Raw genomic sequence first — 56,546 nt, forward strand, 5'->3', positions numbered from 1 at the left:
GTGAACCGGGAAGACAAGCCGACCGGCTCCAAGCCGTCCGCCCCCTTCATCACCTCCACCCTGCAGCAGGCGGCATCGACCCGTCTGAGCTTCGGGGTGAAGAAGACCATGATGATGGCCCAGCGCCTGTATGAGGCGGGTTACATCACCTATATGCGTACCGACTCCACCAACCTCAGCAAAGAGGCGGTCGAGGCGCTGCGCGAGTACATCGGCGAGCAGTATGGCCAGGCCTATCTGCCCGCCGAGCCGAATCTCTACGGCTCCAAGGCCGGTGCCCAGGAGGCGCACGAGGCGATCCGTCCCTCCAGCGTGCTGGTCACCGCCGAGATGCTGGAAGGGATGGAGCCGGATGCGATGCGGCTCTATGACCTCATCTGGCGTCAGTTCGTCGCCTGTCAGATGACCCCGGCCCAGTACGACTCCTCCACCCTGACCGTCAAGGCCGGTGAGTTCGAGCTCAAGGCCCGTGGCCGTATCCTGCGCTTCGCCGGTTGGACCAAGGCCCTGCCCCCCATGGGTCGCAAGGGCGAAGACAACCAGCTGCCGGCGGTGACCGTGGGCGAGATCCTGAAGCTGGTCAAGCTGGATCCCCGTCAGCACTTCACCAAGCCGCCCGCCCGCTTCACCGAAGCGGCGCTGGTGCGCGAGCTGGAGAAGCGCGGCATCGGCCGGCCGTCCACCTACGCCTCCATCATCTCCACCATCGTCGATCGTGGTTATGTACGGGTCGAGAGCCGCCGCTTCTTCGCCGAGAAGATGGGTGAGATCGTCACCGATCGCCTGGTGGAGAACTTCGTCGAGCTGATGAACTACGAGTTCACCGCCAAGATGGAAGACAAGCTCGATGGCATCGCCGAAGGCAGCCTGGAGTGGAAGAAGGTGCTCGACGCCTTCTACGCCGAGTTTACCCAGGAGCTGGCGCAGGCCGACAAGCCGGCGGAAGAGGGCGGCATGCGCGCCAACCAGATGGTGCTGACCGACATCGACTGCCCGGATTGCGGCCGCAAGATGGGCATTCGCACCGCCACCACCGGCGTCTTCCTCGGCTGCTCCGGCTATGCCCTGCCGCCGAAGGAGCGTTGCAAGAAGACCATCAACCTGGTCAGTGCCGACGAGTTCGTCTCCGCCACCGACGGTGACGAGGCCGAGACCGAGGCGCTGCGTGCCAAGCACCGTTGCACCGTCTGTGGCACCGCCATGGATGCCTACATCATCGATGACAGCCGCAAGCTGCACGTCTGTGGTCGCAACCCGGACTGCGACGGCTACGAGATCGAGCAGGGCCAGTTCAAGCTCAAGGGCTATGAAGGGCCTAGCATCGATTGCGACCGTTGTGGATCCGAGATGCAGCTCAAGAACGGCCGCTTCGGCAAGTACATGGGTTGCACCAACGAGACCTGCAAGAACACCCGCAAGATCCTGAAAAATGGCGACATCGCGCCGCCGAAGGAAGATCCGGTGCCGCTGCCCGAGCTCAAGTGTACCCAGTCCGATGCCCACTTCGTGCTGCGTGACGGGGCGGCCGGTCTGTTCCTCGCCGCCAGCAACTTCCCGAAATCCCGTGAGACTCGTGCGCCTCTGGTTGAAGAGCTCAAGCGTTTCCGGGACCGGCTCTCGCCCAAGCATCAGTACCTGGCCGATGCACCGGCGTCAGATCCTGACGGTAACGCATCCGTGGTGCGCTTCAGTCGCAAGACCAAGGAGCAGTACGTGATGACCGAGGTCAACGGCAAGGCGACGGGCTGGACGGCGCACTACGACAACGGAAAATGGCAGGAGAGCCTGGCCAAGGCGAAGAAATCCTGATCGGTCGTTGTTCACACAATGATGAAAGAGGCCCCGTACAGGGGCCTTTTTATTGGGAGATGACGGTATACTGAAGAGGCTGCATGGATGGCAGTGCAAGACACGGAGGTTGTGATGGAGATTAACGAGATCCGGCCGGGCATGACCTGTCTGACCAGAGAAGGAACGGCCTACGTGCTGGAAGTGGACAAGCAGAGTCTGCTGGTACTGCTGCAGCGGGAAGATGAAACCATCCCGGTGCAGGTGCGCAGCGACGAGATCCTGGGTCCGCTTCTCGCCAATGACTAGAACGGGATCAGAAACAGCAGCTCGGCCAGGTCGGGCTGCCACTGCCACTCCCGCATCCTGACCCTTCCGCCGATCACCGGCACTCCCTCCTCCTGCAATAACCCCGTCTGTTTATCGAACCCCGCCGAGCCCTTTGGCAGGGAGATGGTGCCGCCGGCCCCGAGCACGCGATGCCAGGGCAGCGTCTTGTCGGTCTCTCGCAGCACTTTGCCCACCAGACGTGCACGGCCGGGCAGGCCCGCCAGATCGGCGACCTGGCCATAGCTCACCACCCGGCCCGCCGGGATCAGGGCCAAAATGGCCTCGATGCGCGCCACCTTGCTCAGGCCGGTCTTGGGGGGATCCATCATCATGGGTCGGTCATTCCTTAAAGAACAGAAGCGCCATTGTGGCGCTTCTGTCGTCTTCCGGGCAAGGCATCAGCCGAAGGTCTGGCTCAGCCCCCTGAGCTCGCTGGTGCGTCTGAGCAACTCCTGGCTGGAGTCGTCCACCGCCTGCATCTTCTGGCTGTTGGCGCGGGAGTACTGGGAGATCTGGTGAATGTTGCGGCTGATCTCCTCCACCACCGCCTGCTGCTGCTCGGCGGCGGCGGCGATCTGGGTGGAGAACTCGGTGACCTGCTCTATCTCCTCCAGCACCAGGTGCAGGTTGCCGGAGCCCTGGCGGGTCATCTGGGCGCACTCGCGGGTCTGGGCCAGGTTCTCCTGCATCATCCCCTGCCAGCGCCCCAGGGTCTGCTGGATCTGATGGATGCTGCCCTGGATCTGCTCGGTCGCCTTGTGGGTGCGGGTCGACAGGGTGCGCACCTCGTCCGCCACCACCGCGAAGCCACGACCCTGCTCCCCGGCCCGGGCCGCCTCGATGGCGGCGTTGAGCGCCAGCAGGTTGGTCTGCGCCGCTATGCCCTGGATCTCGCCCATCAGGCTGCCGATCCGCTCCGACTCGCTGGCCAGCTCCACCGCGGAGTGGAAGGCCTGCTCCGCCTGTCTGGCCAGCTGCTCCATCTGCTGCTCGGTCCTATCCAGCTGCTGCACCGTGTGCTGGCAGCTGCTGCGCGCCTCCGTCACCTGGCCGTTGGTGTCCTGGATGTTGCGCGCTATCTCGTGGGCTGTGCTGGCCATTTGGGTCATGGCGGCGGCCATCTGCTGGGTCTGGGCATCCTGTTCGTTGATGTCGAGGAAGGCCTGATGGGAGGAGTCCTTCAGATCGGTCGCCAGGCTCTGCAGGGGATGGGTGGCGTCGTTGACCCGGCCCAGCACGGTGCGAATGCGGGCCTGCAGCATCTTGAGATGAAAGTCGGCGATGGCGCCAGGCGCATCCCCTGAGTAGACCAGCCGGGTCAGGCTGTCATATTCCTGGCCGAGCCGCTTGAGGTAGCGGGGCAGGGAGATGAGCTCGCGCCAGCAGGCGCCGGTGACCAGCAGCAGGGGCAGCAGCATCAGCAGCACCGTCATGGCGCCGTGGGCCAGCAGCGCCCAGCCGAACAGCCCCAGCATCAGCAGGCCGAGCAGCACCGGCTTGGCGCGGCGCAGGGAGGGCAGTCGGCTTTTGCCGCCCCGTTCGACCCCGAGCAGGGCCTGATAAGCCTGGCTCGCCACCTGTTTGAGCCTGGGCTCGGGCTTGCAGCGCACCGACTGATAGCCGCTGATCTTGCCCTGCTCGTAGATGGGGGTCACATAGGCATCGACCCAGTAGTAGCGGCCATCCTTGCAGCGGTTCTTCACTATGCCGCGCCAGGGGTTGCCCTCCTTGAGGCGATCCCAGAGATCGGCGAAGGCGGCCTTGGGCATGTCGGGGTGGCGCACCAGGTTGTGATGCTGGCCGACCAGTTCATCGGCATGGTAGCCGGCGATCTGGCAGAAGGCGGGGTTGGCGTAGGTGATGACGCCCCGCAGGTCGGTGGTCGAGACCAGCTGTACGTCGGCAGGGAACTCCACTTCGCGGTCCAGGGTCTGGACATCTCTGCGGGTCATAGGGATAAGCTCCGATGTTCTTATAGGTTGTTATTGTGGTGGCAGCGGATGGAGGGCCGGGGCCGCACTTGGCGCGGTTTGAGCAGCTTCATCGGGGCCTTATTTTGCCAATAAAGGCGGATTAAAAGTAGGGGCTAGGTTGGATTTTTGTTGTTTGGTGGTAAAAAAATGGCGACCAAAAGGTCGCCAAAAAGAGAAAGATAACGCTACCTCTGTGGTGCCCGGTAACACACCTGCAACTGATCGAGGATCTGCAACTGGCCCGGCAGGCGGGCGGCGAAGTGCTCCCAATCCTTGCGAGCGGGGTCGCTCCAGGCCACCTCGGCCGTGGCCAGCATGCGTGGGAACAACATATAGTCGAGACGGTCACGAGAGGTCACCAGTTCCGACCACAAGGGGCTGAGCACCCCCAGGATGTTATCGTTGGCATGGAAATCGGCGGGCGCCGGATCGCAGGCGTAGACCTGCTCCAGGCTGAGGGGCCCGGCCCAGTAGAGGCCTGGCTCTTGCGGATCCTGGTTATAGGCCTGATCCAGATAGAGCTGCTGGGCCGGCGCCATCACCACGGGATAGCCCTGGCTGGCGGCATCCAGCCCGGCCTGGAAGTGGGTCCAGGCGAAGATGGTGGCATCCCGGCTCACCTTGTCGCCGTGCAGTATCTCCTCCCAGCCCAGCATCTGCTTGCCCTTGGCGGCCAGGTAGCGCTGGCAGTGGCGCAGCAGGTGGCCCTGTAGCTCGCGGCAATCCTGATAGCCTTCCTGCTGCATCAGCTGCCGGCAGGCGGGGCTGTCGGTCCAGACGCCGACGGGCACCTCGTCGCCGCCCATGTGCACCTGCTCACCGGGGAACAGCTGGCACACCTCGTCGATCACCTGCTCCAGGAACTGGTAGGTGCCGGGCAGAGCCGGGTTGAGCACGTTGTCATCGAAATATTGCACCGACAGGTAGCGGGAGTGATCCGCCTCTTCCAGCAGCAGCGCCGGCAGCGCCTTGATGGCCGCATGGCAGTGGCCAGGGATGTCGATCTCCGGGATGACGGTGATGCCGAGCCCGGCGGCATAGGCCACCAGTTCGCGCACCTCGCTCTGGGTGTAGTAGCCGCCGTAAGGATCGGCGCCGCCGCTGAGCTGGGGCCCGACCGCCAGACCATGACCGCGCCAGGCGGCCACCTCGGTCAGCTGCGGGAAGGCCTTGATCTCCAGGCGCCAGCCCTCGTCATCGGTCAGGTGCCAGTGGAAGCGGTTGAACTTGTAGAGGCTCATCTGCTTGAGCAGGCGCTTGATGGTGGCGATGGGCTGGAAGTGGCGGGCGCAGTCCAGGAAGATGCCGCGAAAGCCGAACCGCGGCGAATCCGTCAGCTCGATGCAGGGCAGGCTCTCCCCATGTTGCAGGGCCCACTGGGCCAGGCTGACCAGACCGTGGCGCCAGCCCGCCTCGCCGGCCGCCTGGATGCGGATCTCCTCCGGCGTGATGGATAGCCGGTAAGCCTCGGGGGGGAGGGGGGTCTCGACCAGCTGGATGCTGGCGTCGTGATCCTGCGCCAGCGCGAGGCCGGTCAGCTCGTTGAAGTGGGCAAGCAGGCTGGCCAGCGAGCCCGGGCCGCTGACATGGGCCCGCTCCGCCATCCGGAAGTTGCCCTCGGGCAGCAGCAGATGGGCCGGTTGGGGTACTATGCCGTTGGCCGGCTCCACCTCGGGCAGCTCGGGGGCCTGGCTGGCCAGGGGCGGCAGGCCGAGCTCCTGGCCGGCCAGGGACACCGGCAGCAGGCGAGGGCCCGTGCTGCCGGCCTCGGTCAGGCTCAGGAAGAAGCCTTGCGGCAGGTCGGAGACGCGCTTGATGGGGGTGTTGCGACAGCAGAAACGCAGCTCGCTGGCGCCAGCCTGGGGGCTCAGCACCTTGTAGCTGCCGCTCTGGCGGAGGAGCTCCCCTCCTTCCAGCGAGCTCGGGTCAATGTGGCGGGCCAGGCAGAAGTGCAGCTTCCAGGGGGTGGCCGGCAGCTGGCTCAGGCTGAAATGGAACCAGACATCATCACCGTCACGTCGGTCGACTTGGGTATGGATCAGGGGTGCAGACATGGGTATTCCTCTGATTGGGCAAATAATATCGCTCCCTCCAGCGCATCGGCCTTAGGGTGGGCAAGGTTGAGGTGGGCCAGGCGAGGGGCGAGGCGCATGCCGACCCCGCCCAGCAGGGCAATCTGGTCGGCTCCCTGCCGCCGCATCCCCGCCAGCAGGGTCTGCAGCTGGGCGCAGGTCTCGTCCAGCAGCTGGCAGGCGAGGGCATCCCCGTCCCCGGCGGCGTCAAACACCCAGGGGGCGAAGCGGCCGTAGTCGGCGGGAATGGCCCGGCTGGCCCAGCGCACCACCTCGGCCTGATCCCCCTTGAAGTGATCGAGCAGCCGCCCGGCGAGCAGGCTGGGGGGCAGGATGCCGTCGTGGCAGAGCAGCGCCTGCTGGAGGGCACGCAGCCCGAGCCAGGCGCCGCTGCCGAGATCCGAGATGGGGAAGCCGCGCCCGGAGCAACTGCGCAGCCGGCCATCCTGGTAGATGAGGCCGGCGGAGCCGGTGCCGGCGATGAGGATGGCGCCCTCATGGCCGCCGAAGGCACCGAGACAGGCACCGAAGGCATCCGAGGTGAGCCGGACGCTGGCGAAGGGGAAGGACATGGCCAGCAGGGCCTGGTAGCAGTCGGCCAGCTCGGCGGAGGCGAGCGCCAGCCCGACCCCCATCCGCTGCTGCGCCTCGCCGCCCAGGCCCGCCTCGGTGCTGGCCTGGGCGATGGCGGCCAGCACGTTGGCGTGCGCCCGGTCGATGCCGAGCTCCAGGTTGGATCCCGCCGCCCGGCCCTCACCCAGCAGCCTGCCAGCCCGATCCCGAAGGCGGGCGCGAGTGTGGGTGCCGCCCCCGTCCACCCCGACCCAGTACTCAATCATGCTTGGCTCCCAGGGTGCTCTGCCAGCAGATGGCCAGCGCAAACCAGGCGGACTGCATGGAGGATCCACTGCTCTCCCCAGTGCCAGTTATGATCGAGCCGATCCTTGTACGTCTCAATCATGGGAGCCTCCGGGGGCGCTCTGCCAGCAGATGGCCAGCGCAAACCAGGCTGCGTGGGGGATCCACTGCTCCCCCCAGCGCCAGTTCTGATCCAGCCGATCCTTATACTGCTCCGGGATGAAGGCGATATCCGCCTCATCCTCGAAACCGGCGGTGATGCCGTTGCAGATCCCGCCGAGGGCATTGGGGTAGCCGGCGGTGTAGCTCGGGTTGTTGATGCCGTGCCCCGCCAGCATGCAGGCGTTGAAGGGGTTCTGCCCCAGGATCCAGTCGAGCTGGCGCTGGCCGAACGAGAGCAGGGGCTGGTGCTGCAGCGGCGAAGGCAAGGACCGGGCGGCGGCGAAGGCCATGGCGGCGAGGGACGCCAGCCGTGCGTTCTCCCCCTGCCACCAGTAACCCGACTCGTTGTGGTGGGGCATGAAGAAACTCACCCTGGGCGCCTCATCCACCCCTTTCACGTATTGGCGGGCGAGGGCGAAGGGGTTGCCGGCCTGGGCGGCGAGGGCCAGCTCGGCGGCGAGCGCCTGCTGCACCACGGCACGCACCCTGGCCTGGTGCGCCGGATCCGGCTCGATCGCCAGGTACTCCAGCAGCGCCAGCACCGGCAACCCGGCCTCGGCGGCGTGGTAGTAGGGGCGTGAGCCGTCGTCGTTGGCACCCCAGTAGTGGCCGAGATCCGGGTGCGGGCGCTGGCGGGCGCAGAGCCGGCCGGCCCTGTCTCTCGCCTCGGCTAGCCACTCCGCTCCCAGCGTCTTGGTCAGCTCGACGGCGGCGAGCAGGGCGCAGTAGTCGTCGATGATGTTCTCGCGGCCGTCGTCCAGATAGGCGAGGTTGTGCTCGCGCAGGTGCAGGTAGCCGCTGCTGGCCGCGTTGGCATAGCGGCTGGCATCGAAGTCGCCGGCCATGGATTCACGGGCGGCGCGGGCCAGCGCGGCTATGGCCAGGCCGCCCCCTTGCCTAAAACCCGCCTGCCAGTCGCTGGACTTGCGCCCCTGCTGGGTGGCGTAGGCGCACAGCTCGCGCTGCTCGGGATCCTTGCTCCACTGATCGAACAGGGTCATGTAGAAGAAGCCGCTCTCATCCTGCATCCGGCAGAGGAAGTCGGCGCCGTGCAGCGCCTCGTCGTTGAGCCGCTTGCACAGGTTGAGGCCGTCGATGTCGCCGCGCGGTGCCAGCAGTTCCCGGCACTTGAGCAGGGACCAGACCACCATGGGGGTCTGCTGGGGATTGAGGTAGTTGGCGTAGGAGAGGTGGCTCAGGTACTTGCTCAAGTCGCCGCTGGCATCAAACCAGCCGCCGTGCACATCCCGTCGCTGCTCACGGCCAAACAGCCGGGCGGCGCGATCGGCCCGATCGAAGGCGCCGCTGGCGCGCTGGCCCTTGAAGTAGTGGACCACATCGGAGAGACAGGTACGGCAGAGCAGCTCGGGACCGATGGCGAAGCGGGGGGAGCGGGTCAGGCGCGGGCTGGCGGTGGCGTCGCCCCGCTCGGTTGTGACGGCCTCCAGCCGGTACTGGCCCGCGCGGGTGACGGCGCTGAAGTCGGCGCGCCAGAAGGCGCGGCCCTGCCAGCCCGGCACCCGGCCGGCGGCCTGCAGCTGGGCCTCGAACAGGATCTGGCCGTCATCCTCGCGCAGCAGCCGCACCCGACCGCTGAGGTCGGCGTCGGCGGCGGTCTGCAACAGGGCAATCTTGTGGCCGTCACAATCGTAACCCACCTGATTGATCAAGAGTTCCATCAAGCTCTTACTCCCTCGGTCTGCCGGCATGGGCGAGACGGTTGGCGGGCCTAACGCTAAGGCCCGCATGGATGTGCGTGGGCGGAGGATGCCGCCCGGCTCACTCGTGCAGGTAGCAGCGCACGAAGTGGTTGTCGGCGAGCCTGGTCACGGGGGGCAGGCTCTCCTTGCAGCGCGGCATGGCCTGGTTGCAGCGTCCGGCGAAGGGGCAGCCGTAGGATTGGGGTGTCCAGAGCGGGATCTCCCCCTTGCGGCCTCCCTCCAGCTCGGCGTGGATGCTTTTCTCCGGATCCGGCACCGCCGAGATGAGCAGCTGGGTGTAGGGGTGCTGCGGGTGGTGCAGGATCTCGTCCACCTCGCCCCACTCCACCATGTGGCCCACATACATCACCGCCAGATCCTCCGCCACATAGCGGGCGGTGGCGATGTCGTGGGTGATGTAGAGCATGGAGACGCCGAGCTCGTTTTTCATCTGCTCCATCAGGTTGAGGATGCCGATGCGGATCGAAACGTCGAGCATGGAGGTGGGCTCGTCCGCCAGCACCACTTCCGCCTCCACCGCCAGGTTGCGGGCGATATTGACCCGCTGGCGCTGGCCGCCAGAGAGCTGGTGCGGATACTTGGCGGCGGTGGCCTTGGCCGGGGTCAGCCCCACCTTCTCCAGCAGGGCATGGACCATGTCCGGCAGGTCTTTCTTGTCGATCACCTTGCTGTGCAGCAGCAGGGGGCGGGCGATGTGGTGGTAGATGGTGTGGGTCGGGTTGAGCGAACCGAAGGGATCCTGCCACACCATCTGCACGCTCTGGCGATAGTCGAGCAGGGCGGTGCCCTTGTTGAACTCCTCCAGATCCCGGCCGCGATAGAGGATGCGGCCGCTGGAGAGCTTGTACATCTTGGCGATGATCTTGGCGATGGTGCTCTTGCCGGAGCCCGACTCCCCCACCACAGCCAGGGCGCGGCCCCGGTGCAGGTTGAAGGTGATGTCGGAGAGCGCCCGCATCTTGCCGCTCTTGATGGCGTTGGAGTTGACGGAGAAGTCCTTGTAGAGATGCTGGACCTCGATGATGGGCGCGTCGGTTTGGGCGATTTGCATGACAGACATCCTTAACAGCCAGCGGCCTTGTCCAGGTAGATCGGAAGATCCTGTTGTTCCTCTGCCATGCCATAGAGGTGGCAGGCGGTCTGTTGTCCCGGCCGGATCTCGGCGAGGGCGGTGTACTCCTGGCGGCAGCGCGCGTGGACCTTGCCGCAGCGGGCCTGGAAGCGGCAACCTACCGGCACCTCCAGCAGGTTGAGCGGGGTGCCGGGGATCCCCTCCAGCACGGTTTTCGGGCCGTGCAGGGGCGGGAAGGAGTTGCCGAGCCCCCTGGTGTAGGGGTGCAGCGGCGCGGTCAGGATCGCCTTGGCCGGTGCCACCTCCACCAGCTCACCGGCATACATGATGCCGATGCGATCGCAGAACTCGACCATCAGCGAGAGATCGTGGGTGATGAACAGGATGGAGAAGTTGTACTTCGCCTTCAGGGCATAAACCTTCTGCAGGATCTCCCGCTGCACCACCACGTCCAGCGCCGTGGTCGGCTCGTCCATGATCAGCAGCTCGGGGTTGAGCGCCATGGCGATGGCGATCACCAGCCGCTGGCGCATGCCGCCGGAGAACTGGTGCGGGTAGTCCCGCAGCCGGCTCGGGTGAATGTCGACTATCTCCAGCAGCTCCTGGGCACGCTTGATCGCCTCGTAGCGGGTCAGCCCGGGATTGTGGGCGATCAGCACGTCGCAGAACTGCTCCTCCATGCGCAGCACCGGGTTGAGCGCGTTCATGGCGGACTGGAACACCACGCTCGCCTGACGCCAGCGGTAGCTGCGCAGCCGCGCGTCGTCGAAGCCGAGGATGTTCTCCCCCTTGAACAGGATCTCGCCGCCGCTGATGTAGGCGGGCGGCTTGTGCAGCCGGGCCACCGAGAAGGCGACCGTGGACTTGCCACAGCCGGACTCGCCGGCGAGGCCGAACACCTCCCCCGGCATGATGTCAAAGCTGACCGAGTTGACGGCGCGCACGTCGCCGCTCTCGGTGATGTAGTCGACGCAGAGCTTGCGCACCGACAGCAGGGGTTGTTGCGGGCTCATGCTGTCTTCTCCTGAGCGGCGGTGACGGGAACGGGGGCGGCCAGTTTCTTCCAGCGACGGAGGCCCTTGTGGGAACGCAGCTGCGGGTTGGCTATCTCGTCGATGGCGAAGTTGAGCATGGCGAGGCCGGCGCCCAGGATGGCGATGGCGAAGCAGGGGGCAAGGATCTCCCACCAGGCGCCCACCAGGATGGCGCTCGAGGTCTGGGCGTTGTAGAGCATGATGCCCCAGCTGACCACGGTCGGATCGCCGAGTCCCAGGAACTCCAGGGTCGCCTCGGTGACGATGGCGTAGATGATGGAGCCGATGAAGCTCACCCCTATGATGGAGATGAGGTTAGGCAGTATCTCCACCAGGATGATGCGCCAGGCCGGCTCCCCCAGCACCTCGGCGGCGATGACGAACTCTTTTTCCCGCAGCGCCAGGGTCTGGGCGCGGATGACGCGGGCGCCATAGGCCCAGGAGGTAAAGCCTATGATGAGCGCAATCACCGTCGGTGACGCCTCCCCGATAAAGCTTGCCAATACCAGCAGTAGGGGGAGGTTGGGGATCACCAGCACCACGTTCATCAGGAAGGTGAGGCACTCGTCGATCACGCCGCCGAAGTAGCCGGCGGTGATGCCGATGCTGATGGCCAGGGCGCAGACCAGCAGGCCGGCCCCGAAGCCCACCAGCAGCGAGATGCGGGCGCCATGGGTGAACTGGGACCAGAGATCGTGGCCCATGCGGTTGGAACCCATCACCAGCTCCATGCTGGGGGGCTGGTGGGGGCGGGCGACCCGCTTGGTCGGTTCGTTGCTGGTGAGCAGCGGGGCAAACAGCGCCATCAGCACGAAGGTGACCACGATGGCGAGACCGAAGGCGGCTTTCTTGTTGCCCAATAGGATCTTGAGGATGGTCGGCATGCGCATCTTATTTGCCTCCTGTACGCAGACGGGGATCCAGGAAGACATAGAGCATGTCGGCCAGGAAGTTAAAACTGAGCATGGTGATGGTCATGATGAGCAACTGCCCCTGGATCAGCGGGTAGTCGCGCGCCAGTATGCCTTGATAGAGCGTCAGCCCCAGCCCCGGGTAGTTGAAGATGACCTCGGTGATGAGGGAGCCGCCAATGACGAAGCCGAGCGCCATGGAGAGCGCGGTGACACTGGGCAGCACGGCGTTGCGGGCGCCGTAGTTGAAGATGACCCTGTTGTTGGAGAGTCCCTTGGCCTTGGCCATGGTGATGTAGTCCTCCCCCAACAGGTTGATCATGTTGTTGCGCATGGTGATGAGGAAGCCACCGATCTGCACCAGGGCCAGGGTGCCGACCGGCATGATGGCGTGCAGCATGATGCTCTTGATGTGCTCCCAGCCGAAGTCGGCGGTGATCTCCGGGCTGTAGGCGTAGCCAATGGGCAGCCAGCCGAGGCTGACCCCGAACAGGAACAGGGCGAGCAGGGAGACCACCACCGGCGGTATGGCCTGCATCACCAGGGTGAGCGGCGAGAGGATGCTGTCCATGCGTCCCCCCCGATACCAGGCGGCGAAGATGCCGACGATGGAACCGATGGAGAAGCTGATGATGGTGGAGGTGCCCACCAGGAACAGGGTCCAGCCGATGGCACGTCCGAGCACATCGGCGACCGGCTGTGGGTAATAACGCACCGAGGTGCCGAGATCCCAGGTGAAGACGCTCTTCACATAGGCGAGAAACTGGGTGCTGATAGGGCCGTCAACGAACCCGAAGGTGGCCTTGAGGGCCTCCAGGGCGGCGGGTTCCATCATGGCGCCGGCCCGAGCGAACATGACGGAGACGGGATCCCCTGGCATGGCTCTGGGTAGCAGGAAGTTGATGGTGGCGGCCACCAGGAAGGCGACCAGATAGAAGGAGAAACGTCTCAGTATAAATCCCATGGTGATACCTTTTACTGCAAGCCTGCCCCGCGCCGGGCAAAGCTCCCCCAACCCCGAGCGATACGGGGGATGGAAGACATGGCGGGGAAGAGGGCCCCCCGCGGGGGGCCGAGGTGGTTAGCTGTTTGGCTTGAGTGACAACACGTGCAGCAGACGCTCCGGGGTGTCCGGGTGGAGCTGCGGCTTGGCGACCGGGTTGTCGGCACTGAACCAGCCATTGAAGCGCTTGGTGCTGTATTCGTACCAGGTCGGGTTGTTGAACACCGGGATGATGGTCTGGTTGGCGCCGACGCGCTCCTGGATGGCGAACATGATCTCCTTCTGCTTGGCCGCATCGGCGGTCTGGGTGAAGTCATCGATCAGCTTGTCGAGGGCCGGATCCTTGTAGCGTGGCGCCGCGAAGCGGTTGCCGCGCTCACCCATGTTGCGGGAGTGGAAGGCGGTCTCGAAGTACTTGTGCGGGTTGGCACCGGCAAAGTAACCCTGCAGGGCGACGTCGAAGTCACCGGTGATCAGGTTCTCGGTCCAGACGGTGGCTTCCGGGGTGGAGGTCTTGGCGTTCAGGCCGAGCGCCTGCAGGCCTTCGACCCCGATCTGGACTGTGTTGACCCAGTCGGTCCAGCCGTTCGGTACCAGCACCTTGAACTCGATCTTCTTGCAGCTCGGGGTGTCGAGGAACTTGTCGCCGTCACAGTCCTTGTAGCCAGCCTGTTTCAGCAGTGCCTTGGCACCTTCCAGGTCGAACTTGTTGAACTGGCCGTATTTCTTCTCGACATCCGGGTTGTCCCAGGAGGCGAACGCCTTGCCCAGACCCGACGGGTATTCGTTGACGGTCGGGTAGCCGTAGCCCGCGATGTCCACCATGGACTGGCGGTCCATCGCCATGGAGAAGGCGCGGCGGAAGTTGATGTCGTTGAAGGCTTCGTGGTTGCCCGGGTTCTTGCTCTGGAAGTTGACGTTGAACGCCACTGTGCCGGAGGCGGGGAACCAGTACTTGTTGTTCTTCGGATCGTTGCCGACGTAGAGGCGCTCGATGTCCGGCACGAAGGAACCGAACCAGTCCACGTCACCCTTCATCACCGCGGCCAGTACCTGGTCGTTGGTGGCCATCTGCGGCATGCGGATGCAGTCGATGGCGAGGTTGGCGTTGTCCCAGTAGTGCGGGTTGCGGCACTGGGTGTAGAGCTGGGCGGAGAAGTTGTCCACCTCGGTGAAGGGGCCTGTACCGACCGGCTTGTCGTTGGTGAAGGCCACCGGATCCTTGACGGACTTCCACTGGTGCTCGGGCACTATGGGCACCAGCACTATGTCGTTCACCACGTTGGTGTTGACCTCGGTCAGGTCGAACTTGATCTTGTGTTCACCCAGCTTCTCGATGCTCTTGATCTGAGTCCAGATGGAGCGCTCATCCAGCGCCTTGTTGGCCTTGACCAGGTTGAAGGAGAAGATGACGTCGTCGGCGGTGAAGGCTTCACCATCGGACCATTTGACCCCGTCGCGCAGATCGAAGGTGACCGACTTCAAGTCATCGCTGAAGGCGTAGTTGGTGGCCAGACGATAGACGGGTTTGCCACCCTGCATATCGTTGAAGATCACCAGCGGCTCATAGATGAAGTGACGGGTGGTGTGCAGCAGACCGGCCTGCAGGAAGGGGTTGAAGTTTTTAACCCATGCGGTTTCCTGTTGCGCGACCAGGGTCAGCACCGTCTTGTTCTCGGCGGCCATGGCGGTGCCGGCGGCACCGGCGAGCATCAGGGTCCCCAGCATGACTGAGGTAGCGATTTTGGATACTTTGGCAAGCATATTTTGTCCTTTCTTATTGGTCTTCCATGTTTGGAATGGAGCGCCGAGATCGCATGCTTGGATATCGGCCCTCTATGTTGGTCAGGTTTTGCACCCTTGTAGTTGTGTCATCCAACGCCCTTAGAAAAGCAGAATTAACAGGAAAACAACAACTCTTCATTTCGTCGATATCGTAAAAACTAGAGCCGCCTCGTCATTATCGTCAATTTGTATTTTTAAACCTTTAAAATTATATAGTTGCATTAATTCTCAGGAAACACCAAGTCACCCTTTATGACAGTTCGAAGACGATACTGTGAACTGGATCGTGCTCGATTTTTATCCTGGCAGTTGGCTTTTTTTTGTACTTGAAACAAGAAGCGGGTATTCGGTCGAGGACGTGATCGGGCTCACCGAGGCGAAGCTTGTGCCGGCAGGGGAGGAAAAGGGCGCAGCCGCCGCTGGCATGGTCCCGGATCCTGCCGGCGCCATGCTTCTTTCTCTTGGTTATGGCGCCAGAAATAACAGGCATAAAAAAAGCCAGTCGGCGTGCGCCGACTGGCTTCTCGTGGGCACCGGCATGGCCGGCAGCCGGGTTGCGGCAGGGCTTAGCCTACCAGGCTGGCCCACAGATCGTATTCGTCCGCCTCATCGATGCGGACCTTGACCAGGTCGCCGGGCTTGAGGCCGGTCTCGCCGTTCAGGTAGACCAGGCCGTCGATCTCGGGGGCATCGGCGAAGGAGCGGCCGGTGGCACCCTCTTCGTCCACCTCGTCGATCAGCACCAGCATCTCCTGGCCGACCTTGCGGGCCAGCTTGCGGATGGAGACCCGCTGTTGCAGCTCCATGAAGCGCTGGAAACGCTCTTCCTGAACGTCTTCCGCTACCGGATCCGGCAGCTCGTTGGCCTTGGCGCCTTCCACCGGGCTGTATTTGAAGCAGCCGACCCGGTCCAGCTCCGCCTTGTCGATGAAGTCCAGCAGCATCTGGAACTCTTCTTCGGTCTCGCCGGGGAAGCCGACGATGAAGGTGGAACGCAGGGTGATCTCGGGGCAGATCTCGCGCCACTTCTGGATGCGCTCCAGGGTGCGCTCGACGGTGCCGGGGCGCTTCATCAGTTTCAGGATGCGAGGGCTGGCATGCTGCAGCGGGATGTCGAGGTAGGGCAGCACCTTGCCATCGCGCATCAGCGGGATGACGTCATCCACGTGCGGGTAGGGGTAGACGTAGTGCAGGCGCACCCAGATGTCGAGCTTGGCCAGCTCCTCGCACAGGGCCACCATGCTGGTCTTGACCGGCATGCCGTCGTAGAAACCGGTGCGGTGCTTGACGTCCACGCCGTAGGCGGAGGTGTCCTGGGAGATCACCAGGATCTCCTTCACGCCGGCCTCTTTCAGGCGCTTGGCCTCGGCCAGCACCTCGCCGATGGGGCGGCTCACCAGATCCCCGCGCATGGAGGGGATGATGCAGAAGGTGCAGCGGTGGTTGCAGCCCTCGGAGATCTTCAGATAGGCGTAGTGACGGGGGGTCAGCTTGACGCCGTGGGCCGGCACCAGGCTGGTGAAGGGGTTGTGATCCGGCTTGGCCACGTATTTGTGGACGTGACCCAGCACCTCTTCGTAGGCGTGGGGGCCGGTGATCTCGAGCACCTTGGGGTGGATCTCGCGGATCTGGTTCTCTTTGGCGCCGAGGCAGCCGGTGACTATCACCTTGCCGTTCTCGGCGAGGGCCTCGCCGATGGCTTCCAGAGACTCCTGTACCGCGCTGTCGATGAAACCGCAGGTGTTGACCACCACCAGTTCCGCATCGTCATAGCTGGGCACCACGTCGTACCCTTCGGTACGCAGCTGGGTCAGGATGCGCTCGGAATCGACCAGGTTTTTGGGGCAACCCAAGGAGACGAATCCTACTTTGGGGGCCTGTTTTATGTTGGACATCGCTCAATCACTCTTAGGTGGCTCTCTTATAAGGGCGCGGATTTTACCGGAATGGCTAACCAAAAACTATACAGCCAGTGAAACGGAGCGGAACAATCTTTGTGGTGGTCGGCGTGCTGGCGTTCGAGTGAGAGGATCCGGCTACTCATCGGAGGCGGGAATATGAAGGGGCCGCTTCTGCCTGCCGGGCACGCTGGACGGCGGGCAAGGGCCTCAGGGCTGATGGCGGCGACAGGCACCGGGGCTGGCATGGCCACGGGGTGCACTGCGATCCGATGAGGCGTTCCATGGCGACGCCAGACTGGCATCAGCCAACCCTATATCCACCGGCAGAAAACGGGGCCATAGGCCCCGCTTGTTCAGGAATGGCACGCCTCAGAAGGGGAGTAACCACTGAGTGAGGCATCCCATCAGTATGGCCATGCTCAGGATCACGGTCAGAAATGCCAGGATCATGGGGGTTCGGAATATCGACTTGAGCAGGATCACCTCGGTCAGGCTGGCGCCCGCACTGCCAATGATGAGGGACATGACGGCGCCCATGCCCATGCCTTTGTCCAGTAATACCGACGCAAGAGGGATCACCGCCTCGGCCCGGATATAGAGCGGAATGCCCACGACCGCACTGAACGGAATGGCCAGGGGATTGGCGGCCCCGGCATGGGCGGCTATCCACTCGGCAGGGATAAAGCCATAGATAAATGACCCTATCAGCACTCCCAGCAGCAGGTAGGGCAGGACCTCTTTGAATTGCAGCCAGGCATCGGAGCGCGCCTTGGCGAATGCCGTGGGGATCACCGGCGCCTGAGTCAGGGCCGCAGTGCCGTCGGCGCAGCAGGAGATGCTCGCGGCTGCCTCTGGTTGCGGGGCGCAGCAGTATGGTGCCGCGTTGACCGGTTTGAGCGACTTGATGGGGCCGTTCGCACCGCAAGCGGCGGCCTTCACACCGGCTGACTCAGGGATTGAGGCGCCGCCATTCGTGGCACAGCCGTCTTGCTCAGCATATTTGGGGTCTATGACGTGGCGTTCGAACCCCAGGTTGTCCAGCAGCATGCTCGCGAGCACTGAGACACCGGCTGCGATGACGGCATACAGCAGCGTCACCTGCCAACCGAAGGTGGCCCACATCAGACCGACGATGATCGGATTGAGCAGCGGCGAGACAAACAAGAAGGTCAGGGTTGGCCCAAAACCGGCTTTGGCTGACAAGAGTCCGCGCAACATGGGGATGGTCGAGCAACTGCAGAAAGGGGTCAACGCCCCCAGCGCCGCCGAAATCACATAGCCCCTGCCTCTTCGTGCCCCCAGCATGGCCTGGATCTTCTCGTCGGGGAGCCTCTGGCGTATCAGGCTGACACCGGCACTGATCACCAGAAACAGCACGGACAGCTCGACGGCCAGCAACAGAAACATCCAGGCGGACTGCGCCAGCATGGCAAACCAATCGTTCATCGCAATTTTCCTCTTCTCGTCATTAAAACTATATTTCTAAAATATTCGAAATATAGAAGTGATCAAGATATTTCTGGTATTGTCGAAATATCTGTCGAGCCGGAGTGATGCGTGATGCAGTTGGAAGAGGTTGCCAAGGCGTTGAAGGAGTTGGGTCATCCCACCCGCCTGTTTATCTTCAAACACCTGGTCAAGGCGGGTGAGCAGGGATTGCCGGTGGGCGAGTTGCAAAAGCAGCTTGGGATCCCGGCCTCGACCCTGAGCCACCATGTCGCGGCGCTGGTGTCGGTGGGGTTGGTGGTGCAGATGCGGGAGAGCCGTACCCTCTACTGCGTCTCGCAATACGGGGTGCTGGAGGGGATCATCCAGTTCCTGCAGGAAGAGTGCTGCGTCAATGGTGCTCATCCGGCGACGCCGCACGCCTGATCGCGGACAGCGGCTCCTGCGGAGGAGTGATCTTGATCATTTCAATAGTTCTTGTATAGTTGAAATTATGAGTCTTGCAAGGGGATGAACATGAACGGCATGAACAAAGAGACGGCCACCAGGGTCTTCGAATCGCTCTCTTCCGGCATTCGGCTGGATGTGTGGCGACTACTGGTGAAGGCGGGACTGGAGGGGCGGGTGGCAGGGGAGCTGTCAAGCGAGCTCGACATCGCCCCCAACACCCTGTCATTTCACCTCAAGGCCATGCTCAATGCCGGGCTGCTGTCGGTGGCGCAGGAGGGGCGTTTTTTGCGTTACCGCGCCAACATTCCCCTGATGCTGGGCCTGATCGGTTATCTCACCGAGGAGTGCTGCGCCGGCCACCCCGAGGCGTGCGGCATGATGCGCGCCGAGTCCGCCTGCTCTCCCCATGTTCTGCCCGCGCAGCCCTGCTGCAACAAGGAGTAATGCCATGTCAGCCATTCAGATTTTTGATCCCGCTCTCTGTTGTTCCAGCGGTGTCTGCGGTACCCAGGTCGAGCAGGCGCTGGTCACCTTTGCCGCCGATGTGGCCTGGGCCAAGGAGCAGGGGGTTGTCATCGAGCGCTTCAATCTGGCCCAACAGCCGATGCAGTTTGCCGAGACGCCGGCCGTCAGCGCCTTTCTGACCCACGCAGGGGAGGAGGGGCTGCCGCTGGTGCTGGTGGAGGGGCAGGTGGTGCTGACCGGCCGCTATCCGAGCCGCAGCGAGCTGGCCCGCTATGTGGGTCTGCCCGCGCCGCAGGCGGCCATCAAGGGGATCGTCAAGGGTGATTGCTGCTCCGGCAGCGGTTGCTGCTGATCCCCTGCGTCAACCCAGATAGCCCTGCCGGGCTCGCCACTCTGTCGACAGGAGTTCGTCATGTTTCAGTTTCTGACCGATCCGCCCCCCTTTCTCTTCTTCACCGGCAAGGGCGGGGTGGGCAAGACCTCGCTGGCCTGCGCCAGTGCCGTGGCACTGTGCGATGCCGGCAAGCGGGTGCTGCTGGTGAGCACGGATCCCGCCTCCAACGTGGGGCAGGTGTTTGCCACCACCATCGGCAATCACATCACCGCCATCGCGGCTGTGCCGGGATTGTCGGCGCTGGAGATAGATCCCCCCGCGGCGGCCAGGGCTTATCGGGAGCGGATCGTCGGGCCGGTGCGCGGCAAGTTGCCCGAGAGCGTGGTGCGCAGCATAGAGGAGCAACTCTCCGGCGCCTGCACCACCGAGATCGCCGCCTTTGACGAGTTCACCGCCCTGCTCACCGACCAGGCGTTGCTGGCCGAGTATGACCATATAGTGTTCGATACGGCACCCACCGGCCACACCATACGCCTGCTGCAACTGCCGGGGGCCTGGAGCGAGTTTCTGGAGCAGGGCAAGGGGGATGCCTCCTGCCTTGGACCGCTGGCGGGGCTGGAGAAGCAGCGCAGCCAGTACGCTGACGCCGTCGCCGCACTGGCGGATGCAGCCCACACCCGGCTGGTGCTGGTGGCTCGCGCCCAAAGTTCCACCCTGCGGGAAGTGGCCCGCACCCACGAGGAGCTGGCCGCCATCGGGCTCATGAATCAGCAGCTCGTCATCAATGGCCTCTTCCCCGAGTCTGCCATCGCCGGTGACGGGCTGGCCCAGGCCCTCTGGCAGCGCGAGCAGCAGGCCCTCTCTACCATGCCGCTGGCCCTCAGGGCCCTGGCGCAGGATCCGATCCCGCTGCTTGCCACCAATCTGGTGGGCGTTGAGAGCCTGCGTCAGTTGCTGCAACCCTGTGCATCCAAAGGGAGTCAGGTATCCGTTGCCCAGCCCCATGACAGTGTGACCCAACCCGATCTGGGGACGCTGGTGGACCAGCTGGCCGCCAATGGCCACGGCCTCATCATGCTGATGGGCAAGGGCGGAGTGGGCAAGACCACCTTGGCGGCCGCCGTGGCGGTGGAGCTGGCCAGTCGCGGCCTGCCGGTGCATCTCACCACCTCGGATCCCGCCGCTCACCTGAGCGAGACGCTGGCAGGTAGTCTGCCCCATCTCGAGGTGAGCCGCATCGACCCCCACGCCGAGACCGAGCGTTACCGCGCCCAGGTGCTGGCCACCAAGGGGGCGGCGCTGGACGAGCAGGGGCGGGCGCTGCTGGAGGAGGATCTGCGCTCCCCCTGTACCGAGGAGATCGCCGTGTTTCAGGCCTTCTCGCGCATCATACGCGAGGCGGGCAAGCGCTTCGTGGTGATGGATACCGCCCCCACGGGCCACACCCTGCTGCTGCTCGATGCCACCGGCGCCTATCACAGAGAGATCGCCCGCCAGATGGGCAGCAAGGGGCTGCACTTCACCACCCCCATGATGCAACTGCAGGACCCAAAACAGACCAAGGTGCTGATCGTCACCCTGCCCGAGCCCACGCCGGTGCAGGAGGCTGCCAATCTGCAGGCCGACTTGCGCCGCGCCGGCATCGAGCCCTGGGGCTGGCTCATCAACCACAGTCTGCAGCAAGCCGCGGTCAGCTCGCCGCTGCTGCGACTGCGGGCCGAGCGCCAGCAGCCCCATATCGAGGCGGTCGAACAGCTGCACGCCAGCCGCCATGCCGTGGTGCCGCTGCTCGCCGAGGAGCCGGTGGGGCCGGACGCCCTGCGTCGCCTCTGCCAGCACCATTGAGTCGCCGCCCCGGCCCGCTGCCGGGGCGGCTTGAATGTGCCGTCAACTTGTTATGAACCCTTGTTTTTAACCTTTTTTTGAATCTTGTTTTGAACCTTTTGTTGAACAAATAGGAGATGCGGGATTACTCCGCATCGGGAGCTTTTATGTCTGCAACCTGTGATGCCAAGGCAGTCCCTGCCATCGGCTTTTTTGAACGTTATCTCACCGCCTGGGTCGCCCTCTGCATTCTGGTGGGCATTGGACTGGGGCAGGGGTTGCCGGATCTGTTCAAGGCGATCGGTGCCATGGAGGTGGCCAAGGTCAACCTGCCGGTGGGGCTGCTCATCTGGGTGATGATTATCCCCATGCTGCTCAAGATCGACTTTGGCGCCCTGCATCAGGTGAAGGGTCACCTCAAGGGGATTGGGGTCACCCTCTTCATCAACTGGCTGGTCAAGCCCTTCTCCATGGCCTTCCTCGGCTGGCTGTTTATCCGCGTGCTGTTTGCCGACTGGCTGCCGGCGGATCAGCTGGACAGCTATGTGGCGGGGCTGATCCTGCTGGCAGCCGCCCCCTGCACCGCCATGGTGTTTGTCTGGAGTCGCCTCACCAACGGCGATCCCTACTTCACCCTGTCGCAGGTGGCGGTGAACGACCTCATCATGGTGTTCGCCTTCGCCCCGCTGGTGGCGCTGCTGCTCGGGGTCTCCAGCATAGTGGTGCCCTGGGATACCCTGCTCACCTCTGTGGTGCTCTATATCGTCATCCCGGTCGTGATTGCCCAGCTGCTACGCAAGGCGCTGCTGCAAAAGGGGCAGGCCAGTTTCGATGGTGTCATGGCCCGCATCCAGCCCTGGTCGGTGGCCGCTCTCCTGCTCACTCTGGTGCTGCTGTTTGCCTTTCAGGGCAACGCCATCATAGAGCAGCCGCTGGTGATTGCCCTGCTGGCGGTGCCTATTCTGATCCAGGTACTGTTCAACTCGGGGCTGGCCTACTGGCTCAACCGCAAGGTGGGGGAGAAGCACTCGGTCGCCTGTCCCTCCGCGCTGATCGGGGCATCGAATTTCTTCGAACTGGCGGTGGCCGCCGCCATCAGCCTGTTCGGCTTCCACTCAGGCGCGGCGCTCGCCACCGTGGTCGGGGTGCTGATCGAGGTGCCGGTCATGCTGCTGGTGGTGCGCGTGGTCAACGCCAGCAAACCCTGGTACGAGGCGGGACTGCGCCACTAAGGTTTGCTATCCACTTTTTTATTCACTTAAGCCATGAGAGACACGCAAAATGAGTGCAATCACCATCTATCACAACCCGGAATGTGGTACCTCCCGCAACACCCTCGAGCTTATTCGCAACAGCGGCGTGGAACCCACCGTCATCCATTATCTGGAGACCCCCCCCTCCCGCGACCAACTGGTGGCGCTGATCGCCGCCATGGGGATGCCGGTGCGCGATCTGCTGCGCAAGAACGTGCCCCCCTACGAGGCGCTCGCTCTGGCGGAAGATCGCTTCAGCAATGATGAATTGATCGACGCCATGCTGGCCCACCCTATCCTGATCAACCGCCCCATCGTCGTGACACCGCTTGGCACCAAACTGTGCCGCCCGTCGGAACTGGTGCTCGATATTTTGCCCGATCAGCAAAAAGGGGCCTTCGCCAAGGAGGGTGGTGAGCAGGTGGTGGATGCGAGCGGCCAGCGTCTGCGCTGATGGCGGTGGACTACCCATGCACCTCGGTGGTGAGGAGCTGTATGAGCGCGAACTATCTGCTAAGGTGGCCCTCAGCCGATGAGAGATGATAAGGAACATATTATGAAGACCCAATCCTGGATAGTTGTCGCCACCCTGGTGCTGGCCTCTACCCCAAGCCATGCCGACTGGGCGAAGCTGAAGGAAGCCGCCGCCGATCTGGGGACCGCGGTGAGCGAGACCGGCAAGGAGGCGTGGGCGGGCATTACCGACTTCTCCAAGGCGACCTGGGAGTCGGTCTCCACCTGGGGGGCCGATGCCTACAACAAGACGGGGGCCTGGACGAAAGAGAGCGCGGCCACCGGCAAGGAGTGGCTGACCGCGGCGGACAAGAAGCTCGATACCATGCTGGAGCCCAAGACGCCGACCGAGGCGCGCACCGCGCTGGATACCATGGCCGACACCGCGCTGGTACGGCTGTTCAACGAGCAACCCTCGGCCAAGCTGTTGTTTGACAAGGCCTATGGCTATGCGGTGTTCGACTCGCGCAAGTTCTCCCTGATGATACACACCAACCAGGGATCCGGGGTGGCGGTCAACCGCTCGAGCGGCAAGCACACTTACATGAAGATGTTCGGGGCTGGCATGGCGGCCGGCTTCGGTGGCAAGTTCTATCAGCAAGTGATGTTGTTCGAGACCAAGCAGACCTTTGACAACTTCGTGAACAAGGGCTGGGAGGCGACCTCGGAGGCGGGCGTCGTGGCAGGCAAGGAGAGCGCATCGCTCGATGGCGGCTACAACGGCGGCATGGCCATCTACCAGCTTGGCGAGCAGGGTCTGATGTACGGCGTCAGCATCACCGGATCCAAATACTGGATCGACGAGGATCTGACCCAGTAAGCGTCAGGATCTGTTGTTATCGTGGCCCGCTCGATGCGGGCCATTTTTTATGCCGCATCCGGGTGCCATCGTTACCGGCTGCCGGGGGCTAGGCCCGAAAAGGCGACCCGATGCGCACCGTTCCCTTCCTTTTTCACCGCGCCAGCCCCGGCCCCTCAGCGGGCTGGTTTCGTCTGAATGATGACCAGTCGCCATCGCTGGTCGCAGGATCCGTCTTCATTGGCACCCTAATTGCTTACAGCCTGTCAGCGTCAATGATTTGTCTGGGGATGAAGATGGAAATAAGTGCAAGCAGCCTGATGCAAGAGATGCAGGCGCTCAAGGTCGAAGCCGGCGCCACGCCGCTGAGCCAGCCCGGTCGTCAGGTCAATTCGGATTTTGGCCAGATGCTGCAACAGGCCCTCAACAACGTCAACGAGCTGCAGGGTGGTGCCAACGATCTGCGCACCCGCTTCGACATGGGCGACAAGTCGGTGGACCTGTCCGAGGTGATGATCGCCGGGCAGAAATCCTCTATCGCCTTCGAGGCGACGGTGCAGGTGCGTAACAAGATGGTCGATGCCTACAAGACCATCATGAACATGCCGGTATAAGAAACCCATGGCGACTGAGCATCATGAAGATGTCAGCAATAAGGACATAATCCGTGGCTACTGATCAAAACGGCGATCTGCTGATCAACAACGACGGGGCTGCGGCCCTCGATGAGCACGAGCAGAAGAGCTCGGCGCTGGGCTTCCTGTCCAACACCGACGTGCTGCGGCAGATCACCCTGATCCTGGGGTTGACCATCTGTCTGGCCATTGCCGTCTTCATCCTGTTGTGGGGCAAGGAGCCGGAGATGCGTCCGCTCGGCACCTTCAGCACCCAGGAGCTAGTCTCCACCCTCGACTATCTGGATCAGCAGAAGATCCCCTATCAGGTCGAGGGCAAGAGCGTGTTGGTCAGCGCCGAGAAATATGCGGACATCCGGCTGGGCCTGACCCGGGCTGGTCTGACCGGCAACGGTGATGTCAGCAACGATGGTGAGTCCATCCTGCTCAAGGACTCCAGCTTCGGCGTCAGCCAGCGCATGGAGAACGAGCGCCTCAAGCTCAGCCGCGAGCGCCAGCTGGCCAGCGCCATCGAACAGTTCCAGAACGTGGCCAAGGCCCAGGTGCTGCTGGCCATTCCCAAGGACAACGTGTTCGCCCGCAACGAGCGCAAGCCCAGCGCCACCGTGGTGCTGAGCCTGAGAGGCAGCGCCCTCGGTCAGGGAGAAGTGGACTCCATCGTCGACATGGTGGCCTCCGCCGTGCACGGTCTGGAGCCGACCCGCGTCACCGTCACCGATCAGAACGGGCGTCTGCTCAACTCCGGCTCCCAGGATCCGCTCTCGGCCCAGACCCGCAAAGAGTTTGCGATGCAACAGAAGCAGGAGCTGGAGTACAAACAAAAAATTGACGCCATCCTGATCCCGGTATTGGGGGCCGACAACTATACGGCGGAGGTGGATCTCTCCCTCGACTTCTCCCAGCAGGAGCAGACCCGCAAGACCTACAACCCGGACTTGCCGGCCGTGCGCTCCGAGATGACTGTCGAGGAGAACAGCGCCAACGGCGGCAATGGCGGTGTGCCAGGCGCGCTCTCCAACCAGCCACCGGCCGCCTCCAGCATTCCCCAGCAGGCGACCGGCGCCGATGCCGACGCGAGCGCGGCGAGTGGCCGCTCCCGCAAGGAGGCGACCCGCAACTTCGAACTGGACACCACCGTCAGCCACATCCGGCGCCAGCAGGGCGGCATTCGTCGCATGACGGTGTCGGTGGCGGTGGATTACAAGGCCATCCCCGGCGCCGACGGCGCCGTCACCCGGGAGGCCCGCAGCCAGGCCGAGATCGACACCCTGCGCCGGCTGCTCAGCGGTGGCCTCGGCTTCGACGTGACCCGGGGGGATACCCTGGAGGTGGTCGCCATCCCGTTCAACCGCCCCGAGCTGGAGGCTGTGGCCGACATGCCGCTCTACGAGCAGCCCTGGTTCTGGCGCGCGGTGCGCATCGCCGCCTCCGTGCTGGTCATCATAGTGCTGATCGTCACCGTGGTGCGGCCCATGCTCAAGCGCCTGCTCTACCCGGATGCGAGACCGGAAGGGGAGCTGGACTTCGACAACCACACCGTGCTGGGTGGGGATGACGAGCTGAGTCTGCTGGCGGCGCAAGCCGAGGCCGAGCCCGTGTTCGGGGTGCGCGACGGTCACCTGAAGCTGCCGGATCTGCACCGGGATGAAGACTTGCTCAAGGCGGTGCGTGCGCTGGTGGCGAATGAACCGGATCTGGCCGCTCAGGTCATTAAAGAATGGGTAACGAACAGAGATGCCTGAAGACAAGAAGAATCAAGTCACCGGTAACGACATTACCGACGTGCAGCGCCAGATCCTGGACCAGATGGCCGGGATGGAGATGGCGGCCGTGTTGATGCTGAGCCTCAACGAAGAGGATGCCGCCCAGATCTTCCGCCATCTGGAGCCCAAGCAGGTGCAGCGGCTCGGCATGTCGATGGCCTCCATGTCGGACTTCAGTCACGATCGGGTGGCGGCGGTGCATCGTCAATTTATCGACGACATCCAGAAATACACCAACATCGGCATCGGCAGCGAAGACTTCGTGCGCAAGGCCCTGGTGGCGGCGCTCGGCGAAGACAAGGCCAGCAACCTGGTGGATCAGATCATCCTGGGATCGGGGGCCCGCGGCCTCGACTCCCTCAAGTGGATGGATGCGCGCCAGGTGGCCAGCATCATCCAGAACGAACACCCGCAGATCCAGACTATCGTCCTCTCCTATCTGGAGCCGGAGCAGTCCGCCGAGATCCTGAGCCAGTTCCCGGAACAGGTGCGGCTGGATCTGGTGATGCGCATCGCCAACCTGGAAGAGGTGCAACCGGCGGCGCTGCAGGAACTGAACGACATCATGGAGAAGCAGTTCGCCGGTGCGGCCGGGGCTCAGGCCGCCAAGATGGGTGGCCTCAAGGCCGCCGCCAACATCATGAACTACCTGGATACCAACATCGAAGGCCAGCTGATGGACTCCATCCGCGAGTCGGACGAGGAGATGAGCCAGCAGATCCAGGACTTGATGTTCGTGTTCGAAAACCTCATCGATGTGGACGATCGGGGCATCCAGACCCTGCTGCGGGAAGTGCCTGGGGATCTGCTGCAACGGGCCCTCAAGGGCTCGGACGATCAGATGCGCGAGAAGGTATTCAAGAACATGTCCAAGCGGGCCGCCGAGATGCTGGCGGACGATCTGGAGGCCATGGGGCCAATCCGGGTCTCCGAGGTCGAAGCCGCCCAGAAGGAGATCCTCTCCACCGCCCGCCGTCTGGCGGATGCGGGCGAGATCATGCTGGGTGCCGGCGGTGGCGAGGAGTTCCTCTAAGCCATGGATCAGCAACAGCGTGATGATGTCAGCCTTGGCCAGGAGCGCCTCTAGAGCATGAATAACAACAAGCAACGGGGTTACGTCAGACCCGAGACGGACGAGAGCCAGGTGCAGACCTGGGGCTGGCCCGAGATGGAGGTGATCTCCGAGGTCGAGCGCAATGCCCTGGGGCTCAGTCCGGATTGGTACCGGCAGGAGCAGGAGGCCGAGGCCCCCGCCCCCGAGCCGGAGGAGGAGCCGACCCCCAGCATCACGGCGGAAGAGCTGGAGGCGATCCGCCAGGCCGCCTGGGAAGAGGGCATGGCCGATGGCCGGGAGGCCGGTTTTGCCAAGGGGCTGGAGGAGGGCAAGCTGGAGGGCTTGCAGCAAGGCCATCAGGCGGGTCTGGAGCAGGGCAGGGAGGAGGGGCTGGCCATGGGGCGCGAGCAGGTGGAGCAACAGATTGCCCACTGGCAGACGCTGGCCGATCGCCTCGCCAACCCCCTCAGCGAACAGGATCAGGCGGTGGAGCAACAGCTCATCGCCCTGGTGCAGCAGCTGGCCCGCGCCCTCATCCGCCACGAGGCCGAGACCTCCCCCCGGCTGCTGCTGGAGGCGCTCAAGCAGGGGTTGGCCCTGTTGCCTGCCGCCGAGCAGGGGGTCACCCTGCTGCTGCACCCGGACGACGTGGCCAGGGTCGAGCAGGCGTTCGGGGTGGAGGAGTGCGCCAAGCGCGGCTGGCGGTTGCAGAGTGACCCCACCCTCTCCCCCGGCGATCTGCAGCTGGCTACCAGCCTCTCCAGCATCGATATGGCCCTGTCGGGACGCATCGATCAGCTGCTGCGCAATTTCCTGCGCGACAATGCCGACTAATCCCCTGTCTCGGATCGTCATGGTGGCATCGCATTGCTGCGCACTGTCTCCCGGCGGCGTGGCAATGCCGACTGACCCTGAGTCTCGGCCTCTTTTTCTTCTATCTCTGGAGGCGCGATGACTGCGTCCTTGCTCAAGCGGCTGCAAGGCTACCGGGTGCGTGATCTGGCCCCCATACCCCCGGTGGCGGGCAAGCTGACCCGGGTGGTGGGGCTGACGCTGGAGGCCATCGGCTGCCGCGCCGCCATCGGCGCCCTCTGCCGCATCGACACCCAGGATGGCGTGCTGGAGGCCGAGGTGGTGGGCTTCTCCGGCGATCGGCTGTTCCTGATGCCGAGCGAGCAGCTCAAGGGGGTCATTCCCGGCGCCCGGGTGGTACCCATCACCGAGGATCACGGCATCCCGGTGGGCATGAACCTGCTCGGCCGGGTCATCGACGGCATAGGCCAGCCCCTTGACGGGCTCGGCCCCATCATCGCCTCCCAGACGGTGCAGTTTGCCCAGCATCGCATCAACCCGCTCTCCCGCCGCCCTATCCATAAGCCGATGGACGTCGGCGTGCGCGCCATCAACGCCGTGCTCACCGTGGGCCAGGGCCAGCGCATGGGGCTGTTCGCCGGCTCCGGCGTGGGCAAGTCAGTGCTGCTCGGCATGATGACCCGCGGCTCGGTGGCGGACGTGGTGGTGGTCGGCCTCATTGGCGAGCGGGGCCGGGAGGTGAAGGAGTTCATCGAGGAGATCCTGGGGGCCGAGGGGCGCGAGCGCGCCGTGGTGGTGGCCGCCCCGGCCGATGCCTCGCCGCTGATGCGCCTCAAGGGCTGCGAGACGGCGCTGGCCATCGCCGAGTATTTCCGCGATCAGGGGCTCAACGTGCTGCTGCTGATGGATTCGCTCACCCGCTACGCCCAGGCCCAGCGCGAGATCGCCCTGGCGGTGGGGGAGCCCCCAGCGACCAAGGGCTACCCGCCCTCGGTGTTTGCCAAATTGCCGGCGCTGGTGGAGCGGGCTGGCAACGGCAGCGACGGCCAGGGCTCCATCACCGCCTTCTTCACCGTGTTGACGGAGGGGGACGATCTGCAGGATCCCATCGCCGATGCGGCGCGGGCCATCCTCGACGGCCACATAGTGCTGGCGCGGGAGCTGGCGGATGCGGGCCACTATCCGGCCATCGACATCGAGAAGTCCATCAGCCGGGTCATGCCCATGGTGACCTCCCCCGAGCACATGGAGCTGGCGCGCACCTTCAAGCAGTTTTACTCCCTCTATCAGCAGAACCGGGATCTCATCACCATAGGCGCCTACAGCCAGGGCTCGGATCCCCGCATCGACAGGGCCATCATCCAGAAACCCTATCTGGATCAGTTCTTGCAGCAGAAAATGCGCGAGGTGGTTCCCTACGACGAAGGCCTGCAATCCCTGCACATGGTGGCCATGCCACTGATGCGCTGATGCCATGAATCTGGAGTGCGACTATGAGTAAAGGATTGGAGTTGCTGGCCGGACGGCTGGTGGAGGCCGAGCAGCAGGCCGCCCTGGCGTTGGCCAAGGCCCAGCAGGATCTGAAGCTCTTCATGGATCAGCAGAACGCGCTCAACCAGTACCGCCAGATCTATCACCAGCAGTGGACCGACCGTGGCCTGCAGGGGATCACCCCCCAGCAGAACAGCCAGTATCACGCCTTCATCAACAAGCTGGAGAATGCGGCGACCCAGCAGTACCAAGGGGTGTTGCAGGTGCGCGAGGCGCTGGCCCAGTGCCGCACCGACTGGCTGGAGGCCCAGCAGCGGCGCAAGGCCGTCGAGATGCTGCTCGACAAACAGGCGGGGCGCGCGCGCCAGAAGGCCCAGCGTCAGGAGCAGAAGATGCTGGATGATTACGCCATCTTGCGGCGCTATCACCATTCTGGCCTGTAATTTGCTTCCTTCTGGCGAACGCCGCCGCATAGCCTGAATACCTCCCGCTCGGGGTGGGTAACAGCACAGGATTCTCGGGACCCAGCATGATACAGACCCAGTTGATCAAGGCCACCGCCACTCAGACCACGCCAGCCGACGCTCGTCTGCCCCTCGGCACGGGCGAAGGCGCCGGGTTGCCCTCGCTGGACGAGGCCAGGGCCGCCTTTGCCGACGCCATGGCCAAGGCGCAGCGCACCGAGATCAGCCCCTCTGCCAGTCAAGGGGGTGACGGGGAGAGCCTGCTGCCGGAGGCGGATGCCAAATCTTTGGCGAGTTCGCTGGACGAGTCCCAGGCCGGCCATGACAAGCCCGTCAAGGGCGAGGCCGTCGAGGCCGAGCTCCCCCCCGCCGATTTCTTGCAGCAGTTGCAGGCCTCCCTCAGGCAGGATGCCGGCCTGTCCACGCCCCCCGTCGTGGCTTCTGTGCAGAGCGAACCCACGGTCGAGCCTTCGGCGCAAGGCAGCCTCCTGGTCGATCCTTCGGTCGAGCCTTCGGCACAAGGCAGTCACCCTGTTGCTCCTCCGGTCGAGGCGTCGGCACAAAACAGCCTCCCTATCGCCCCTTCGGTCGAGCCTTCGGCGCAAGGCAACCTCCCGGTCGCCCCTTCGGCCCAGGCCTCGCTCCCCGTCGTCGCCTCGGCGCCTGCCGTGCCAGCTCCCACGGACGGCAACAGTTTGCCGCCCGAGTCGCAGTCAGCCAGCCGGCTCGAGGTTGGCAAGCCCGCTGGGGTGAATGCCCTGCCAGCGACCGCGCAGCCGAGCGAGGCCCTGATAGGGGGAACTCTGAATGCTGAGGCAGTGGAGGGCGCCGATGCCATCTCCGACGTTATCTCCACCGCAGGCACCGCCCGGGTCGACGGTTTGCCAGAGGCAGAGACAGCGGCCACCGGCTCCCAGCACCCGGACAAGGGCGGCAAGCCGGCGCTGGAAGAGGTGGCGGAGCAACCGCCATTGTCCGCAAGGGAGCGGGCCGCACTGCTGGCCAAGGTCTTGCCGCAGACGCCTCAGGTGGCGGCCGAGCCGGTACCAGAGGGCGGCGAGCCGACCCCGGTGGGCAAGGCCGAGCAGCCGGCCTCCCCTGAGCCGGCCGCGAAGGTGGCTCACACAGCACAAACCACCCACAGCGGGCCATCGGCGCAAGGGAGTGCGGCCAGGGCCTTCGGTGAGGGGCAGACCAAAATGGAGATGACCACGGGGACCGAGCCCACAGCTTCCGCCGAGGATGGCGCCAAGCCTGATACGGAGACTGAGGCGCAGCAGCTGAAGCCGGCCCAGGCGGCCAAGGCCGAAGCGGGTGCCGCCGTGGCGAGCAACGCCGCACCCCAGCTCGCCACCCCGGTCACCGAGCCGGAGCTGACGGCGCCACAACAGATACTGGCGAGCCGCGAGCCGCAGGGACCGCAAGCCTCGCTGGCGTCCCTGTCGGCCGGCATCCAGCAGATGGAGGCCGAGCCCGCGGTGGCGGTCAAGGTGGCCGCCGAGCTGAAGCAACTCGATACGAAACAAAAGCCGGGGGAACTCGGCAAGCATGGCGGGCTGGAGGTCGGTGCGACCGAGCAGAGCGAGGCGAGCCCCTCCGCGCAGCCTGCCCAGCAGGCCAGCCCGACAGCCGAGCACAGGCCCGCGGCCGAAGTGGCCGCCAGACGGGACGCCCAGAGCCTGCCGCACCTGCGGCTGGCCACCCCGGAGGCGCCGGCCCAGCTGCACCAGAAGGTGAACCTGATGCTGGCGGACAAGCTGCAGCAGGCGGAGATCCAGCTCGATCCCCTGGGGCTCGGCAAGATGAAGATCCAGATCCAGATTGACGCCTCCAACCAGGCCAACGTCCACTTCGTGGTACAGCATGGCCAGACCCGGGAGATGCTGGAGCAGGCCATGCCCAGGCTGCGCGACATGCTGGCGGGGCAGGGGATCCAGCTCGGCCAGACCCTGGTTCAACAACAGCCGCAGCAACAGCAGTCCCAGGGGCAATCCCCCTTCAGCGGTCAGGGCCAGCAGGGCCAATCCGGGGGCGGCACCTTGGGCGGCCGTGAGCCCGCCGAAGGGGAGGTCACCACCAGAACCATGAGTCTGCTGGTGGAATCGGCAAACGAGGCCGGAATTGATTTCTATGCTTGATGCCTGCCTGAGTAAGTTTATGATACCGAACAAGTTTGAGACTAGGGTGGACAAGGGATGGCAGACGATAACGAACTGACGCTGAAGGACCCGGCGGCAGCCAAGAAAAAGAAGCTGATCATGGTAGTCGCCCTGGCCGTCATCGTGCTGGGGGCTGGCGGGGCCGGCACCTGGTTCATGCTGGCCGGCGGTGACAAACCGGCGGCCGACGCGGCCGAGATCGCCAAGGCCGAGGCCAGCGCGCCGCAGCCTTCGCTCTACGTGGGCATGCCGCGCCCCTTCGTGTTCAACGTGGCGGGCGGCCAGCGGGATCGGCTGGTACAGATCAAGATCCAGCTGATGGTGCGGGGTGCCGCCGACGAGACCCTGGCCAAACAGAATATTCCCCTGATCGAAGGGACACTGCTGCGCGTCTTCAGCGCGGCCACCGCCGAGCAGCTGATGACCTTCGAGGGCAAGGAGAAGCTGCGCCAGGATTCACTGGAAGAGTGTCGCCGGGTGCTCAATGACCTGGTCTCTTCCCCCGTAATAGAACAAGTGCTGTTTACCGGCTTTGTCATGCAATGAAAGGTGAAGCGTGAGCGATCTGTTAAGTCAGGACGAAATTGATGCCCTGTTGCACGGTGTCGATGATGTCGAAGAGGAAGAGCTAGGCGCGGCCGGGGATCCCGGCATTGCCCAGTTCGATTTTTCCTCCCAGGACCGCATCGTCCGTGGCCGCATGCCGACCCTGGAGCTGGTGAACGAACGGTTCGCCCGCCACATGCGCATCAGCCTGTTCAACATGATGCGGCGCACCGCCGAGGTCTCCATCAACGGCGTGCAGATGCTCAAATTCGGTGAGTACGTGCACACCCTGTTCGTGCCGACCAGCCTGAACATGGTGCGCTTCCGTCCGCTCAAGGGGACGGCGCTCATCACCATGGAGGCCCGCCTGGTGTTCATCCTGGTGGAGAACTTCTTCGGCGGCGACGGCCGCTACCACGCCAAGATCGAGGGGCGCGAGTTCACCCCCACCGAGCGGCGCATCATCCAGATGCTGCTCAAGCTGGTGTTTGAGGATTACAAGGATGCCTGGGCCCCGGTGATGGACGTCGGCTTCGAGTACCTCGATTCCGAGGTCAACCCGGCCATGGCGAACATCGTCAGCCCGACCGAGGTGATAGTGGTCAGCTCCTTCCACATCGAACTGGATGGCGGCGGTGGCGACTTTCACGTGGCCATGCCCTATTCCATGCTGGAGCCCATCCGCGAGCTGCTCGATGCCGGGGTGCAGAGCGACAAGGGCGATACCGACGTGCGCTGGAGCAAGGCGCTGCGTGACGAGATCATGGACGTCAAGGTGGAGCTCAAGGCCAAGTTGCTGGAGACCGAACTGACCCTGCGCGATCTGATGGAGCTCAAACCCGGTGACATCATCCCGGTGGAGATGCCGGAGAACCTGCTGGTCTACGTGGAGGATCTGCCGACCTTCCACGCCAAGATGGGGCGCACCAAGGAGAATGTGGCGCTCAAGATAGTCGACAAACTCAAGCGCCCTGACGGGGTCAAGACAGAGATGCATCTGGTGACCCGGGGCGGCGTACGCATCGATGGTGAGGCCGAGCTGGAAGAGCTCGAGCGCAGCATCGAAGACAAACACTCCTAACAGACCCGTCGTGTCAGACGCGGGTCACGAAGCAGCATGAGGAAGCAAGATGAGCGGAACCGATGACGAGCAGGATTTGATGGCGGATGCCTGGGCGGCCGCGCTGGAGGAGCAGGTCACGGCGGAGGCCAAGCCGGCCCCGCTGGAGGAGCTGAGGGACGATGCCCCCATCAGCGCCGAGGAGCGCCGCAAGCTGGACACCATTCTGGACATTCCGGTGACCATCGCCATGGAGGTGGGTCGCAGCCAGATCAGCATCCGCAACCTGCTGCAGCTGAACCAGGGCTCGGTAGTCGAGCTGGACAGGGTCGCCGGTGAGCCGCTGGATGTGCTGGTCAACGGCACCCTGATCGCCCACGGCGAGGTGGTGGTGGTGAACGACAAGTTCGGCATCCGCCTGACCGATGTCATCAGCCAGATAGAACGGATCAAGAAGCTCAAATGACCAGAACCATTGCGCTGACCGATGTCATCATCAGTCAGGCCGAAAGGATCAAAAAACTCAAATGATCCGCGTCCTTGCTTTAATGCTGTTCGCCGCCCCCGCACTGGCCGAGGGGGCCAACCCGCCCAGCATCACCTCCTGGCTGCTCTCCAGCCTGATGGTGATCGGCCTGATCCTGGTGCTGGGCTTCCTGCTCAAGAAGAGCAAGCTCACTCAGGTCATGGGGGGCGGCCAGATGAAGGTCATCGCCAGCCTGCCGGTGGGCTACAAGGAGAAGCTGATGGTGGTCAAGGTGGGCGAGCAACAGCTGCTCATCGGGGTGACGCCGCAGCAGGTCAACTTCCTCTACCGCCTGGAGCAGCCGCTGGACGAGAGCCAGCCCCAGGCGTTCTCCCAGCAGCTGGGCAAATTGATGGGCAAGCATGAAAAGAGCTAACTGGATAGGGCTGCTGGCGCTGGTGTCGCTGCTGCTCTCGCCCCTGGCACTGGCCCAGGACGGCATGTCGGCGCTGACCGTCAAGACCATGGCGGATGGCAGTCAGGAGTACAGCCTGACCCTGCAGGTGCTGGCGCTGATGACCGCGCTCTCCTTCCTGCCAGCCATGGTCATCATGATGACCTCCTTCACCCGGATCATAGTAGTGCTCGGGATCCTCAGACAGGCCATAGGCCTGCAGCAGAGCCCGTCCAACCAGGTGTTGATCGGCATCTCCCTGTTCATGTCCTTCTTCATCATGTCGCCGGTGCTGGATCGCATCAACGACGAGGCGCTGCAGCCCTATCTGGCGGAGACCATAGGGCCCAAGGAGGCGCTGGAGAAGGCCGAACAGCCCATCCACCAGTTCATGCTGGCCCAGACCCGGGTCAAGGATCTCAACACCTTCATGGAGATAGCGAACGTGCAGGTGGAGAAGCCGACCGAGGTGCCGCTGCGGGTGTTGATCCCGGCCTTCGTCACCAGCGAGCTCAAGACCGCGTTCCAGATAGGCTTCATGCTGTTTCTGCCGTTCCTGGTGATCGATCTGGTGGTGGCCAGCATACTGATGGCCATGGGGATGATGATGCTGTCGCCCATGCTGGTCTCCCTGCCCTTCAAGCTGATGCTGTTCGTCATGGTCGATGGCTGGAACCTGATCCTGGGCTCGCTCGCGAACAGCTTCGGGCTGGGCGCCGGCTAAGCACAAGGAGCCGATTACATGAGTCCGGAAACCTTTGTCGACGTGTTTCGTGAGGCACTCTGGCTGGTGACCATCATGGTGTGCGCCGTGATCCTGCCCAGCCTGATGGTGGGGCTGATCGTCGCCATCTTCCAGGCCGCGACCTCCATCAACGAGCAGACCCTGAGCTTCCTGCCCCGTCTCATCGTGACCCTGTTCGCCCTGGGCGCCGGGGCCCACTGGGGCCTGCAGAGCCTGATGGACTTCTTCATGCTGATGGTGAGCCAGATACCCGAGGTGGTGGGATGACTCATACCATGCTGGCGCAAGCATCATCGTCTGACGTCCTGCTGATGGCGGTATGTCAGGGCTCCCCCGAGGTGATGGATTGATCATTCGGGTGGCGGCATGACCTATACCACCACGCTCATCATGGAGTGGCTGGCGTCCATCCTCTGGCCGCTGGCACGGGTGAGCAGCCTGCTGATGGTGATGGCGGTGTTTGGCAGCCGGCTGGCGCCGGCGCACATCCGCATCGGCCTGGCGCTGGCCATCACCCTCATCATCGCCCCCCTGTTGCCACCCATGCCCAAGATAGAGCTGTTCTCCGTCGGCAGCTTTCTGGTGCTGGGGCAGCAGATGCTCATCGGCATCGCACTGGGTCTTATGACCCAGTTCCTGCTGGAGAGCTTCGTGATGGCGGGCCAGATCATCGCCATGCAGACCAGCCTGGGCTTCGCCACCCTGGTGGATCCCATGAATGGCCAGTCTGCCCCCGTGGTGGGGCAGTTCTACCTGATGCTGGCGACCCTGGTTTTCCTGGCGGTGGATGGTCACCTGCTGATGCTGCGGATGGTGGTGCTGAGCTTCGAGACCCTGCCGGTCTCGGACAGCGGCCTGACCCTGCCCGCCATCCGCAGCCTGGTCAGCTTCCTCGGCGTCATGTATCAGGCCTCGCTGGTGATGGCGTTGTCGGCCATCATCGCCCTGCTGCTCATCAACTTCGCGTTCGGGGTCATGACCCGGGCCGCGCCCCAGCTCAACATCTTCAGCATCGGCTTCGCGGTCAGCATGATGTCGGGTCTGTTCATCCTCTGGCTCACCATTGGCGGCTTCATGGGCCACTTCGACGCCATCTGGGAGCGGGTGCAGGAGACCAGCTGCGAACTGATCAACACCCAGTGTTTCGGTGGCCAGAATGGCTGATACCGATCAGGCAAATGGCACCGAGCAACCCGGCGGGTTGGCACCGTTTCAGGTTATCGGTGCGATGATCGACCGCCTCCGGCCAGTCGGAGGTCTGCATGGCTGATACCGATCAGGCAAATGGCACCGAGCAACCCGGTGGGTTGGCACCGTTTCAGGTTATCGGTTGGATGATCGGCAGTCTCCAGCCAGTCGGTGGCCAGAATGGCTGATACCGATCAGGAACGTACCGAACAACCCACGGGCAAACGACTGCAACAGGCCCGGGAAAAAGGGCAGATTGCACGTTCCAAGGAGCTGGGAACCGCCAGCGTGCTGCTGGCGACCGTGTTTGGCTTGCTGATGCTCAAGGAGAGCCTGGCCGGTGCCATGGTCAAGGTGCTCACCATGGGCTTTACCCTGGAGCGGGATCAGGCCTTCGATCCCAACGCCATGGGGGCCATGGTGCCCACCCTGCTGGCCGAGCTTATCCAGCCCCTCGGCCTGCTGTTCCTGCTGGTGACCATCGCCGCCTTCGTCGGCAACACCCTGCTGGGAGGAATGAATTTTTCCTCCGAGGCCATGCTGCCCAAATGGAGCAAGCTGAGCCCCTTGAGTGGTTTGAAGAGGATGTTCGGGGTGCAGTCGCTGGTGGAGCTCATCAAGTCCATCGCCAAGGTGGTGTTCATCAGCCTGTTCGCCTGGTGGATGCTGTCGAGTCAGTTCAACCACCTGCTCAACCTCTCCCTCGAGGGCTTTCCCGGTGGCATCATAGACGCGCTGGACCTGCTGCTGTGGATGCTGATCATCCTCTGCTGCTCCCTCATTCCCATCGTCGCCATCGATGTGCCCTTCCAGACCTGGAACCACAATCGTCAGCTCAAGATGACCAAGCAGGAGATCAAGGACGAGTTCAAGGACAGCGAGGGCAAGCCCGAGGTCAAGGGGCGGATCCGCCGCCTGCAGATGGAGATGGCGATGCGTCGCATGATGGGGGATGTGCCCAAGGCGGACGTGATCATCACCAACCCGAGCCACTACTCGGTGGCGCTGAAATACGACACGGGCAAACCCGGGGCCGCCCCCAAGGTGCTGGCCAAGGGGGTCGACGAGGTGGCGATGAAGATCCGGGAGATAGCGCGGGAATACGAGATCCCCATCATGCCGTCCCCGGCGCTCACCCGCGCCATCTATCACTCCACCGAGATCGGTCACGAGATCCCGGAGGGGCTGTTCGCCGCCGTGGCCCAGGTGCTGGCCTATGTCTATCAGCTCAAGAAGTTCCGCCGTGGCCGTGGCCGGCGTCCGACCCCGGTCGCCAAGGATCTGCCCATCCCGCCTGAGTACCGCAAATAACGCCCCGGCTCCTTGGGCGCATCGGCTTGTCGATAGTGGCTGAATCTGTCTCAAGCTGGCTTTGCCGCCCTGGTTCAAACACTGGCCCATGTCTATCGGCTCAAGACGTTCCGCCGTGGCCGTGGCCGGCGTCCGACCCAATCGCCAAGGATCTGCCCATTCCGCCTGAGTACCGCAAATAACGCCCTGGTTCCTTGGGCACATCGGCTTGTCGATAGTGACTGAACCTGTCTCAAGCTGGCTTTGCCGCCTTGGTTCAAACACTGGCCCATGTCTATCGGCTCAAGAAGTCCCGCCGTGGCCGTGGCCGGCGCCCGACCCCGGTCGCCAAGGATCTGCCCATCCCGCCTGAGTACCGCAAATAACGCCCCGGCTCCTTGGGCGCACCGGCTTGTCGATAGTGGCTGAATCTGTCTCAGGCTGGCTTTGCCTGCCTGGTTCAAGTGCTGGTCCATGTCTATCGGCCCGGAACCTGTTGCTGCGGTTGACCCCGTTCTCTTCAGTCCCGACCAGCCTAGGTTCAGTGTGACCCGCCAGACTTCTGACAGCTTTAAAAATAAAAACCTTATATATCAGCATATTGAATTGTTGGCTTGATGTTTGCTTTAGTCCAGCACTGGCAGTTGATAATTGAGCATAACGATGGGATTCAAGGCAGCATTGGGCCGTTTAACAGAGTACAGGTGGTTGCTCAGCAAGGGGGTCGGGACCCCGCTGCTGGTGCTCGCCTCCCTCGGCATGGTGGTGCTGCCCATCCCGCCGCTGATGCTGGATATCCTGTTCTCCTTCAACATAGCCCTCTCCATCGTGGTGCTGCTGGTGGCCGTCTATACCCGCCGGCCGCTGGAGTTCGCCGCCTTCCCGACCGTGCTGCTGATCGCCACCCTGCTGCGCCTCGCGCTGAACGTCGCCTCGACCCGGGTCGTGCTGCTGGAAGGCCATAACGGCAGCGCGGCGGCCGGCCATGTGATCGAGGCCTTCGGCAACGTGGTCATAGGCGGCAACTATGCGGTCGGTATCATCGTCTTCATGATCCTGGTGATCATCAACTTCGTGGTGGTCACCAAGGGGGCGGGCCGGATCTCCGAGGTGAGCGCCCGCTTCACCCTGGACGCCATGCCCGGCAAGCAGATGGCCATCGATGCGGACCTGAACGCCGGTCTCATCAATCAGGAAGAGGCCAAGAAGCGGCGCCAGGACGTGACCCAGGAAGCCGACTTCTACGGCTCCATGGACGGTGCCTCCAAATTCGTGAAGGGGGATGCCATCGCCGGCATCATGATCCTCTTCATCAACATCATTGGTGGCTTCATCATCGGCATGATGCAGCACCAGCTCAGCTTCGGTGAGGCGGCCCAGATCTACACCCTGCTCGCCATCGGTGATGGCCTGGTGGCCCAGATCCCCTCCCTGCTGCTCTCCATCGCCGCCGCCATCATAGTGACCCGCCAGAATACCGATCAGGACATGGGCACGGCGGTGCTCGGCCAGCTGTTCGAGAATCCCAAGGCGCTGGTGATCTCCGCCGGCATCCTGCTGATGATGGGCAGCGTGCCCGGCATGCCGCACCTGGCGTTCCTGAGCCTGGGGGCCATAGCGGCGGTCGGAGCCTGGTGGCTGCTGCGCCGTGAGAAACAGCGCGCCGCCAAGGTGGCCAAGGGCGAGCTGATGCCGCAGAGCTCGGATCAGCCTCATGAACAGAAAGATCTCAGCTGGGACGATGTGATGCCGGTGGACATCATAGGGCTGGAGGTGGGTTATCAGCTCATCCCGCTGGTGGACAAGAGCCAGGGCGGCGAGCTGCTCAACCGGATCAAGGGGGTGCGCAAGAAGCTCTCCCAGGAGCTCGGCTTCCTGGTGCCGGCCGTGCACATTCGCGACAACCTGGATCTCGCGCCTAACCAGTACCGCATCACGCTGATGGGAGTGAGTACCGGCGAGGCCACCGTCTACCACGACAAGGAGATGGCCATCAATCCGGGCCAGGTGTTCGGCCAGGTCCAGGGCATCGCGACCCAGGATCCCGCGTTCGGGCTGGAGGCGGTGTGGGTCGCCAAGGATCAGGTCTCCCACGCCCAGACCCTGGGTTACACCGTGGTGGATGCCGCCACCGTGGTGGCCACCCACCTGAGCCAGATCCTCTCCAACCATGCCGCCCTGCTGCTCGGTCACGACGAGGTGCAGCAGCTGCTGGACATGATAGGGAAGCATCAGAGCAAGCTGGTGGAGGGGCTGGTGCCCGAGGTGATCAGCATGGGCAACCTGGTCAAGGTATTGCAAAATCTGCTCAATGAGGGCGTGCCAATTCGCGATATGCGCACTATTCTGCAGACCCTCGTGGAATATGCGCCGCGCAGCCCGGATCCGGAAGTGCTGACGGCCGCCTGTCGCATCGCCCTGCGCCGATTGATCGTGCAGGAGATCGCGGGTCCCGATCCCGAGCTGCCGGTGATCACCCTGGCGCCAGAATTGGAACGTATATTGCATCAATCCTTGCAAGCAGGTGGGGGAGATGGCGCCGGTATCGAACCGGGACTGGCGGAGCGGATGCAGCGTTCGCTGGTGGAAGCCACTCAACGACAAGAACTGGAAGGCCAGCCGGCCGTGCTTCTGACATCGGGGATATTGCGCAATACCCTGGCGAAATTTGTCAAGAATGCCATTCCTGGATTACGCGTTCTGTCTTATCAGGAAGTGCCTGATGACAAGCAAATCCGCATCGTCAGTGCGGTAGGACAGGGCTAGTTAGCGGAGATGACGGGTGAAGATTAAGCGTTTTTTTGCCAAAGACATGCGCACGGCCCTGGCCGAGGTCAAGGAGACACTCGGGCCGGATGCTGTCATCATGTCCAACAAGAAGGTCACCGGTGGGGTGGAGATAGTCGCCGCTGTCGATTATCAGTCCCAGGTGCCCGGACCCAAAGATGCGCCGGTTCGCCGTCAGTTGAACGATGAGAGCGTCAATATCTCGTCTGCGGGCAAGCAGATGACACGCCCTGCGCCGCCCAAGGAGCAGAACGAATACTATGCCGACACCCTGGCGGCCCTGCTGGCACGCCAGCAGAAACTCAACCCCGCCAATCCGGCGGCGAGTGGCAATCAGTCCGCCGGTCTGGTGTCGGCCAATACGGCGCCCAGAACCCTGGCCGAACAGGGTCAGTGGGGCTCCGCTCCCGAACCCGTCAAGCCCAAGGCTCGTCCTGCGCCCGGTCCGCGTCCTGCCCAACCCGCCCAGCGGGATCAGGAGATGGAAGGGATGCGCAAGGAGATGGTCAGCATTCGCAAGCTGCTCGAGCACCAGATCTCCGGCCTGATGTGGCAGGAGGTGGAGCGCCGCGAGCCGATGCGGGCGCTGCTCATCAAGGAACTCAAGAAGATGGGGTTCGATGATGCCTTCGCCGACCAGCTCGCCGGGCTGATCCCGGAGGAGATGCCCATTCATCAGGCCATGGCCCAGCTGGCCGAGGTACTGACGGCCCAGCTCAAGATCAGCGAAGACGATATCCTGCGCCAGGGTGGTGCCGTGGCGCTGCTCGGCCCGACCGGGGTGGGCAAGACCACCACCATCGCCAAGCTGGCGGCCCGCTTCGCCATGAAATACGGCGCCGAGCAGGTGGCCCTCATCACCACCGACAACTACCGGATCGGGGCCCACGAGCAGTTGCAGACCTATGGTCGCATCATGGGCTGCCCGGTGCGCCAGGTGAGGGACGCCGAGGAGCTGGCCAATGCGCTCTATCAGTTCCGCAACCGCCGGCTGGTGCTCATCGATACCGCCGGGGTGGGTCAGCGGGACATCCGCCTGACCGAGCAGCTCGACACCCTGGTCAAGAACGCCAAGGTGCGCATTCGCAGTTATCTGGTCATGTCGGCGACGTCCCAGCGCCGGGTGATGCAGGAGGCGGTGGATCACTTCCGGCGCATCCCGCTCTCCGGCTGCATCCTGACCAAGCTGGACGAGAGCCTGAACCTGGGTGAAGTGATCAACGTATGCATCCAGAACGCGCTGCCCATCAGCTACATCACCGATGGACAGCGGGTGCCGGAAGATATTCAAGTTGCCAACGCGGCGCTGCTGGTCGGTGCCGCCATGGGTTCGCTGGAGCGGGAAACAGAAGATCCCTACTTCTGGGGTTCAGGTTTTGGCGAGGCCGAAGATTCGGAGTTTTATGAGTAACATCTATATGGATCAGGCGAGTGGTCTGCGCAAAATGCGTCAAAACAATCGAGTTAAAGTGATCGCCGTGTCCGGAGGCAAGGGGGGCGTGGGCAAGACCAACGTCACCCTGAACGTGGCGGGAGCCATGGCCGCCCAGGGCAAACGGGTGTTGGTGCTGGATGCCGACCTTGGCCTGGCCAACGTCGACGTCATGCTGGGGCTGCGGGTGCATCGCAACCTGTCCCATGTGCTGGCCGGGGAGTGCACCATAGACGACATCATCGTCGAGGGGCCCTACGGCATGATGATAGTGCCGGCCACCTCGGGTACCCAGTCCATGGTCGAGCTCTCGCCGGTGCAACATGCCGAGCTCATCCGTGCCTTCAGCGAGATGAAGACCCAGGTCGACGTGCTGCTGGTGGATACGGCGGCGGGGATCTCCGACATGGTGCTGAGCTTCACCCGTGCGGCCCAGGACATCATGGTGGTGGTGTGCGATGAGCCCACCTCCATCACCGATGCCTACGCCCTCATCAAGATCCTCTCCAAGGATCACGGCGTGTTCCGTTTCAAGGTGGTGGCCAACATGGTGCGCTCCTTGCGCGAGGGGCAGGAGCTCTTCGCCAAGCTGACCCGGGTCACCGACCGTTTCCTGGATACCTCGCTGGAGCTGGTGGCCTGTGTGCCCTACGACACCAACCTGCGCGCCGCCGTGCGCAAGCAGAAGCTGATCGTCGAGGCCTTCCCCAAGTCACCGGCGGCCCTGGCGTTTCGCGCCCTGGCCAACAAGGCGGCGAGCTGGCCCATTCCGCATCAGCCAGGGGGTCATCTCGAATTTTTCCTGGAAAATTTATTGCAAAAGCCGGTCATAGCACAGGAAGACTCCCGTGAATAAAACCCAAGCATACTTGCGTCATCAGGATTCCTATGTGCTGGTCGAGCGTCATGCTCCGCTGGTTAAACGGATCGCCCAGCATTTATTGGCTCGCCTGCCAAGCAGTGTCTTGCTGGATGACCTGATCCAGGCAGGTATGATTGGGCTGCTCGAAGCCTCCCGCAATTTTGACGGCAGCAAGGGCGCCAGCTTTGAAACCTATGCGGGCATCCGCATCCGCGGTGCCATGCTCGACGAGATCCGCCGTGGCGACTGGGTGCCGCGCTCGGTCCACCGCAACAGCCGCGCCATCGCCGAGGCCATCGAGAACGTGGAGCAGGTGCACGGTCGCGATGCCAGGGACACCGAGGTGGCGACCCAGATGGGCGTCTCCCTCGGCGAGTACCACGCCATGCTGCAGGACGTCTCCTGCGGCAAGATCATCGGCATCGAGGATCTCGGGGTCAGCGAGGATGTGATAGGGCATCCCGATGACGCCAGCGGTCATGGCGGCTTCGACGATCTGGCGGCCGAGCGTTTCCAGGGCGCCCTGGCCGAGCATATCTCCCGCCTGCCCGAGCGCGAGGCGCTGGTGCTCTCCCTCTATTACGACGAGGAGCTGAACCTGCGCGAGATCGGCGAGGTGTTGAGCGTGAGTGAGTCTCGGGTGAGCCAGATACACAGTCAGGCCATGCACAGATTGCGTGCCCGCCTGCGAGATTGGAATTTATAAGTGGTTGTACTGGCTACACTGGAACGCAACTCTAAGGCATAATTCGCAGCATAAAACCTGCATTCTGCATCATGTAAGTGAGCCGTTTTTGCGGCTATTTAGGAGGGAATTTTGGACAAGAACATGAAAATCCTCATCGTGGATGATTTTTCAACGATGCGCCGGATTATCAAGAACTTGCTGCGTGACCTGGGATATAACAATACCCATGAAGCAGACGATGGCAACACGGCGCTGCCGATGTTGAAAAATGGCGACTTCCAGTTTGTGGTCACCGACTGGAACATGCCTGGCATGCAGGGCATCGACCTGCTCAAGGCGATCCGTCTCGATGACAAACTCAAGCACCTGCCGGTGTTGATGGTGACTGCCGAAGCCAAGCGCGAGCAGATCATCGAAGCCGCTCAGGCCGGGGTAAATGGCTACATCGTCAAGCCGTTCACCGCCGCCACTCTCAAAGAGAAGCTCGACAAAATCTTTGAACGCATCGGCTAAGGAGTGGCAGGGATGACGGCCAAAACGAGTGCCATGATCTCGCTCGAGCAGGCAAGGATGCTGGTTGCCCACCTCGAGCAAGGTGAATTTGAACAGGCCGATACCATCCTCGCCGATGTGTGTGCCCCCAATGCCGCCGCCCTGTTTGACAGGGTCGGCCAGCTTACCCGCCAACTGCACGACTCTTTACAGGACTTTCGGCTGGATCCCAGGATCCCCGACCTGGCCACCCACGAGATCCCCGATGCCCGGGAGCGCCTGAGCTATGTCATCGACATGACGGACAAGGCCGCCAATCGCACCATGGATGCGGTCGAGGCCAGTCTCCCCATTGCCGATCGGCTCAATGACAACATCCAGCTGGTGATGCCCAATTGGAATGCCTTGATGAGCCGGGATCTTGAGCTGGGCCAGTTCAAGGCACTCTGCCATCAACTGAATGATTTTATTAAGGCTTCGGAGACGGATGCCGATAAGTTACGACAACTGCTGACGGAAATCCTGATGGCACAGGACTTTCAGGATTTGACCGGCCAGATGATCCGCAAGGTCATCAAGCTGGTGCAGGAAGTTGAAACGAAGTTGATAGAGATGCTGACCATGTTTGGTGAGGCAGCCATCGAGCATTCGGTGCGCAGCTTGCCGGCAAGCGGCATCGAGGCAGAAGGTCCCATCATGAACCCTGAGACAAGGTCTGATGTGGTCAATGGCCAGGATGATGTGGACGATCTGCTGTCTAGTCTGGGATTCTAATGGAGTGACGCATGGCCTTCGAAGTTGATGAAGACATACTGCAAGACTTTTTGGTCGAAGCATCAGAAATATTGGAACAGTTGTCTGAACAACTGGTCGACTTGGAAAAGCGACCCGATGACAAGAATCTGTTGAATGCCATCTTCCGCGGCTTCCACACCGTCAAGGGCGGAGCCGGTTTCCTCTCCCTGACCGAGCTGGTGGATGTCTGCCACGGCGCCGAGAACCTGTTCGACCTGCTGCGCAACGGCAAGCGGACCCTGAGCGCCGAGCTGATGGATGTCATTTTACAGGCGCTGGATGCCATCAACGTCATGTTTGCCCAGGTACAGAACCGGGAGCCGACCAGCCCGGCCTCTGCCGATCTCCTGCACGACCTGCACGAGCTGTGCAAACCCGAAGGGCAGGAGCAGCTGCGCACCGTCGCCGCTGCGGCCATAGTCCCGCCGCCTGCCCCCGAGCCGGTGAGCATACCCGCCAGCGTCCCCGCCGCCGTGAATGGCGGTGGCTCCATCGATGAAATTTCCGCCGATGAATTCGAGCGCCTGCTGGACGAACTGCACGGTGCCGGCAAGGCGCCGACGGTCTCCGCCGCGCCGGTGTTGAGTGGCTCCGGCGACATCACGGACGACGAGTTCGAGGCGCTGCTCGACCAGCTGCACGGCCAGGGTCAGCACGGTGGTGCGCCGGATCTCTCCCCGCTGCAATCGGTCCAGCAAGAGGTGGACGCGCTCATCGACGATGACGAGTTCGAACGCCTGCTCGATGAATTGCACGGCCGTGGCCAGGCGCCCCAGCACAGCATGGCGTCCCCGATGACGCCCCCGGCTGCCCCGGCACCGACTCCGGTCCAGCCCAGTGCGCCGGTCGCGGCCAGCCCAGCGCCCGCCAAGCCAGCACCGGCCCCCGCTCCTGCCAAGCAGGCGGCTCCCGCCGAGAGCGGCAATGCGATGCAGAACGACACCACGGTGCGGGTGGATACCAAGACCCTGGACGTCATCATGAACATGGTGGGTGAGCTGGTGCTGGTGCGCAACCGCCTGGTGAGCCTCGGCATCGCCAGCAACGACGAGGAGATGTCCAAGGCGGTGGCCAACCTGGACGTGGTGACGGCGGATCTGCAGGGGGCGGTCATGAAGACCCGCATGCAGCCCATCAAGAAGGTGTTCGGTCGCTTCCCCCGGGTGGTGCGCGATCTGGCCAGGACCCTCAAGAAAGACATCGAATTGATCATGGTCGGGGAGGAGACGGATCTCGACAAGAACCTGGTCGAGGCCCTGGCCGATCCCCTGGTGCACCTGGTGCGCAACTCCTGCGATCACGGCGTCGAGATGCCGGATGTGCGCGAGAAGGCGGGCAAGCCCCGTCAGGGCACCATCACCCTGAGCGCCTCCCAGCAAGGGGATCACATCCTGCTCTGCATCGAGGATGACGGCGCCGGCATGGATCCGGAGAAGCTGAAATCCATCGCCATCAGCCGCGGCGTGCTCGATGCCGACAGCGCGGCGCGCATGAGCGACAACGATGCCTACAACCTGATCTTCGCCCCCGGTTTCTCCACCAAGTCGGAGATCTCCGACATCTCGGGCCGTGGCGTCGGCATGGACGTGGTGAAGACCAGCATCGTCAGCCTGAATGGCTCGGTGCACATAGATTCGACCTGGGGCAAGGGCACTCGCCTCGAGATCAAGGTCCCGCTCACCCTGGCCATACTGCCGACCCTGATGGTGGAAGTGGGGGCTCAGACCTTCGCCCTGCCGCTCGGCTGCGTGAACGAGATTTTCCATCTTGACCTGAAGAAGGCCAACGTGGTGGACGGCCAGCTCACCATCATAGTGCGTGACAAGGCGATCCCGTTGTTCTACCTGCACAAGTGGCTGGTACGCGGCGCCGGCAAGACGGCGCGCCAGGACACCGGCCACGTGGTCATAGTTCAAATTGGTACCCAGCAGGTGGGCTTCGTCGTGGACAACCTCATCGGTCAGGAAGAGGTGGTGATCAAGCCACTGGACAACCTGCTGCAGGGCACCCCCGGCATGGCCGGCGCCACCATCACCAGCGACGGCGGCATCGCCCTCATTCTGGATGTACCCAGCCTGCTCAAGGCCTATGCGCGCCGGCACTGATCGTTCCGACCCGAGGAGTTAGAAGAATAACAATGGCAGTCAAGGTATTAGTGGTCGACGATTCGAGCTTCTTCCGCCGCAGGGTCAGCGAAATCATCAATCAGGATCCCCTGATGACGGTGATCGACACGGCCCAGAATGGACGGGAGGCGGTGGACAAGGCGCTGCAGTTGCGGCCCGACGTCATCACCATGGACATAGAGATGCCGGTACTCGACGGCATCAGCGCCGTGCGCGAGATCATGGCCAAGTGTCCCACCCCCATACTGATGTTCTCCTCGCTGACCCACGACGGCGCCAAGGCGACCCTGGATGCGCTGGATGCCGGTGCCCTCGACTTTCTCCCCAAGAAGTTCGAAGACATCGCCCGTGACAAGGACGAGGCGGTCAGGCTGTTGCAGCAGCGGGTCAGGGAGATCGCCCGCAAGCGCTTCCTGATGGCGGCTAAGCCCAGGGTGGCGGAGCCCGTGGTACGGCCCGTCCTGGGTAGCACCACGGCTCGCCCCGGCGAGCGAGCGCCCGAGCCGGTACGCGCGCCGAGCGCCCCCGCGAGCTTCAAGCGCAGCGGCAAGAGCTATCAGCTGGTGGCCATCGGCACTTCCACCGGCGGACCAGTGGCGCTGCAAAACGTGCTGACCAAGCTGCCGGGGGATTTCCCTCACCCCATTTTGCTGATCCAGCACATGCCGGCGACCTTTACCGCGGCCTTCGCCGCCCGTCTCAACGGCCTATGCCTGATTGGGGTCAAGGAGGCGGAGGACGGCGACGTGGTGAAACCGGGTCAGGCCTACCTTGCACCGGGCGGCAAGCAGATGCTGCTGGAAGGGCGCGGGCCAGGGGCACGCATCCGTATCATAGAGGGCAATGACAAGGTCAACTACAAGCCCTGCGTCGACATCACCTTCGCCTCGGCGGCCAAGATCTATGGCGACAAGGTGCTCGCCATCGTGCTGACCGGCATGGGCGCCGACGGCCGGGATGGCGCTCGTCTGCTCAAGGAGCAGGGGTCCACCATCTGGGCGCAGGATGAAGCCTCCTGTGTCGTCTACGGCATGCCGCAGGCGGTCGCCAAGGCCGGCATCGCGAGCGAGTCGCTGCCGCTGGATCGGGTGGCGCAGCGCATCCTGGTCGAGTTGGGCCGCTAACCGTGGGCATCCTCGGTCTGTTGCTGGCGTTGGGGGCCGTGGCCGTTGCCCAGTGGTGGCACGGCGGTACCCTGCTGACCCTGCTGGACGGCCCGGCCTTCGTCATAGTGGTGGGCGGCACCTGGGGCGCGGTGATCCTGCAGACGCCCCGCAAATACCTGCTGGCGGCGCTCAGGCAAGCCGGCTGGATGCTGTTCCCCCCGCACTGGGATCTGCGTCAGCAGGCGGAGCGGCTGCAGACCTGGGCCGTCTTCGCTCGCCAGCAAGGCTTGCTGGCGCTGGAAGACCAGGCCGACGCCGAGGCCGATCCCTTCACCCGTCAGGGCCTGACCATGATAGTGGACGGGGTCTCCATCGAAGACATCCGCATGCTGCTGGAGGCGGACATCGACATCGAGCAGGAGCGAAACGAGCACGCCGCCAGGGTGTTCGAGGCCATGGGGGGCTACAGCCCGACCATCGGCATCATAGGCGCCGTGATCGGCCTCATCCAGGCCATGTTTCACCTGGATGATCCGAACACGCTCGGCGCCGGCATCGCCATCGCCTTCGTCGCGACTATCTATGGGGTGGGCTTCGCCAACCTGCTCTATCTGCCGGTGGCCAACCGCCTGCGGGCGTTCCATTACCAGTACGGTCTCTATCAGGAGATGACCCTGGAGGGGCTGCTGGCCATCGCCCATGGCGAGAATGGTCTGCAGGTTGAACGGCGGTTGAAGGCCTATCTGAAAGGGGAATAGCCATGCGCAAGCGTTACCGTTTGCATCTGCAAGGGCGAGAGCATCTCGACCGCTGGCTGGTTTCCTATGCCGATTACATGACGCTCATCTTCGCGCTCTTCGTGGTGCTCTACTCCGTGGCCATCGTCAACAAGGAGAAGTATCGCGCCGTCATCGATGGCATGACCCAGGCGTTCAACCAGCAGGTGGTGCCGCGCAGCGACGGCTTGCTGGACGGGCAGGGCAAGTCCCTGCTGAATCAGCCGGTGTCGGCCGCCCCCTCGCTGCTGGAGAGCACGGCGTCCCCGTCGCCTTCCCTTGCCCCCATCTCCGGCGTGCCCATCCAGCAGGACGGCACGGCCCTCGCCACCATCGATCTGCAACTGCAGCAGTCCATGGGCGCGCTGGTCGAGGCCGGGGTGGTCAAGCTGGCGCAGGATGACAACTGGCTGACGGTGGAGCTGAGCTCTGGGCTGCTGTTCAACAGCGGTAGCGCCTTCCTGGGGGCCAATGCCGCCCCGGTGCTCGATACGCTTTCAGGTATTCTGAAACCGGTCGATAACTACATCAGGGTGCGGGGTTATACGGATAACCAGCAGATAAACAATGAAATTTTTCGCTCCAATTGGGCACTGTCCGCCGCACGGGCCGAGGCCGTGCTCGGCGCCCTGGTCGCCAAGGGGATAGCGCCCCAGCGACTCGCCTACGAGGCCTATGGGGAGTTTTCGCCCTTCGCCGATAACGGCAGTGAACAGGGGCGGTTACAGAATCGCAAGGTCGTGGTCGCCATCTCAAGGTTCGCCTGGGTGTCGCCACCGGCTCCCGTCAGACCCGTGACGGAACCATCTGTCCCGGCCGCGCAACAGGCGGCGGAGGCGGAGGACGTCAGGGTAGTGACGCTACCCGGTGGTGGCATACGAATAACAACAAGACAGGATTGATACATTGATTGTTTGGACGGTTGCCAATCAGAAAGGTGGAGTCGGTAAAACCACCACAGTGGTCTCCCTCGCGGGCATCCTGGCCCAGCGTGGCCAGCGCGTGCTGCTGATCGACACCGACCCTCACGCCTCCCTGACCTCCTATTTCGATTTCGATTCGGACCGGCTGGACGGCACCCTGTACGAGCTGTTCCAGGCGGCCAAGCCGAGCAGCGATCTGGTCAACCGGATGACGCTCAAGACCCGGTTCGAGAATATTCATCTGTTGCCCGCCTCCATCACCCTGGCGACCCTGGATCGGGTGATGGGCAACCGGGAGGGCATGGGGCTGGTGCTCAAGCGTGCCCTGCTGCGGGTGCAGGATCAGTACGACTATGTGTTGATCGATTGCCCGCCGGTGCTGGGGGTGATGATGGTCAACGCCCTGGCGGCCTGCGATCGGATCCTGGTGCCGGTGCAGACCGAGTTTTTGGCCCTCAAGGGGCTGGAGCGGATGATGAAGACCTTCGAGATCATGCAGCGATCCAAGCGGGACAAGTTCCGCTATACCGTCATCCCGACCATGTTTGACAAGCGTACCCGTGCCTCCCTGATGACCCTGCAGTCCATCAAGGAGCAGTATGGCGAGGCGGTCTGGAATGCCGTCATCCCCATCGACACCAAGTTCAGGGATGCCAGCCTGCTGCACGTTCCGCCCTCCATCTACGCGCCGGGCAGCCGTGGCACCTATGCCTACGAGACCCTGCTCAACCATCTCGATGCCCAGGAGCGTCAACGGCGCCAGGAGGTGAAGCCATGAGAGACAGCACCCAGGTTAGGGCCATGGATGATTACTTCCACTCCCTGCTGCTGGACGACGTCCTGCTGCGGGAGAGCCTGGATGAGGAGGCGCCGGCGGCGGACCTACCCCTGCTGCGCCAGGCTCAGCCCATCGTGCAGCCCGAGGCGATCGTGGCGCCCTATCTCGAGGCCGATCCGCGGCTCGAGCAGCTGAGCGAGCTGCTGGCCCAGGTAAGCCAGGTACGGGACGAGATGGATGTCCTCAGCCATGAGGAAGTCCGGGTCGAGCCCCTGCAGATCGAGGTCGAGGCGAGCGAGCCCGAGCTGAACGACTGGGTGGTGCCAGAGATGGTGCCCGAGCCCGCCGAACCGGCGACCCTGCTGCTCACCGAGCCGGCGCTGGCCTTGGCCGTCGAGGCGGAGCCCGAGCCCTCAACTTGGGAGAACCTGGACACCGGCAACGAGTTTCAGGCGCTCTTCTTCGACGTGGCCGGGGTAACCTTCGCGGTGCCCCTGACCGAGCTCGGTGGCATTCACCAGTTGGGGGAGGTCACCTCCCTGTTTGGTCAGCCGGCCTGGTATCGCGGCATCATGACCTCCCGGGAGCAGAAGATGAACGTGGTGGACACGGCGCTCTGGGTGATGCCGGACAAGACGCTGGACGTCACCGATTACAAGTACCTGATCATGCTGGGAGAGTCCCCCTGGGGGCTGGCCTGCCATCAGCTGAAGGGCACCGAGCTGCTGCGCCGGGATCAGGTGAAATGGCGCCATCAGGAGGGCAAGCGCCCCTGGCTGGCGGGCATGGTCAAGGAGAAGATGTGTGCCCTGCTGCACGTCAGGGAGCTGCTGGTGCTGCTGGGGCGTGGCGTGAACATAGAAGGTCGCTGATTACATCGGCACTGCCGTGATTTTATTGCTAATTTTACCCGTTGACGGGTTCATAAAAGGATTAAGAAGATGACAGAAAAGCGCAATATCGCACAGAATCTGGCCGAAGACGAAGTGCTGCAGTGGGTGACCTTCCAGCTGGAAAACGAGACCTATGGCATCAACGTGATGCAGGTGCAGGAGGTGTTGCGCTACACCGAGATAGCCCCGGTCCCGGGCGCGCCCGACTATGTGCTGGGCATCATCAACCTGCGCGGCAACGTGGTCACCGTCATCGACACCCGTTCCCGTTTCGGTCTGCCAGCGGGGGACGTGAGCGAGAATTCACGCATCGTCATCATAGAGGCGGAGAAGCAGGTGATCGGCATCATGGTCGACAGCGTGGCCGAGGTGGTCTATCTGCGCTCCTCCGAGATCGATGCCGCCCCGGCGGTGGGCACCGAAGAGAGTGCCAAGTTCATCCAGGGGGTGAGCAACCGCGACGGCCAGCTGCTGATCCTGGTTGACCTCAACAAGCTGCTCTCGGACGAAGAGTGGGACGACATAGGTTCCCTGTAACGGCGCGTCAAAAAGTGATACAACAGCGGTCCCGGATATGCCCCGCGGCGATATGATGCCGAGCGGGACCCTGTGATGAGGAAGGTGACAGTTTGATGATTGAATTCGCAGCCTTGGGGTTGTCCTTGTTGGCGCTGGTGCTGGCCCTGATCGGGCTGTTGGGCAACCGCCGGAGCCGACGAGAGTCCGAGGCCAGGGTAGAGACGCTGCAGGAGCAGCTCGAGAGTCTGCGCAGGCAGATGATGGAGCTGCACACCGGGGCCATCGGCATGGGCCAGCGCCTGCAGTCGGCGGAAGGGGCCATGCAGCAGATCCACGATCGCCAGCAGGAGCTGACCCTGCAGGATCCGGAGCGCCGCCTCTACAGCCGCGCCGCCAAGATGGTGGAGCTCGGCGCCGGTCTCGACGAGCTCATGAGCGAGTGCGAGTTGCCGCAGGCCGAGGCCGAGCTGCTGATCTCCCTGCGCAAGGGACGCTCCTGACAGCTGGTTCATGACGGAGGGGGAGGCGTCTACTCCCCTGTTTTCCCTGCCATATCTTCCCCCGCCAGGGCGCGATCTTCCCCACAAATCCTGCCGATTATTGGCATCTTTGAAAAGACGGTCCCGGATCCTGTGTTAATATGCAGGCCGCCTCATTCGACTGATTAAATCCTCATGCTGCTTCAAGCCAACAATCTGAGCTGCGTGCGTGAAGATCGCACCCTGTTTGAACACCTCTCCTTCGCGGTGGCGCCTGGCGATCTGGTGCAGATTGAGGGCCCCAACGGGGTCGGCAAGACCAGCCTGTTGCGCCTGCTGACCGGGCTGTCCCAGCCCTTCGCCGGCGAGGTGTGCTGGAACGGGGAAGATATCCGGCGTTGTCGCGATGACTATCATGCCAGGCTGCTCTATCTGGGCCATCAGCCCGGCGTCAAGGCGACCCTGACCCCCCTCGAAAACCTCGACTTCTATCAGAAATTGCACGGTACGGCCGCCGCGGCCGTGGATCTGTGGCAGGTGCTGGCCCAGGTCGGCCTCGCCGGTTTTGAGGACTATCCCGCCGGCCAGCTCTCGGCCGGTCAGCAGCGCCGGGTGGCGCTGGCCCGGCTCTGGCTGTCGGACAGGCCGGCCCTGTGGATCCTGGACGAGCCCTTCACCGCCATCGACAAGCAGGGGGTCAAGGTGCTGGAGCGCCTGTTTCTGGCCCACGCGGATCGGGGTGGCATGGTGATCCTCACCACCCATCAGGACTTGACCCTGATGCAGGGGCGCCTGAAGACGCTCTCCCTCACCCCCTTGCGCCAGGAGTAACCCGATGCCGAGCACCGAATGGCCTCCGATGCCGCGCCCCCTGATCCAGCCGATGGCGGTAGGTGGCTCATGCTGAGCGCCGTGCTGACCCTGATCCAGCGCGAGCTGCTGATGGCGCTGCGCCAGCGTGCCGACATCTTCAACCCGCTCTGGTTCTTCCTCATCGTCATCACCCTGTTCCCGCTTGGGATAGGCCCGGAGCCCCAGCTGTTGGCCCGCATCGCCCCCGGCATCATCTGGGTGGCGGCCCTGCTGGCGGCCATGCTCTCCCTTGAGCGGCTGTTTCGCGATGACTTCAGTGACGGCGCCCTGGAGCAAATGATGCTGATGCCCCATCCGCTCGGGCTGCTGGCGCTGGCGAAAGTGGTCGCTCACTGGCTGCTGACCGGCCTGCCGCTGCTGCTGGTCTCCCCCCTGCTCGCCATCCTGCTGTCGCTGGACCTGAAGACCTATCTGGCGGTGGTGGCCACCCTGGCGCTCGGCACCCCTGTGTTGAGCCTGCTCGGGGCGGTCGGGGTCGCGCTGACGGCGGGCCTGCGCAAGGGGGGGGTGCTGCTCAGCCTGCTGCTGCTGCCGCTCTATATCCCGGTGCTGATCTTCGCCACCTCCGCCATCGAGGCGGCCAGCATGGGGTTGCCCTATGCCGGCCAGCTGGCGATTCTGGGGGCCATGCTGGTGGGGGCGCTGACCCTGACGCCCCTGGCGATCTCGGCGGCACTGCGGGTCAGCGTCAACTGATTAATTATCATAAAAAGCCTCCTTTGAGGCTTTTTATGGAAAATATAATTGAGATAGATCAAGGGGATGGCCGCTTATTGCTTTGGGGGGATATGATGTTTCCCGGCAGTGGGTATGGTAGGCCTCGCCACTATAAAATTAATAACTGAAAGGTCTGTGAGCTATGTGGAAATGGTTGCACCCTTATGCCAAACCCGAGCGCGCCTATCGGCTAGCGGGATCCCTGCTGCCCTGGTTCGCGGTGATCAGCCTGCTCGCCTTCATCATAGGCACCATCTGGGGACTGGCGTTCGCCCCCGCGGATTACCAGCAGGGGGACTCCTTCAGGATCATCTATATCCATGTGCCCGCCGCCATCCTCTCCATGGGGGCCTACTCCACCATGGCGGTCGCGGCCTTCATCGGCCTGGTGTGGCAACTGCGCATGGCCGACATGACGGTGGCCGCCGTCGCCCCTGTGGGCGCCGTGTTCACCTTCATCGCCCTCTTTACCGGTGCCGCCTGGGGCAAGCCCATGTGGGGCACCTGGTGGGTCTGGGATGCCCGTCTCACCTCTGAGCTGATCCTGCTGTTCCTCTACCTCGGCGTCATCGCGCTCTACAACGCCTTCAGCGACAAGGTGGTGGCGGGACGCGCCGCCGGCATACTGGCGCTGGTGGGGGTGATCAACCTGCCCATCATTCACTACTCGGTGGAGTGGTGGAACACCCTGCACCAGGGCGCCTCCATCACCAAGTTTGACAAGCCCTCCATCTCGGCCGAGATGCTGTGGCCGCTGCTCATCATGATACTGGCGTTTGCCACCTTCCTCGGTGCCCTGACCCTGATGCGGTTCCGCAATGAGCTGCTGATGCGGGAGTGGCAGCGCCCCTGGGTCGCCGACATCGCCAGACAGGAGAAGTAAGCATGCACTTTGCCTCATTCAGTGACTTCATGGCGATGGGCGGTTACGCCTTCTATGTCTGGCTCTCCTTCGGTCTGACCGGGTTCTGCCTGGTCGGCATCGTCATTTCCACCCGGTTGAAAACCCGCAGCCTGCTCAACGAGATGCGTAACAAGCAGGTGCGCGAGGCCCGTCGCAAGGCGGCCCAGCAGATGGAGAACACCCTATGACCCCGAGACGCAAGAAACGCCTCACCATCATATTGGCGATAAGCCTCGGCCTCGCCGCCGTGATCGGCCTGGTGCTCTATGCCCTCAGCCAGAACATCGATCTCTTCTACACCCCGAGCGAGCTGGTGGAAGGCAAGGGGCCGGACAAGATCAAGCCGGAAGAGGGCCAGCGGCTGCGCATCGGCGGGCTGGTGGTGCCGGGGTCGGTGCAACGGGATCCCCAGAGCCTCAAGGTGGCCTTCAAGCTGATAGACAACGGTGGCCATCTGGTGACGGTGGAATTCGATGGCATACTGCCGGACCTGTTCCGCGAGGGGCAGGGCATAGTGGCCCAGGGCACCCTCAAGGACGCCACTACCGTGGCCGCGTTTGAGGTGCTGGCCAAGCACGATGAGAACTACATGCCGCCGGAAGTGGCCGACGCCACCAATGGCATGCATTTCAAACCTGAATATACCGAGGCGCAGTTGAAGGGAGCCCAGCAATGATCCCGATAGTGCTCGCACCATCTTCTTCCCCGCAGCCTGCCCTTGCTGGGCCAGCGCCATCGAAAGGAGATCGTTCATGATCCCTGCTGTATTGGCGCAATTTTCACCGTCTCATGCCTGTGCACCGGTTCTGGTCGCGGCGCAATTGAAAGGAAGTCAGCCATGATCCCTGAACTGGGGCAATTCGCACTGATCCTGGCGTTTGCCACCGCCCTGCTGCTGGGGAGCTACCCGCTGCTCGGCGCCAAGCTGGGTCGCCTCGGCATGATGTCGGCGGCCCGCCCGCTGGCCTATACCCAGTTCCTGCTGCTGCTGCTGTCGTTCCTCTGCCTGACCTGGGCCTTCGTCGACAACGACTTCACGGTGCAGTATGTGGCCACCAACTCCAACAGCCTGCTGCCGCTCGCCTATCGCATCTCGGCAGTGTGGGGCGCCCACGAGGGCTCCCTGCTGCTGTGGGTGCTGACCCTGGGAGGCTGGACAGCGGCGGTGGCCCTGTTCAGCCGTAGCCTGCCGCTCGATGCGGTGGCGCGGGTGCTCGGCGTGCTGGGGCTGATCTCGGTCGGCTTCACCGCCTTCGTGCTGTTCACCTCGGATCCCTTCACCCGCACCCTGCCGTACTTCCCGGTGGATGGCCGCGATCTCAACCCGCTGCTGCAGGATCCTGGGCTCATCTTCCATCCCCCCATGCTCTACATGGGCTATGTGGGCTTCTCGGTGGCCTTCGCCTTCGCCATCGCCTCCCTGATGACGGGACGGCTGGACGCCACCTGGGCGCGCTGGTCCCGTCCCTGGACCATGGCGGCCTGGGTCTTCCTGACCTTGGGCATAGTGCTGGGCTCCTGGTGGGCCTATTACGAGCTCGGCTGGGGCGGCTGGTGGTTCTGGGATCCGGTGG

At 63.4% G+C, this 56,546-nt stretch carries 56 protein-coding genes (2 of these 56 running past the window's edge); 44 read left to right on the top strand and 12 right to left on the bottom strand.

Features of this window, described 5'->3' with window-relative positions; translation table 11 throughout:
• Together topA and KW821_RS05210 are read left to right on the top strand one after the other, a co-directional pair.
• Positions 1 to 1,809, top strand: partial view of a type I DNA topoisomerase gene (topA, locus tag KW821_RS05205; protein WP_218290662.1) — the 3' portion only. The gene continues 813 nt to the left of window position 1, outside the view; 1,809 of the gene's 2,622 nt are visible here — the last part of the coding sequence; the start codon falls outside the window, past its left edge; the stop codon is at positions 1,807 to 1,809.
• A gap of 114 nt (positions 1,810 to 1,923) precedes the next feature.
• Entirely contained in the window at positions 1,924 to 2,097 is a 174-nt protein-coding gene (locus KW821_RS05210) for a hypothetical protein (protein ID WP_218290663.1), read from the top strand.
• Here the strand turns inward: KW821_RS05210 and KW821_RS05215 are convergent.
• From KW821_RS05215 to KW821_RS05270, 12 genes are all read right to left on the bottom strand, one after another.
• The gene (locus KW821_RS05215; RefSeq protein ID WP_371317595.1) at positions 2,094 to 2,444 is read right to left on the bottom strand and encodes an MGMT family protein; all 351 of its coding nucleotides are present in this window, start codon (positions 2,442 to 2,444) and stop codon (positions 2,094 to 2,096) included. The genes KW821_RS05210 and KW821_RS05215 overlap by 4 nt on opposite strands.
• Before the next feature lie 72 nt (positions 2,445 to 2,516).
• The gene (locus KW821_RS05220; protein WP_218290665.1) at positions 2,517 to 4,070 is read right to left on the bottom strand and encodes a PAS domain-containing methyl-accepting chemotaxis protein; all 1,554 of its coding nucleotides are present in this window, start codon (positions 4,068 to 4,070) and stop codon (positions 2,517 to 2,519) included.
• 206 nt (positions 4,071 to 4,276) lie between these two features.
• Positions 4,277 to 6,145 carry a beta-N-acetylhexosaminidase gene (locus KW821_RS05225; protein WP_218290666.1) on the bottom strand — a complete coding sequence of 623 codons (1,869 nt, stop codon included), beginning with the start codon at positions 6,143 to 6,145 and terminating at the stop codon, positions 4,277 to 4,279.
• Positions 6,130 to 7,002, bottom strand: a complete 873-nt coding sequence (locus KW821_RS05230) for a BadF/BadG/BcrA/BcrD ATPase family protein (RefSeq protein ID WP_218290667.1) — start codon at positions 7,000 to 7,002, stop codon at positions 6,130 to 6,132. Before KW821_RS05230 ends, KW821_RS05225 begins: the two co-directional genes overlap by 16 nt.
• A 114-nt stretch (positions 7,003 to 7,116) precedes the next feature.
• Positions 7,117 to 8,862 carry a glycoside hydrolase family 9 protein gene (locus KW821_RS05235; protein WP_218290668.1) on the bottom strand — a complete coding sequence of 582 codons (1,746 nt, stop codon included), beginning with the start codon at positions 8,860 to 8,862 and terminating at the stop codon, positions 7,117 to 7,119.
• A gap of 100 nt (positions 8,863 to 8,962) precedes the next feature.
• Positions 8,963 to 9,955 (bottom strand): ABC transporter ATP-binding protein, encoded by a 993-nt coding sequence (locus KW821_RS05240; RefSeq protein WP_218290669.1) that lies wholly within the window; start codon positions 9,953 to 9,955, stop codon positions 8,963 to 8,965.
• Positions 9,956 to 9,966: 11 nt separating this feature from the next.
• Positions 9,967 to 10,989 (bottom strand): ABC transporter ATP-binding protein, encoded by a 1,023-nt coding sequence (locus KW821_RS05245; RefSeq protein ID WP_218290670.1) that lies wholly within the window; start codon positions 10,987 to 10,989, stop codon positions 9,967 to 9,969.
• Positions 10,986 to 11,900, bottom strand: a complete 915-nt coding sequence (locus KW821_RS05250; RefSeq protein ID WP_218290671.1) for an ABC transporter permease — start codon at positions 11,898 to 11,900, stop codon at positions 10,986 to 10,988. Before KW821_RS05250 ends, KW821_RS05245 begins: the two co-directional genes overlap by 4 nt.
• Before the next feature lies 1 nt (position 11,901).
• The gene (locus KW821_RS05255; protein WP_218290672.1) at positions 11,902 to 12,885 is read right to left on the bottom strand and encodes an ABC transporter permease; all 984 of its coding nucleotides are present in this window, start codon (positions 12,883 to 12,885) and stop codon (positions 11,902 to 11,904) included.
• Positions 12,886 to 13,002: 117 nt separating this feature from the next.
• The gene (locus KW821_RS05260) at positions 13,003 to 14,688 is read right to left on the bottom strand and encodes an ABC transporter substrate-binding protein (RefSeq protein WP_042652617.1); all 1,686 of its coding nucleotides are present in this window, start codon (positions 14,686 to 14,688) and stop codon (positions 13,003 to 13,005) included.
• A gap of 587 nt (positions 14,689 to 15,275) precedes the next feature.
• Positions 15,276 to 16,604 carry a 30S ribosomal protein S12 methylthiotransferase RimO gene (gene rimO / locus KW821_RS05265; RefSeq protein WP_042652615.1) on the bottom strand — a complete coding sequence of 443 codons (1,329 nt, stop codon included), beginning with the start codon at positions 16,602 to 16,604 and terminating at the stop codon, positions 15,276 to 15,278.
• Between the two features lie 375 nt (positions 16,605 to 16,979).
• Positions 16,980 to 18,056 carry a permease gene (locus tag KW821_RS05270; protein ID WP_218290673.1) on the bottom strand — a complete coding sequence of 359 codons (1,077 nt, stop codon included), beginning with the start codon at positions 18,054 to 18,056 and terminating at the stop codon, positions 16,980 to 16,982.
• 114 nt (positions 18,057 to 18,170) lie between these two features.
• Between KW821_RS05270 and KW821_RS05275 the strand changes: the two genes are divergently transcribed.
• The 42 genes from KW821_RS05275 to KW821_RS05485 all read left to right on the top strand — a co-directional run.
• Positions 18,171 to 18,482, top strand: a complete 312-nt coding sequence (locus KW821_RS05275) for a helix-turn-helix transcriptional regulator (protein ID WP_033131092.1) — start codon at positions 18,171 to 18,173, stop codon at positions 18,480 to 18,482.
• A gap of 99 nt (positions 18,483 to 18,581) precedes the next feature.
• Positions 18,582 to 18,950, top strand: a complete 369-nt coding sequence (locus KW821_RS05280) for a helix-turn-helix transcriptional regulator (RefSeq protein ID WP_218290824.1) — start codon at positions 18,582 to 18,584, stop codon at positions 18,948 to 18,950.
• A 4-nt stretch (positions 18,951 to 18,954) separates the two neighbouring features.
• Positions 18,955 to 19,323: an arsenite efflux transporter metallochaperone ArsD gene (gene arsD / locus KW821_RS05285; protein ID WP_218290674.1), complete on the top strand. Its 369-nt coding sequence runs from the start codon at positions 18,955 to 18,957 to the stop codon at positions 19,321 to 19,323.
• A gap of 60 nt (positions 19,324 to 19,383) precedes the next feature.
• Positions 19,384 to 21,150: an arsenical pump-driving ATPase gene (arsA, locus tag KW821_RS05290; RefSeq protein ID WP_218290675.1), complete on the top strand. Its 1,767-nt coding sequence runs from the start codon at positions 19,384 to 19,386 to the stop codon at positions 21,148 to 21,150.
• A gap of 146 nt (positions 21,151 to 21,296) precedes the next feature.
• Positions 21,297 to 22,361 (top strand): ACR3 family arsenite efflux transporter, encoded by a 1,065-nt coding sequence (gene arsB / locus KW821_RS05295; RefSeq protein ID WP_218290676.1) that lies wholly within the window; start codon positions 21,297 to 21,299, stop codon positions 22,359 to 22,361.
• Between the two features lie 49 nt (positions 22,362 to 22,410).
• Positions 22,411 to 22,836 (top strand): glutaredoxin-dependent arsenate reductase, encoded by a 426-nt coding sequence (gene arsC, locus KW821_RS05300; RefSeq protein WP_218290677.1) that lies wholly within the window; start codon positions 22,411 to 22,413, stop codon positions 22,834 to 22,836.
• A gap of 102 nt (positions 22,837 to 22,938) precedes the next feature.
• Positions 22,939 to 23,715, top strand: a complete 777-nt coding sequence (locus KW821_RS05305; RefSeq protein WP_218290678.1) for a hypothetical protein — start codon at positions 22,939 to 22,941, stop codon at positions 23,713 to 23,715.
• Between the two features lie 275 nt (positions 23,716 to 23,990).
• Positions 23,991 to 24,308 (top strand): flagellar hook-basal body complex protein FliE, encoded by a 318-nt coding sequence (fliE, locus tag KW821_RS05310; protein ID WP_042652845.1) that lies wholly within the window; start codon positions 23,991 to 23,993, stop codon positions 24,306 to 24,308.
• Positions 24,309 to 24,361: 53 nt separating this feature from the next.
• Positions 24,362 to 26,071, top strand: a complete 1,710-nt coding sequence (gene fliF, locus KW821_RS05315; protein WP_218290679.1) for a flagellar basal-body MS-ring/collar protein FliF — start codon at positions 24,362 to 24,364, stop codon at positions 26,069 to 26,071.
• A complete protein-coding gene (gene fliG, locus KW821_RS05320; RefSeq protein ID WP_042652607.1) occupies positions 26,064 to 27,125 on the top strand; it encodes a flagellar motor switch protein FliG in 1,062 nt (353 codons plus the stop codon). The genes fliF and fliG overlap by 8 nt, the downstream gene beginning before the upstream one ends.
• A 57-nt stretch (positions 27,126 to 27,182) precedes the next feature.
• Positions 27,183 to 27,980 (top strand): flagellar assembly protein FliH, encoded by a 798-nt coding sequence (gene fliH, locus KW821_RS05325; protein ID WP_218290680.1) that lies wholly within the window; start codon positions 27,183 to 27,185, stop codon positions 27,978 to 27,980.
• A 117-nt stretch (positions 27,981 to 28,097) separates the two neighbouring features.
• Entirely contained in the window at positions 28,098 to 29,429 is a 1,332-nt protein-coding gene (gene fliI / locus KW821_RS05330) for a flagellar protein export ATPase FliI (protein ID WP_042652605.1), read from the top strand.
• Between the two features lie 23 nt (positions 29,430 to 29,452).
• Complete coding sequence (gene fliJ, locus KW821_RS05335) at positions 29,453 to 29,893, top strand: flagellar export protein FliJ (protein ID WP_218290681.1); 441 nt, start codon at positions 29,453 to 29,455, stop codon at positions 29,891 to 29,893.
• Positions 29,894 to 29,979: 86 nt separating this feature from the next.
• Complete coding sequence (locus KW821_RS05340) at positions 29,980 to 32,052, top strand: flagellar hook-length control protein FliK (protein WP_218290682.1); 2,073 nt, start codon at positions 29,980 to 29,982, stop codon at positions 32,050 to 32,052.
• Positions 32,053 to 32,109: 57 nt separating this feature from the next.
• Positions 32,110 to 32,619, top strand: a complete 510-nt coding sequence (gene fliL, locus KW821_RS05345; protein WP_042652603.1) for a flagellar basal body-associated protein FliL — start codon at positions 32,110 to 32,112, stop codon at positions 32,617 to 32,619.
• A 10-nt stretch (positions 32,620 to 32,629) separates the two neighbouring features.
• The gene (gene fliM / locus KW821_RS05350) at positions 32,630 to 33,700 is read left to right on the top strand and encodes a flagellar motor switch protein FliM (protein WP_033130817.1); all 1,071 of its coding nucleotides are present in this window, start codon (positions 32,630 to 32,632) and stop codon (positions 33,698 to 33,700) included.
• A 49-nt stretch (positions 33,701 to 33,749) separates the two neighbouring features.
• On the top strand, positions 33,750 to 34,145 hold the full coding sequence (gene fliN, locus KW821_RS05355) for a flagellar motor switch protein FliN (protein ID WP_042650085.1): 396 nt from the start codon (positions 33,750 to 33,752) through the stop codon (positions 34,143 to 34,145).
• A 61-nt stretch (positions 34,146 to 34,206) separates the two neighbouring features.
• Positions 34,207 to 34,581 (top strand): flagellar biosynthetic protein FliO, encoded by a 375-nt coding sequence (gene fliO / locus KW821_RS05360; RefSeq protein WP_042652602.1) that lies wholly within the window; start codon positions 34,207 to 34,209, stop codon positions 34,579 to 34,581.
• Positions 34,568 to 35,323, top strand: coding sequence for a flagellar type III secretion system pore protein FliP (fliP, locus tag KW821_RS05365; RefSeq protein ID WP_218290683.1), 756 nt, complete (start codon positions 34,568 to 34,570; stop codon positions 35,321 to 35,323). The genes fliO and fliP overlap by 14 nt, the downstream gene beginning before the upstream one ends.
• Positions 35,324 to 35,341: 18 nt before the next feature.
• A complete protein-coding gene (gene fliQ / locus KW821_RS05370) occupies positions 35,342 to 35,611 on the top strand; it encodes a flagellar biosynthesis protein FliQ (RefSeq protein ID WP_042652600.1) in 270 nt (89 codons plus the stop codon).
• A 99-nt stretch (positions 35,612 to 35,710) separates the two neighbouring features.
• Positions 35,711 to 36,508 (top strand): flagellar biosynthetic protein FliR, encoded by a 798-nt coding sequence (gene fliR, locus KW821_RS05375; RefSeq protein WP_218290684.1) that lies wholly within the window; start codon positions 35,711 to 35,713, stop codon positions 36,506 to 36,508.
• A 204-nt stretch (positions 36,509 to 36,712) separates the two neighbouring features.
• Positions 36,713 to 37,843, top strand: a complete 1,131-nt coding sequence (gene flhB, locus KW821_RS05380; RefSeq protein WP_042652598.1) for a flagellar biosynthesis protein FlhB — start codon at positions 36,713 to 36,715, stop codon at positions 37,841 to 37,843.
• 642 nt (positions 37,844 to 38,485) lie between these two features.
• A complete protein-coding gene (flhA, locus tag KW821_RS05390) occupies positions 38,486 to 40,588 on the top strand; it encodes a flagellar biosynthesis protein FlhA (RefSeq protein WP_218290685.1) in 2,103 nt (700 codons plus the stop codon).
• A 16-nt stretch (positions 40,589 to 40,604) separates the two neighbouring features.
• Positions 40,605 to 42,020 (top strand): flagellar biosynthesis protein FlhF, encoded by a 1,416-nt coding sequence (gene flhF / locus KW821_RS05395; protein ID WP_218290686.1) that lies wholly within the window; start codon positions 40,605 to 40,607, stop codon positions 42,018 to 42,020.
• Entirely contained in the window at positions 42,013 to 42,897 is an 885-nt protein-coding gene (locus KW821_RS05400) for a MinD/ParA family protein (protein ID WP_042652595.1), read from the top strand. The genes flhF and KW821_RS05400 overlap by 8 nt, the downstream gene beginning before the upstream one ends.
• On the top strand, positions 42,890 to 43,609 hold the full coding sequence (locus KW821_RS05405) for an RNA polymerase sigma factor FliA (protein ID WP_218290687.1): 720 nt from the start codon (positions 42,890 to 42,892) through the stop codon (positions 43,607 to 43,609). The genes KW821_RS05400 and KW821_RS05405 overlap by 8 nt, the downstream gene beginning before the upstream one ends.
• 111 nt (positions 43,610 to 43,720) lie before the next feature.
• On the top strand, positions 43,721 to 44,104 hold the full coding sequence (cheY, locus tag KW821_RS05410; protein ID WP_010673934.1) for a chemotaxis response regulator CheY: 384 nt from the start codon (positions 43,721 to 43,723) through the stop codon (positions 44,102 to 44,104).
• Between the two features lie 12 nt (positions 44,105 to 44,116).
• Positions 44,117 to 44,857, top strand: a complete 741-nt coding sequence (locus KW821_RS05415; protein ID WP_042652593.1) for a protein phosphatase CheZ — start codon at positions 44,117 to 44,119, stop codon at positions 44,855 to 44,857.
• An 11-nt stretch (positions 44,858 to 44,868) separates the two neighbouring features.
• A complete protein-coding gene (locus KW821_RS05420) occupies positions 44,869 to 46,983 on the top strand; it encodes a chemotaxis protein CheA (protein ID WP_218290688.1) in 2,115 nt (704 codons plus the stop codon).
• A 32-nt stretch (positions 46,984 to 47,015) separates the two neighbouring features.
• Positions 47,016 to 48,128 carry a chemotaxis response regulator protein-glutamate methylesterase gene (locus KW821_RS05425; protein WP_218290689.1) on the top strand — a complete coding sequence of 371 codons (1,113 nt, stop codon included), beginning with the start codon at positions 47,016 to 47,018 and terminating at the stop codon, positions 48,126 to 48,128.
• 2 nt (positions 48,129 to 48,130) lie between these two features.
• Positions 48,131 to 48,868: a flagellar motor protein gene (locus KW821_RS05430; RefSeq protein ID WP_218290690.1), complete on the top strand. Its 738-nt coding sequence runs from the start codon at positions 48,131 to 48,133 to the stop codon at positions 48,866 to 48,868.
• 2 nt (positions 48,869 to 48,870) lie between these two features.
• On the top strand, positions 48,871 to 49,788 hold the full coding sequence (locus tag KW821_RS05435) for a flagellar motor protein MotB (protein WP_042652589.1): 918 nt from the start codon (positions 48,871 to 48,873) through the stop codon (positions 49,786 to 49,788).
• Between the two features lie 4 nt (positions 49,789 to 49,792).
• Positions 49,793 to 50,587, top strand: a complete 795-nt coding sequence (locus tag KW821_RS05440) for a ParA family protein (protein ID WP_042652588.1) — start codon at positions 49,793 to 49,795, stop codon at positions 50,585 to 50,587.
• Complete coding sequence (locus tag KW821_RS05445) at positions 50,584 to 51,459, top strand: chemotaxis protein CheW (protein ID WP_218290691.1); 876 nt, start codon at positions 50,584 to 50,586, stop codon at positions 51,457 to 51,459. Before KW821_RS05440 ends, KW821_RS05445 begins: the two co-directional genes overlap by 4 nt.
• 69 nt (positions 51,460 to 51,528) lie before the next feature.
• Positions 51,529 to 52,017 carry a chemotaxis protein CheW gene (locus KW821_RS05450; RefSeq protein WP_005333026.1) on the top strand — a complete coding sequence of 163 codons (489 nt, stop codon included), beginning with the start codon at positions 51,529 to 51,531 and terminating at the stop codon, positions 52,015 to 52,017.
• A gap of 95 nt (positions 52,018 to 52,112) precedes the next feature.
• Complete coding sequence (locus tag KW821_RS05455; RefSeq protein ID WP_218290692.1) at positions 52,113 to 52,499, top strand: DUF2802 domain-containing protein; 387 nt, start codon at positions 52,113 to 52,115, stop codon at positions 52,497 to 52,499.
• A gap of 174 nt (positions 52,500 to 52,673) precedes the next feature.
• Positions 52,674 to 53,309 (top strand): cytochrome c biogenesis heme-transporting ATPase CcmA, encoded by a 636-nt coding sequence (gene ccmA, locus KW821_RS05460; RefSeq protein ID WP_218290693.1) that lies wholly within the window; start codon positions 52,674 to 52,676, stop codon positions 53,307 to 53,309.
• A 69-nt stretch (positions 53,310 to 53,378) separates the two neighbouring features.
• Positions 53,379 to 54,047: a heme exporter protein CcmB gene (gene ccmB / locus KW821_RS05465; RefSeq protein WP_042652843.1), complete on the top strand. Its 669-nt coding sequence runs from the start codon at positions 53,379 to 53,381 to the stop codon at positions 54,045 to 54,047.
• 163 nt (positions 54,048 to 54,210) lie between these two features.
• Positions 54,211 to 54,951 (top strand): heme ABC transporter permease, encoded by a 741-nt coding sequence (locus KW821_RS05470; protein WP_218290694.1) that lies wholly within the window; start codon positions 54,211 to 54,213, stop codon positions 54,949 to 54,951.
• Between the two features lie 2 nt (positions 54,952 to 54,953).
• Positions 54,954 to 55,160, top strand: a complete 207-nt coding sequence (ccmD, locus tag KW821_RS05475; RefSeq protein ID WP_218290695.1) for a heme exporter protein CcmD — start codon at positions 54,954 to 54,956, stop codon at positions 55,158 to 55,160.
• The gene (gene ccmE, locus KW821_RS05480) at positions 55,157 to 55,648 is read left to right on the top strand and encodes a cytochrome c maturation protein CcmE (RefSeq protein ID WP_042652582.1); all 492 of its coding nucleotides are present in this window, start codon (positions 55,157 to 55,159) and stop codon (positions 55,646 to 55,648) included. The genes ccmD and ccmE overlap by 4 nt, the downstream gene beginning before the upstream one ends.
• Before the next feature lie 162 nt (positions 55,649 to 55,810).
• Positions 55,811 to 56,546, top strand: the start of a protein-coding gene (locus tag KW821_RS05485) for a heme lyase CcmF/NrfE family subunit (RefSeq protein WP_218290696.1). The gene runs 1,220 nt beyond the window's last position; only the first 736 of its 1,956 coding nucleotides appear in the window; it begins with the start codon at positions 55,811 to 55,813; the stop codon falls past the right edge of the window.

Source organism: Aeromonas sp. sif2416 (assembly GCF_019218665.1).
GTDB classification, from domain to species: domain Bacteria; phylum Pseudomonadota; class Gammaproteobacteria; order Enterobacterales; family Aeromonadaceae; genus Aeromonas; species Aeromonas encheleia.

Excerpts from the sequence above, each read along its gene's own strand:
- KW821_RS05210 (WP_218290663.1), top strand. The coding sequence starts at position 1,924 with ATGGAGATTAACGAGATCCGGCCGGGCATGACCTGTCTGACCAGAGAA.
- KW821_RS05215 (WP_371317595.1), bottom strand. The coding sequence starts at position 2,444 with ATGGATCCCCCCAAGACCGGCCTGAGCAAGGTGGCGCGCATCGAGGCC.
- KW821_RS05220 (WP_218290665.1), bottom strand. The coding sequence starts at position 4,070 with ATGACCCGCAGAGATGTCCAGACCCTGGACCGCGAAGTGGAGTTCCCT.
- KW821_RS05225 (WP_218290666.1), bottom strand. The coding sequence starts at position 6,145 with ATGTCTGCACCCCTGATCCATACCCAAGTCGACCGACGTGACGGTGAT.
- KW821_RS05230 (WP_218290667.1), bottom strand. The coding sequence starts at position 7,002 with ATGATTGAGTACTGGGTCGGGGTGGACGGGGGCGGCACCCACACTCGC.
- KW821_RS05235 (WP_218290668.1), bottom strand. The coding sequence starts at position 8,862 with ATGGAACTCTTGATCAATCAGGTGGGTTACGATTGTGACGGCCACAAG.
- KW821_RS05240 (WP_218290669.1), bottom strand. The coding sequence starts at position 9,955 with ATGCAAATCGCCCAAACCGACGCGCCCATCATCGAGGTCCAGCATCTC.
- KW821_RS05245 (WP_218290670.1), bottom strand. The coding sequence starts at position 10,989 with ATGAGCCCGCAACAACCCCTGCTGTCGGTGCGCAAGCTCTGCGTCGAC.
- KW821_RS05250 (WP_218290671.1), bottom strand. The coding sequence starts at position 11,900 with ATGCGCATGCCGACCATCCTCAAGATCCTATTGGGCAACAAGAAAGCC.
- KW821_RS05255 (WP_218290672.1), bottom strand. The coding sequence starts at position 12,885 with ATGGGATTTATACTGAGACGTTTCTCCTTCTATCTGGTCGCCTTCCTG.
- KW821_RS05260 (WP_042652617.1), bottom strand. The coding sequence starts at position 14,688 with ATGCTTGCCAAAGTATCCAAAATCGCTACCTCAGTCATGCTGGGGACC.
- rimO (WP_042652615.1), bottom strand. The coding sequence starts at position 16,604 with ATGTCCAACATAAAACAGGCCCCCAAAGTAGGATTCGTCTCCTTGGGT.
- KW821_RS05270 (WP_218290673.1), bottom strand. The coding sequence starts at position 18,056 with ATGAACGATTGGTTTGCCATGCTGGCGCAGTCCGCCTGGATGTTTCTG.
- KW821_RS05275 (WP_033131092.1), top strand. The coding sequence starts at position 18,171 with ATGCAGTTGGAAGAGGTTGCCAAGGCGTTGAAGGAGTTGGGTCATCCC.
- KW821_RS05280 (WP_218290824.1), top strand. The coding sequence starts at position 18,582 with ATGAACAAAGAGACGGCCACCAGGGTCTTCGAATCGCTCTCTTCCGGC.
- arsD (WP_218290674.1), top strand. The coding sequence starts at position 18,955 with ATGTCAGCCATTCAGATTTTTGATCCCGCTCTCTGTTGTTCCAGCGGT.
- arsA (WP_218290675.1), top strand. The coding sequence starts at position 19,384 with ATGTTTCAGTTTCTGACCGATCCGCCCCCCTTTCTCTTCTTCACCGGC.
- arsB (WP_218290676.1), top strand. The coding sequence starts at position 21,297 with ATGTCTGCAACCTGTGATGCCAAGGCAGTCCCTGCCATCGGCTTTTTT.
- arsC (WP_218290677.1), top strand. The coding sequence starts at position 22,411 with ATGAGTGCAATCACCATCTATCACAACCCGGAATGTGGTACCTCCCGC.
- KW821_RS05305 (WP_218290678.1), top strand. The coding sequence starts at position 22,939 with ATGAAGACCCAATCCTGGATAGTTGTCGCCACCCTGGTGCTGGCCTCT.
- fliE (WP_042652845.1), top strand. The coding sequence starts at position 23,991 with ATGGAAATAAGTGCAAGCAGCCTGATGCAAGAGATGCAGGCGCTCAAG.
- fliG (WP_042652607.1), top strand. The coding sequence starts at position 26,064 with ATGCCTGAAGACAAGAAGAATCAAGTCACCGGTAACGACATTACCGAC.
- fliH (WP_218290680.1), top strand. The coding sequence starts at position 27,183 with ATGAATAACAACAAGCAACGGGGTTACGTCAGACCCGAGACGGACGAG.
- fliI (WP_042652605.1), top strand. The coding sequence starts at position 28,098 with ATGACTGCGTCCTTGCTCAAGCGGCTGCAAGGCTACCGGGTGCGTGAT.
- fliJ (WP_218290681.1), top strand. The coding sequence starts at position 29,453 with ATGAGTAAAGGATTGGAGTTGCTGGCCGGACGGCTGGTGGAGGCCGAG.
- KW821_RS05340 (WP_218290682.1), top strand. The coding sequence starts at position 29,980 with ATGATACAGACCCAGTTGATCAAGGCCACCGCCACTCAGACCACGCCA.
- fliL (WP_042652603.1), top strand. The coding sequence starts at position 32,110 with ATGGCAGACGATAACGAACTGACGCTGAAGGACCCGGCGGCAGCCAAG.
- fliN (WP_042650085.1), top strand. The coding sequence starts at position 33,750 with ATGAGCGGAACCGATGACGAGCAGGATTTGATGGCGGATGCCTGGGCG.
- fliO (WP_042652602.1), top strand. The coding sequence starts at position 34,207 with ATGATCCGCGTCCTTGCTTTAATGCTGTTCGCCGCCCCCGCACTGGCC.
- fliP (WP_218290683.1), top strand. The coding sequence starts at position 34,568 with ATGAAAAGAGCTAACTGGATAGGGCTGCTGGCGCTGGTGTCGCTGCTG.
- fliQ (WP_042652600.1), top strand. The coding sequence starts at position 35,342 with ATGAGTCCGGAAACCTTTGTCGACGTGTTTCGTGAGGCACTCTGGCTG.
- fliR (WP_218290684.1), top strand. The coding sequence starts at position 35,711 with ATGACCTATACCACCACGCTCATCATGGAGTGGCTGGCGTCCATCCTC.
- flhB (WP_042652598.1), top strand. The coding sequence starts at position 36,713 with ATGGCTGATACCGATCAGGAACGTACCGAACAACCCACGGGCAAACGA.
- flhA (WP_218290685.1), top strand. The coding sequence starts at position 38,486 with ATGGGATTCAAGGCAGCATTGGGCCGTTTAACAGAGTACAGGTGGTTG.
- KW821_RS05400 (WP_042652595.1), top strand. The coding sequence starts at position 42,013 with ATGAGTAACATCTATATGGATCAGGCGAGTGGTCTGCGCAAAATGCGT.
- KW821_RS05415 (WP_042652593.1), top strand. The coding sequence starts at position 44,117 with ATGACGGCCAAAACGAGTGCCATGATCTCGCTCGAGCAGGCAAGGATG.
- KW821_RS05420 (WP_218290688.1), top strand. The coding sequence starts at position 44,869 with ATGGCCTTCGAAGTTGATGAAGACATACTGCAAGACTTTTTGGTCGAA.
- KW821_RS05425 (WP_218290689.1), top strand. The coding sequence starts at position 47,016 with ATGGCAGTCAAGGTATTAGTGGTCGACGATTCGAGCTTCTTCCGCCGC.
- KW821_RS05435 (WP_042652589.1), top strand. The coding sequence starts at position 48,871 with ATGCGCAAGCGTTACCGTTTGCATCTGCAAGGGCGAGAGCATCTCGAC.
- KW821_RS05445 (WP_218290691.1), top strand. The coding sequence starts at position 50,584 with ATGAGAGACAGCACCCAGGTTAGGGCCATGGATGATTACTTCCACTCC.
- KW821_RS05450 (WP_005333026.1), top strand. The coding sequence starts at position 51,529 with ATGACAGAAAAGCGCAATATCGCACAGAATCTGGCCGAAGACGAAGTG.
- KW821_RS05455 (WP_218290692.1), top strand. The coding sequence starts at position 52,113 with ATGATTGAATTCGCAGCCTTGGGGTTGTCCTTGTTGGCGCTGGTGCTG.
- ccmA (WP_218290693.1), top strand. The coding sequence starts at position 52,674 with ATGCTGCTTCAAGCCAACAATCTGAGCTGCGTGCGTGAAGATCGCACC.
- ccmB (WP_042652843.1), top strand. The coding sequence starts at position 53,379 with ATGCTGAGCGCCGTGCTGACCCTGATCCAGCGCGAGCTGCTGATGGCG.
- KW821_RS05470 (WP_218290694.1), top strand. The coding sequence starts at position 54,211 with ATGTGGAAATGGTTGCACCCTTATGCCAAACCCGAGCGCGCCTATCGG.
- ccmD (WP_218290695.1), top strand. The coding sequence starts at position 54,954 with ATGCACTTTGCCTCATTCAGTGACTTCATGGCGATGGGCGGTTACGCC.
- ccmE (WP_042652582.1), top strand. The coding sequence starts at position 55,157 with ATGACCCCGAGACGCAAGAAACGCCTCACCATCATATTGGCGATAAGC.